This window comes from Streptomyces sp. NPDC058086, from assembly GCF_042885015.1.
In the GTDB taxonomy this organism is placed as follows: domain Bacteria; phylum Actinomycetota; class Actinomycetes; order Streptomycetales; family Streptomycetaceae; genus Streptomyces.
Window position 1 is genome coordinate 57,672 of the sequence record NZ_JBHVST010000024.1, and the last position, 41,610, is coordinate 99,281.

41 protein-coding genes and 1 riboswitch (1 of these 42 cut by a window edge) are annotated in these 41,610 nt (G+C 70.3%); of the genes, 19 read left to right on the plus strand and 22 right to left on the minus strand.

Features of this window, described 5'->3' with window-relative positions; all coding sequences use genetic code 11:
• A protein-coding gene (locus tag ACFVWD_RS20605; protein WP_389597845.1) for a response regulator transcription factor crosses the window boundary here: on the minus strand, positions 1 to 116 show its start. The gene continues 589 nt to the left of window position 1, outside the view; 116 of the gene's 705 nt are visible here — the first part of the coding sequence; it begins with the start codon at positions 114 to 116; its stop codon lies off the left edge, out of view.
• Between the two features lie 192 nt (positions 117 to 308).
• Here ACFVWD_RS20605 and ACFVWD_RS20610 point away from each other — a divergent pair, with 192 nt between their 5' ends.
• From ACFVWD_RS20610 to ACFVWD_RS20620, 3 genes are all read left to right on the plus strand, one after another.
• The gene (locus tag ACFVWD_RS20610) at positions 309 to 1,670 is read left to right on the plus strand and encodes a diacylglycerol/lipid kinase family protein (RefSeq protein ID WP_389597846.1); all 1,362 of its coding nucleotides are present in this window, start codon (positions 309 to 311) and stop codon (positions 1,668 to 1,670) included.
• Between the two features lie 115 nt (positions 1,671 to 1,785).
• Positions 1,786 to 1,956: riboswitch (cyclic di-AMP (ydaO/yuaA leader) on the plus strand.
• 56 nt (positions 1,957 to 2,012) lie between these two features.
• Positions 2,013 to 3,572, plus strand: coding sequence for an NlpC/P60 family protein (locus ACFVWD_RS20615; RefSeq protein ID WP_389597848.1), 1,560 nt, complete (start codon positions 2,013 to 2,015; stop codon positions 3,570 to 3,572).
• Positions 3,573 to 3,738: 166 nt separating this feature from the next.
• On the plus strand, positions 3,739 to 4,926 hold the full coding sequence (locus tag ACFVWD_RS20620) for a hypothetical protein (RefSeq protein WP_389597850.1): 1,188 nt from the start codon (positions 3,739 to 3,741) through the stop codon (positions 4,924 to 4,926).
• Between the two features lie 71 nt (positions 4,927 to 4,997).
• Here ACFVWD_RS20620 and ACFVWD_RS20625 read toward each other — a convergent pair whose 3' ends face one another.
• The 4 genes from ACFVWD_RS20625 to ACFVWD_RS20640 all read right to left on the minus strand — a co-directional run bounded on the left by ACFVWD_RS20625 (position 4,998) and on the right by ACFVWD_RS20640 (position 8,518).
• Positions 4,998 to 5,603, minus strand: a complete 606-nt coding sequence (locus ACFVWD_RS20625; protein ID WP_389597852.1) for a GPP34 family phosphoprotein — start codon at positions 5,601 to 5,603, stop codon at positions 4,998 to 5,000.
• 129 nt (positions 5,604 to 5,732) lie between these two features.
• The gene (locus tag ACFVWD_RS20630) at positions 5,733 to 5,906 is read right to left on the minus strand and encodes a CsbD family protein (protein WP_075025472.1); all 174 of its coding nucleotides are present in this window, start codon (positions 5,904 to 5,906) and stop codon (positions 5,733 to 5,735) included.
• A gap of 120 nt (positions 5,907 to 6,026) precedes the next feature.
• Positions 6,027 to 6,929 carry an SGNH/GDSL hydrolase family protein gene (locus ACFVWD_RS20635; protein WP_389597929.1) on the minus strand — a complete coding sequence of 301 codons (903 nt, stop codon included), beginning with the start codon at positions 6,927 to 6,929 and terminating at the stop codon, positions 6,027 to 6,029.
• Between the two features lie 137 nt (positions 6,930 to 7,066).
• On the minus strand, positions 7,067 to 8,518 hold the full coding sequence (locus tag ACFVWD_RS20640) for an MFS transporter (RefSeq protein WP_389597854.1): 1,452 nt from the start codon (positions 8,516 to 8,518) through the stop codon (positions 7,067 to 7,069).
• 180 nt (positions 8,519 to 8,698) lie between these two features.
• Between ACFVWD_RS20640 and ACFVWD_RS20645 the strand changes: the two genes are divergently transcribed.
• A complete protein-coding gene (locus tag ACFVWD_RS20645) occupies positions 8,699 to 9,097 on the plus strand; it encodes an ArsR/SmtB family transcription factor (protein ID WP_384919895.1) in 399 nt (132 codons plus the stop codon).
• Between the two features lie 310 nt (positions 9,098 to 9,407).
• On the opposite strand, the gene ACFVWD_RS20650 is transcribed toward ACFVWD_RS20645, so the two are convergent.
• A complete protein-coding gene (locus tag ACFVWD_RS20650; RefSeq protein ID WP_168500874.1) occupies positions 9,408 to 10,001 on the minus strand; it encodes a TetR/AcrR family transcriptional regulator in 594 nt (197 codons plus the stop codon).
• Positions 10,002 to 10,196: 195 nt separating this feature from the next.
• Here ACFVWD_RS20650 and ACFVWD_RS20655 point away from each other — a divergent pair, with 195 nt between their 5' ends.
• The 4 genes from ACFVWD_RS20655 to ACFVWD_RS20670 all read left to right on the plus strand — a co-directional run bounded on the left by ACFVWD_RS20655 (position 10,197) and on the right by ACFVWD_RS20670 (position 14,212).
• Positions 10,197 to 11,171, plus strand: a complete 975-nt coding sequence (locus ACFVWD_RS20655) for an SMP-30/gluconolactonase/LRE family protein (protein ID WP_389597856.1) — start codon at positions 10,197 to 10,199, stop codon at positions 11,169 to 11,171.
• Between the two features lie 182 nt (positions 11,172 to 11,353).
• Complete coding sequence (locus tag ACFVWD_RS20660) at positions 11,354 to 12,181, plus strand: SDR family NAD(P)-dependent oxidoreductase (protein ID WP_389597858.1); 828 nt, start codon at positions 11,354 to 11,356, stop codon at positions 12,179 to 12,181.
• Positions 12,178 to 13,410 carry an amino acid deaminase/aldolase gene (locus ACFVWD_RS20665; protein WP_389597859.1) on the plus strand — a complete coding sequence of 411 codons (1,233 nt, stop codon included), beginning with the start codon at positions 12,178 to 12,180 and terminating at the stop codon, positions 13,408 to 13,410. Before ACFVWD_RS20660 ends, ACFVWD_RS20665 begins: the two co-directional genes overlap by 4 nt.
• A gap of 28 nt (positions 13,411 to 13,438) precedes the next feature.
• Positions 13,439 to 14,212 (plus strand): SDR family NAD(P)-dependent oxidoreductase, encoded by a 774-nt coding sequence (locus ACFVWD_RS20670; RefSeq protein WP_389597861.1) that lies wholly within the window; start codon positions 13,439 to 13,441, stop codon positions 14,210 to 14,212.
• An 11-nt stretch (positions 14,213 to 14,223) separates the two neighbouring features.
• Here ACFVWD_RS20670 and ACFVWD_RS20675 read toward each other — a convergent pair whose 3' ends face one another.
• Complete coding sequence (locus ACFVWD_RS20675) at positions 14,224 to 14,583, minus strand: nuclear transport factor 2 family protein (protein ID WP_389597863.1); 360 nt, start codon at positions 14,581 to 14,583, stop codon at positions 14,224 to 14,226.
• 79 nt (positions 14,584 to 14,662) lie between these two features.
• Here ACFVWD_RS20675 and ACFVWD_RS20680 point away from each other — a divergent pair, with 79 nt between their 5' ends.
• On the plus strand, positions 14,663 to 15,163 hold the full coding sequence (locus tag ACFVWD_RS20680) for a winged helix-turn-helix transcriptional regulator (RefSeq protein WP_389597864.1): 501 nt from the start codon (positions 14,663 to 14,665) through the stop codon (positions 15,161 to 15,163).
• A gap of 36 nt (positions 15,164 to 15,199) precedes the next feature.
• Here ACFVWD_RS20680 and ACFVWD_RS20685 read toward each other — a convergent pair whose 3' ends face one another.
• The 6 genes from ACFVWD_RS20685 to ACFVWD_RS20710 all read right to left on the minus strand — a co-directional run bounded on the left by ACFVWD_RS20685 (position 15,200) and on the right by ACFVWD_RS20710 (position 21,994).
• Positions 15,200 to 16,573: an MFS transporter gene (locus tag ACFVWD_RS20685; protein ID WP_389597866.1), complete on the minus strand. Its 1,374-nt coding sequence runs from the start codon at positions 16,571 to 16,573 to the stop codon at positions 15,200 to 15,202.
• Between the two features lie 239 nt (positions 16,574 to 16,812).
• Complete coding sequence (locus ACFVWD_RS20690; protein WP_389597931.1) at positions 16,813 to 17,706, minus strand: serine hydrolase; 894 nt, start codon at positions 17,704 to 17,706, stop codon at positions 16,813 to 16,815.
• A 208-nt stretch (positions 17,707 to 17,914) separates the two neighbouring features.
• On the minus strand, positions 17,915 to 19,051 hold the full coding sequence (locus ACFVWD_RS20695) for a hypothetical protein (RefSeq protein ID WP_389597868.1): 1,137 nt from the start codon (positions 19,049 to 19,051) through the stop codon (positions 17,915 to 17,917).
• 464 nt (positions 19,052 to 19,515) lie between these two features.
• Positions 19,516 to 20,199 (minus strand): TetR/AcrR family transcriptional regulator, encoded by a 684-nt coding sequence (locus ACFVWD_RS20700; RefSeq protein WP_389597870.1) that lies wholly within the window; start codon positions 20,197 to 20,199, stop codon positions 19,516 to 19,518.
• A 128-nt stretch (positions 20,200 to 20,327) separates the two neighbouring features.
• Positions 20,328 to 21,197: an aldo/keto reductase family oxidoreductase gene (locus tag ACFVWD_RS20705; protein WP_389597872.1), complete on the minus strand. Its 870-nt coding sequence runs from the start codon at positions 21,195 to 21,197 to the stop codon at positions 20,328 to 20,330.
• Between the two features lie 89 nt (positions 21,198 to 21,286).
• Positions 21,287 to 21,994: an SDR family NAD(P)-dependent oxidoreductase gene (locus tag ACFVWD_RS20710; RefSeq protein ID WP_389597873.1), complete on the minus strand. Its 708-nt coding sequence runs from the start codon at positions 21,992 to 21,994 to the stop codon at positions 21,287 to 21,289.
• 285 nt (positions 21,995 to 22,279) lie between these two features.
• Between ACFVWD_RS20710 and ACFVWD_RS20715 the strand changes: the two genes are divergently transcribed.
• Positions 22,280 to 23,044, plus strand: coding sequence for a dienelactone hydrolase family protein (locus tag ACFVWD_RS20715; RefSeq protein WP_389597875.1), 765 nt, complete (start codon positions 22,280 to 22,282; stop codon positions 23,042 to 23,044).
• Positions 23,045 to 23,093: 49 nt separating this feature from the next.
• On the opposite strand, the gene ACFVWD_RS20720 is transcribed toward ACFVWD_RS20715, so the two are convergent.
• A complete protein-coding gene (locus tag ACFVWD_RS20720; protein WP_389597932.1) occupies positions 23,094 to 23,855 on the minus strand; it encodes a hypothetical protein in 762 nt (253 codons plus the stop codon).
• 805 nt (positions 23,856 to 24,660) lie between these two features.
• Between ACFVWD_RS20720 and ACFVWD_RS20725 the strand changes: the two genes are divergently transcribed.
• Positions 24,661 to 24,810, plus strand: coding sequence for a hypothetical protein (locus ACFVWD_RS20725; protein WP_389597877.1), 150 nt, complete (start codon positions 24,661 to 24,663; stop codon positions 24,808 to 24,810).
• Positions 24,811 to 24,891: 81 nt separating this feature from the next.
• Complete coding sequence (locus ACFVWD_RS20730; protein WP_389597878.1) at positions 24,892 to 25,041, plus strand: hypothetical protein; 150 nt, start codon at positions 24,892 to 24,894, stop codon at positions 25,039 to 25,041.
• 70 nt (positions 25,042 to 25,111) lie between these two features.
• On the opposite strand, the gene ACFVWD_RS20735 is transcribed toward ACFVWD_RS20730, so the two are convergent.
• From ACFVWD_RS20735 to ACFVWD_RS20745, 3 genes are all read right to left on the minus strand, one after another.
• On the minus strand, positions 25,112 to 25,756 hold the full coding sequence (locus tag ACFVWD_RS20735) for a hypothetical protein (RefSeq protein WP_389597880.1): 645 nt from the start codon (positions 25,754 to 25,756) through the stop codon (positions 25,112 to 25,114).
• 452 nt (positions 25,757 to 26,208) lie between these two features.
• Entirely contained in the window at positions 26,209 to 27,699 is a 1,491-nt protein-coding gene (locus ACFVWD_RS20740; protein ID WP_389597882.1) for a DEAD/DEAH box helicase, read from the minus strand.
• Positions 27,700 to 27,995: 296 nt separating this feature from the next.
• Positions 27,996 to 29,171, minus strand: a complete 1,176-nt coding sequence (locus ACFVWD_RS20745; protein ID WP_389597884.1) for a N(5)-(carboxyethyl)ornithine synthase — start codon at positions 29,169 to 29,171, stop codon at positions 27,996 to 27,998.
• A gap of 415 nt (positions 29,172 to 29,586) precedes the next feature.
• On the opposite strand from ACFVWD_RS20745, the gene ACFVWD_RS20750 reads away from it, so the two are divergent.
• Positions 29,587 to 30,096, plus strand: a complete 510-nt coding sequence (locus tag ACFVWD_RS20750) for an Lrp/AsnC family transcriptional regulator (protein WP_389597886.1) — start codon at positions 29,587 to 29,589, stop codon at positions 30,094 to 30,096.
• A 23-nt stretch (positions 30,097 to 30,119) separates the two neighbouring features.
• On the opposite strand, the gene ACFVWD_RS20755 is transcribed toward ACFVWD_RS20750, so the two are convergent.
• On the minus strand, positions 30,120 to 30,548 hold the full coding sequence (locus tag ACFVWD_RS20755) for a YjbQ family protein (RefSeq protein ID WP_168489714.1): 429 nt from the start codon (positions 30,546 to 30,548) through the stop codon (positions 30,120 to 30,122).
• A gap of 158 nt (positions 30,549 to 30,706) precedes the next feature.
• On the opposite strand from ACFVWD_RS20755, the gene ACFVWD_RS20760 reads away from it, so the two are divergent.
• The 5 genes from ACFVWD_RS20760 to ACFVWD_RS20780 all read left to right on the plus strand — a co-directional run bounded on the left by ACFVWD_RS20760 (position 30,707) and on the right by ACFVWD_RS20780 (position 34,872).
• The gene (locus ACFVWD_RS20760) at positions 30,707 to 30,775 is read left to right on the plus strand and encodes a putative leader peptide (RefSeq protein WP_389597933.1); all 69 of its coding nucleotides are present in this window, start codon (positions 30,707 to 30,709) and stop codon (positions 30,773 to 30,775) included.
• A 183-nt stretch (positions 30,776 to 30,958) separates the two neighbouring features.
• Positions 30,959 to 31,795, plus strand: a complete 837-nt coding sequence (locus tag ACFVWD_RS20765; RefSeq protein ID WP_389597888.1) for an ABC transporter permease — start codon at positions 30,959 to 30,961, stop codon at positions 31,793 to 31,795.
• Entirely contained in the window at positions 31,768 to 32,559 is a 792-nt protein-coding gene (locus tag ACFVWD_RS20770) for an ABC transporter ATP-binding protein (RefSeq protein ID WP_389597889.1), read from the plus strand. The genes ACFVWD_RS20765 and ACFVWD_RS20770 overlap by 28 nt, the downstream gene beginning before the upstream one ends.
• 79 nt (positions 32,560 to 32,638) lie before the next feature.
• Complete coding sequence (locus tag ACFVWD_RS20775) at positions 32,639 to 33,667, plus strand: ABC transporter substrate-binding protein (protein ID WP_389597891.1); 1,029 nt, start codon at positions 32,639 to 32,641, stop codon at positions 33,665 to 33,667.
• 107 nt (positions 33,668 to 33,774) lie between these two features.
• Entirely contained in the window at positions 33,775 to 34,872 is a 1,098-nt protein-coding gene (locus ACFVWD_RS20780) for an NAD(P)-binding domain-containing protein (protein WP_389597893.1), read from the plus strand.
• Positions 34,873 to 34,933: 61 nt separating this feature from the next.
• On the opposite strand, the gene mltG is transcribed toward ACFVWD_RS20780, so the two are convergent.
• Both mltG and ACFVWD_RS20790 read right to left on the minus strand, forming a co-directional pair.
• On the minus strand, positions 34,934 to 35,836 hold the full coding sequence (gene mltG / locus ACFVWD_RS20785; protein WP_389597895.1) for an endolytic transglycosylase MltG: 903 nt from the start codon (positions 35,834 to 35,836) through the stop codon (positions 34,934 to 34,936).
• Positions 35,837 to 35,879: 43 nt separating this feature from the next.
• A complete protein-coding gene (locus ACFVWD_RS20790) occupies positions 35,880 to 37,679 on the minus strand; it encodes an ABC transporter ATP-binding protein (RefSeq protein WP_389597897.1) in 1,800 nt (599 codons plus the stop codon).
• 115 nt (positions 37,680 to 37,794) lie between these two features.
• On the opposite strand from ACFVWD_RS20790, the gene ACFVWD_RS20795 reads away from it, so the two are divergent.
• Positions 37,795 to 38,250, plus strand: a complete 456-nt coding sequence (locus tag ACFVWD_RS20795) for a MarR family winged helix-turn-helix transcriptional regulator (RefSeq protein ID WP_101407650.1) — start codon at positions 37,795 to 37,797, stop codon at positions 38,248 to 38,250.
• A gap of 139 nt (positions 38,251 to 38,389) precedes the next feature.
• Here the strand turns inward: ACFVWD_RS20795 and ACFVWD_RS20800 are convergent, their stop codons facing one another.
• Complete coding sequence (locus ACFVWD_RS20800; protein ID WP_389597898.1) at positions 38,390 to 39,820, minus strand: cation:dicarboxylate symporter family transporter; 1,431 nt, start codon at positions 39,818 to 39,820, stop codon at positions 38,390 to 38,392.
• Positions 39,821 to 39,972: 152 nt separating this feature from the next.
• A partial coding sequence (locus ACFVWD_RS20805; protein WP_389597900.1) for a peptide-N4-asparagine amidase occupies positions 39,973 to 41,610 on the minus strand: 1,638 nt, incomplete at its 5' end.

Here is a 41,610-nt window from a genome sequence, read left to right on the forward strand (position 1 = left end):
CGGCCCCCGTCGGCCAGGTCCACGGCGAATCCGCCGAGCCTCAGTCCGCGCTCCAGCGAGCGGCGGATCGCCGCGTCGTCGTCCACGACCAGGACACGGCCGCGCTGCCCACTCATCACCACTGCCCCTCCCCGGCGCACCGCCGGGGCTCGCCGCCGCCCATGGTGCATCAGCCGCGACGGTCCCGGCCCCGAGGGGTGGGCCCAGGGTTCGGTGAATCGCCCGGGCCGGGACCGATCGGCGCCTGCCCTCGCGGAGCGTGGCGGTTGCGCGGGGCCTGACCCGGCGGTTGCATACAACGTGTGTCGATGGGTGTGGACGCGAGCGGGCAGGTCGGCCACGGGAAACGGTGGGCGGCCAGGGCCGCGCTGGTCGCGGCCGCGCTGGCGGTCCTGCTGCCACTCGGTTACGGAGGCGTGGACGGCATACTGCTGCTCCTGGCCGCGCTCCTCGGCGTGGCTGTCACGGCGGCGGCGCTGTGGTGGGCGCTGACCCGGCGCGGCCCGCTCCGCTGGGTGGCGGCCGTGCTGGCGGCCCTCGCGCCCGGCGCGGTGCTCACCCTGTTCGGCGTGGCAGGCTTGCTCTGGGCCATCCCCGTGTCCCTGGCGCTGTGGACCGTGGCCGTCTGGAGCGGCCGGTACGCCCTTCGGAGCGACCGGACACGCCCCCCGCGCCCGAAGGAACGCAGGGCATCACCGCCGCGGCGCCCCTTCCTCCTCATGAACCCGCACTCCGGCGGCGGCAAGGTGGCGAAGTTCGGGCTGCGGGAGAAGGCGGAGCGGCTCGGCGCGCAGGTCGTGCTCCTCGACCCGGATAAGCATCAGGACGTCACCGCGCTGGCCCGGGCCGCCGTCGCGGACGGCGCGGATCTGCTCGGCGTCGCCGGAGGTGACGGCACCCAGGCGCTGGTCGCGGCCGTCGCCGCCGAACACGGTCTGCCGTTCCTGGTGGTCTGCGCCGGCACCCGCAATCACTTCGCCATGGACCTCGGCCTCGACCGCGACGACCCGGCGACCTGCCTGGACGCCCTGACCGACGGCGTCGAACTCCGCGTGGACCTCGGCTTCGCCGGCGGTCACCCGTTCGTCAACAACGCCTCCTTCGGCGCGTACGCGGCGGTCGTGCAGAGCCCCGCGTACCGTGACGACAAGATCGGCACCATCCTGGACCTCCTGCCCGACCTGCTCACCCGCCAGCGCGGGCCGCGACTGACCGCCCGCGCCGCGGACACCACGCTCGACGCCCCGCAGGCCGTGCTGGTGAGCAACAACCCCTACCGCACCAACGATCCGGCCGGTCTCGGCCGCCGCGAACGCCTCGACTCCGGGCTGCTCGGCGTCCTCGGCATCACGGTGGACAGCGCGGCCGAGGCCGCCGCGCTCGTACTGGACCCCGCGCCGAACGGACTCGCGGTCCTGACCACCCGCGAGGTGGTCATCGACGCCGACCGCGCGGAGATCGAGGCCGGCATCGACGGCGAGGCCCTGGTCCTGCCCGCCCCGGTCCACTGCCGCGTCGAACCCGGCGCTCTGCGCGTCCGCGTCCCCAAGGAACGGCCCGGTGTACCCGAGGCCCAACCCCCCTTGGACTGGCGCCGGTTGCGGACGCTCGCGGCGACCATGGGGCGCACGGCGGTCGTACGACATCCTGGTCGCAGCCGGGACACGTAGACGAAGGTCACAATTACATATCGGACAGTTCGCGCTCCAATCTTCACACCAGGCACACAAATTGGCTAAGTTGGCGGCAGGCCGCACGACTCCCTCCGGCGAACCTCGCCGGGTCGCGCGACCTCCGCCGAATCCGATGCCCCCGCGGCAACCGGAACCAGGACCCAACCGACCTTGGGGTGAATCGGCCCAACTGCCCACTCGGGCAAGGGCCGTAGGGCATGCCTTCCGGAATCTTCCGCCCGAACCCGACGGCCGACCCGGTAGGCGGAGTACGGAAGGAGTACGGCTCCCATGGCGCCGGAACGAACCCCGCGCCCTGGAGGCGGCAGCCTCCCTGGCATGCCCGACTCCGCACGCGCGACGGCCGCCCTCAGTGGCGCGGACGGTCCGAGCCGCGAGGAGGTGCAGCAGCGGATCAGCTCCCTCTACGACCAGGCCGAGAACGCCGTCGGGTTCGTCAACGGGACCCGCGCGATGACCACAGGGAGCCGAGGCCGCGTCAACCCGGCGCCGGAAACCGCGCGCAGGCGCCGCGACCCCGCCCTCGACGACATCACCAAGACCTGGTTCGACGCGGCGCGCACGCAACTGGGTCCGTCCGCACCGGCCAGACTGCCGGCCGACCGGATGCCGAACCGCCCGGCCGAGGCGCGGCCCACGGGCCCGGCGAAGCGGCCGGAGGACGGGCTCACCAACCGTGGGCGGGAGTTGACCGCCCGCCCGGTTCTGGAGTTGACGGCAGGCCCCTCCGCCGAGGCGGCCGCCGGGCCCGTGGCCGAATTGACGGCCAGGGCCGTCGCCGCGCTGCCGGCCGCGCCGGTGCCCGCGCCACAACCTGCGCAGGAGGCCGCCACGGCCCTGCTGCCCGCGCTGCCCGCCGGTCCGGGGCAGTCCTCGTTGAAGACGTCCAAGGAGAAGATCCAGCGGAAACTGGCGCTGGCCCGTGAGCTGGTGTCCAAGCACGCCGCACAGTGGAACCCCGGGCCCGCGGCGATCGAGTCACGTCCGGCCGAGGGTGTCTGGCCCACCCCGGAGGATCAGGCTCGCAACCAGGCGGCGGAGTGGCAGCGACAGCAGCCGACCGCGCTCGGCGCGGACATGTCCCTCGGTACCGGGATGCCGCTCGGCACGAACATGCCCATGGGGACAGGGATGCCGCTCGGCACGGACGCGTCCATGGGTACGGGAATGCCCCTCGGCACGGACGCGTCCATGGGTACGGGAATGCCCCTCGGCGCGGACATGTCCCTCGGTACCGGGATGCCGCTGGCCGCGGGGATGCTTCCCGGCGCGGACATGTCCCTCGGCAGAGGCCTGCCGCTGGCTACGGACATGTCCATGGGTACGGGGATGCCGCTCGGCGCGGACATGTCCATGGGTACGGCAATGCCCCTCGGCACGGACATCTCCATGGGTACGGCAATGCCCTTCGGCGCGGACATGTCGCTCGGTGCGGGGATGCCCCTGGCCTCGGGTGTGCCCGTAGGCACCGGCGCGGTCAACACGGTCAGCCCCGTCGGCGCCGCGGAGTCGGCGTACGGCGGGAAGGCCGCCAAGGCCCTTGCCTTCGCCCGCACGCAGATCGGCAAGCCGTGCGTCTGGGGCGCGACCGGACCGGACTCGTACGACTCCGCCAGCCTCGTTCAGGCCGCCTGGAGGGCCGCCGGAGTCGCGCTCCCGCGCACCGTGCACGGGCAGGCGACCGCCGGTGCGGCGATTCCCCTGACCGACATCCAGTTCGGCGACCTGATCTTCTTCTACGACGACGTCAGCCACGTCGGCTTCTACACCGGCAACGGCATGATGATCCACGCCCCCAGCCCGGGTGCCTCGATACGCGAAGAGTCCATCTTCTTCGCCGGGCAGAAGGCGATCCACAGCGCGTTGCGCGCGGCGTGACGGACTGCGCCACATCAATCAAGACCCCAAAGCGCACATAAGGCACTGGAACGGCCGGAATTTCGCAATAGGGGATGTACGTGATCCGCGCGGACCTCGCCGCCCGGCTCGCCACCTGCGCTGACCATACTGGGTGCGCACGCCGCCTCCCACCGCAAAGTGACTCATGCCCAAGCCTTCCACCGCCCGCGCCACCGCTCCGGAAACCGTCTGGCTGGCCGGCGGGCGCCATGTCGGGCCCGCCCCGCAGGAGATCCTCAGGGAGAACCTGCGGAGGCTGAAGGCCGACGAGACGATCCACGACTTCCTGGAGGCGGAGAGCTCCTCTGACTCCGAGGGGCATGTCTTCGAGGCACGTTGGCAGGTCGACGACGCCGTCACGGTTCGCGCACGGCTCACGACGGACGGGCGCGATCACGCCACCGAGGGAAGCCGCTGGACGCTGGTGGCCGAGGCGGAACGGCCCTGGGACCTCGCGTGGCCCTCTCCCGCGACCATGTTCTGGCCCGAGGGACACGAGATCCCCTGGGACCACGACATCGTGGCCGGGCTCCGCCTGCGGGACATCAACCCGCTGCCGCAGGACGACAAGGCGCTGCGCCGCCTGCTCAAGGAGGCCGCGCAGCACAGCTGGAGCATCAACGTCGTCATCCACGAGGCGATGACCACCGACGAACGCGGTCGCCTGCCGCTGGCCCGGCTGCTCCCGCCCGGTCTGCGTCACCGCGTCGTGGAACACCGCGCCGCGCCCGAGCAGTTCCAGACGGTCAACTGGGCGCTGTACGACCTGGGTGTACGGGTACCGCGCGGTGGCGCCGTGATCCTGCCCGGTTCCCCCGCCCGGCCCGGGTACGACGAGCAGGACTCCACGGTACGCAGTGTGTTCCTCGACGGCTCGGAGCCGACGGAGCTCCTGGAGAAGGTCGTACGGCACGCGGCACTGCCCCGGCCGCTGACGGAGGCGGCGCAGGACGCCCTCACCGGCCTCCGGGAGGACTGGAAGCTGCTGACGCTGGAGGAGGCACGGGCGCTGGTGGCTGTGTACGCCGAGGCACTCGACGCCATGACGAAATCGCGCGACCAGTACCGCGAGGCGACCGAACTCGCGCATGCGGCGCTGGCCGACCTCCGAGACCTCCGGACGACGGCGTCCGGCGCGCACGAGGCGACCGCCGGCCAGGACGGGAACCCGCTGCACCAGCTGACGCGGACGTTCCAGCGGGTCGCGGGCACCGTACGGGCACGGCGTGCGGCCCGCGACGACGCGCCGGACCGGGGCACCGCCAGGGGCACTGACACCGGAACCGGTGCCGGCACCGGCACGCCCGAGAACCAGCCCGGCAAGGGCGAATGATCGCTACCGGAAACCGGCGCCGGCCCGAGGCCACCCGCTGAAACCGGCGTGTCGCGGCGCGCCCGCTCGCATCACGCACCTCGCCAGAGGTTGGCGAACGCCGCGTTCTCGATGGACCGGCGCTGGCGTACCGCTTCCAGTTCCATGACCGCGTCGTTGACGGCGGCCAGCACGGTCGTCACCGCGTCGTCGGTCACGACCGGACCGTCGGCGCCCTGCTCGGCCGGAATCCCGACGGCCGCCGCGAGGGAGACGAGGACGGGCTCGTCGGCGGCCCAGCGGTGCAGGGCCCGGCGCCGGGCGGGCGAATCGACCACGACCATCCGGACGGCTCCGAAAAGCAGTCGGCGTTGGCGTTGCCGGGTCAGCTGGCCGTCCGCCTCCAGGGCGGCCAGATGGACCGCGGCCAGGCCGCGCCCCCTGCGCCACAGCCAGTCCTCGACCGGCTCGTAGGGCACCTGGCGTACGAGCGAGGACGCCGCCTCGGCCAGGAGGCGGTCTTCCGTCGTCGGCTCCGGTGCCGGCACGAGGCGGTCGCCGTCCAGGTGGACGGCGTCAGCGGCGAGGAGGTCGATCACCTCGGCTCCGGCGAGTGCGAGGGACAGGTCGCCCTGCCCCACGGGGCGGTCCGGGTCCACGTCCATGGCGGTGATCAAGAGGTCCCTGGCCGTGGTCATAGATGGCTCCCCCACACAGTCGCCGGAGGGGAAAGCCTACGATCTTCGGCGGGGAAAGCCTACGATCCTCCACCGCCCGGCGCGCGTGCCCGCTCCGCGTACGCCGTCCGCCCCACGAGCGGCCGGACGTCAGCCGCGGAAGATGTCCTTGGTCTTCTCCTTCGCCTGGCGCGCGTCGCCCTTGGCCTTCTCCACACGCCCCTCGGCCGTCATGCGCTCGTTGCCCACGGCACGGCCCGTGGTTTCCTTGATCTTGCCCTTGGCCTGCTCGGCCTTCGCCTTGGCTTTCTGGTCGCGAGCCACGGAACTCACTCACCTCTCGGCGCTCTCGACGTCAGGTGCTCACTGACCCGTGTGACCCTGGACAGGTCCTGTAAACATGCCTGGTCCGTGGAGCGTGTGGGAATCGCGTGGCACGGGGGGCTACAGCCGCCGGATCACCGCCTCGGCCATGGCCGCCTCGCCCTTGGCGTTGGGGTGTGCGGGGGCGGCGGGTGAAGCGGGCTGCAGCGGCTCGATCCACCGGTCGGCGGGTGCCTTGCACATGTCGTGTCCGACGGTGGGTTCGTACGTGTCGACGTATTCGGCACGGCTGAACCGGGCCACCGTGCGCATCATCAGGTTGAGCCGCTTCCCGACGTCACGCAGGTAGGCGAAGTCCTTGGCGGCGAAGGGGACGGACGGATAGCAGCCGCTGCCGTCGTCGGGCAGGAGGTCCGGATAGCCGACCACGAGCACGCGGGCGTGCGGCGCCCTGTCGTGCACGGCACGCAGCACCCGCGCGATCTTGGGAGCCGTCTCGATGATGTTCAGCGTCAGCTGGTCGAAGCCCGAGGAGTTGTAGTACTGCTGGCAGGGGTTGCCCGACGGGTCCTTTGAACTCAGCGCGGCACAGGTGCCGATGATGGAGCCGAAGCCGACGTCGTTGCCGCCTATCTGCACGGTCACCAGATCCGTGGAGCGCTCGACGGCGTTCAGTTGGGGTCCGTTGGTTCCCTGCGCCTTCCACATGTTGTCGGTCGTCGCGCCGGCGCAGCTCACGTCCGTGAACGTTCTGGTCGACCGCCGCGTCGCGACGAGCGAGGGGTAGTTCTGGTCGGAGCGGGCGCAGTTGGCGTCCACCTGACGAGGGATCAGAGGTCCGGAGGTGTACGAGTCGCCGAGCGCCACGTAGTCGGTTCCCCGGTGGGAGTGCGATCCGCTCGCGACGGCGGGAGACGCGGAGGCGACACCGAGCAGAAGGACGCCGCAACCGAGGGCGGCTCCCAGCGCGGAGGCGTGTCGTCGTCTTCGGGTGGCATCGCCCCGGACCACGTGATGCTTCATCATCTCTCCTCCGTCGACACTGACGCGGCGTTCCTTGCACGCTCAACATCGCTTGTATACCGGCCGGTAGGTCGCTGGAGAAGAGATCTGTCACATATGCGGGAACCCGTTCCGGTAGGGCAACCGGGCGGCGGCCGTCAGCGCGCGTCGGCGGTCTTCAGAGCGGCCTCGGGCTCGACCTCAGTGGTCACCGGTGCCGTCGCGGTGGCCGCCTGCCGCCTGCGCAGGCCGACCGCGCTGAGCACCGCTCCGATCGCGAGGGCCACCACGGCGCAGAGCAGGGCCGCGCGCAGCCCGGACAGGAAGTGGTCGGAGGCGGTCTGGCCGACGAGAAGGCCCATCACCGCGACCCCTGTGAGGCCGCCCAGCTGACGCGAGGCGTTGAGGACACCGGAGGCGATACCGGCGTTGGCCGGGTCCACGGAGCCGAGCATGGCGTTCGTCATGGACGGGACGACCAGGCCGAGGCCGAATCCGGCGACGACGAACTGCGCGATCATCTGCGCGTACACCCCCGAGTCGACGACCGGGACCGTGGCCAGGTAGCCGACGACGGCCAGGCTGTTTCCGGTGATCATCACGGCCCGGGCACCGTAGCGCTTGACCAGCGGACCGCACGACAGGTTCGCGATCATGATGGCTGCCGTCATCGGGAGGAACGCGAGTCCGGCGCCGATGGGCGAGTAGTCCCAGACCTGCTGGAAGAAGAGGCTGAAGACGAAGATCAGGCCGTAGAAGGCGAAGTTCAGGAGTGCGCCGATGAGGGACGTGGAGCTGAACGCCCCCCTGCCGAACAGGTGGAGGGGCAGCATCGGGTCGCCACTGCGGCGCTCCACCGCGAGGAAGCCGATCAGCGCGACCAGGCAGACGGCCAGGCAGGTCAGCACGGTGACCGAGGACCAGCCCTGCGCGTTGGCCTCCACGATCGCTCCCGTGAACGTGCCCAGGCCGACGACGGCGAGCAGTTGACCGGGCAGGTCCAGCGAGCGGCGGACCGAGGCGTCGCGGGCGGGGGCGGGCCGGGCGTAGGCCCGCACGAGCACGATGCCGACGGCGGCGACGGGGACGTTGACGTAGAAGATCGAGCGCCAGCCGAGTGAGTCAACCAGCAGGCCGCCGACGACCGGGCCGAGCGCGAGGGCGAGTCCGCCGGCCGCGGCCCAGAGGCTCACGGCGCGGGTGCGTTCCGCCGGGTCGGGGAAGTTGGTGTTCACGATCGACAGGGAGGACGGCACGATCATCGCGGCGCCGACGCCCTGGACCACGCGGGCGGTGACGAGGGCGACCAGCGAGAAAGCGGCGCCGCAGGCCAGGGATGTCACGGCGAACAGCGCGAAGCCCGCCATGAAGATCCGCCTGGGGTCGTACCGGTCGCCCATGGCACCGGCGGTCAGGAGGAAGGCGGCGAAGGTGAGCGTGTAGCCGTTGATCACCCATTCCAGACCGGACAGACTGCCGCCGAAGTCCGCGCCGAGCGCCTTGATGGCGACGTTCACGACGCTGACATCCAGGATGACGACCACAAAGCCGAGGCAGGCCGCGAACAGCGTCAGTCCCGGCCGGGCCTGGTGGGGTTGGGTCTGAGGCACGGATTTCCTTCCGACGTGCCGGAGGGCGGTGGGGGCGCGGAGCCGGGCGGTACGCAACGGGCTCCGGTAGACTGTTCGTCTACAAGCGAACAGTTCGAGTGTACGCAGATCATCGAACACTCTGCAATCCGTGTACGGCACGTGTCACGGACCAAGTGAGTCGGGACGGAGCGACCAGCCATGGCGGCACAGAGCCGAGAGTCGACCGCACGGGGCGGACGGGCGACCGTGGAGAGCGGACAGCCGACCGCGGCCGCGAGTCACCGGACGCCGCCGGTCCACACTCCTCCGCGCGACGTACCGCTGGAGACGGCGCTGCTCGCCCTCGCCGACCCCGTCCGCCAGACCCTGGTAAGGGAGTTGGCCGGGGCCGCCGACTGGGAACGGGCGTGCGGGAGCTTCGACGTGCCGGTCACCAAGGCGACCCTCAGCCGCCACTTCGCCGTACTGCGCGAGGCCGGCCTCCTGGAGCAGCGCGACGCCGGACCCAAGAGGCTCAACCGGCTGCGCCGCGCCGAGTTCGACGAGTGCTTCCCGGGTCTCCTCGACCTGGTCCTGCGCACCGAGGGCAGGGCCTGAGCGCCGCGCGGGAAGCACCCGCCGGTGTCACCCAGGTATCGCCCGCGGCATCCGGCGTCCTGTCCCGGACCCGCACCTCGAACGCGCCCCTTCGGGACCGCTGACGGCACCGGCCACAACGAGCGAACCCCGCCTCCGGAGCACCGGGGACGGGGTTCTGTGGAGCGCCGGGCAGGCCTTGCACCTGCATCTCCCCACAGGAAGCGGGGCGTCTTTCCTTGGACCACCAACGCGAGGCCTGCCGCCGAGACTTCCGGCGGTCTGCTCAAGATCGATCATATCCCATTCCAAGCCGCCGACGGCGCGCGTGTCAGGCGGCCGACGGCCGGGCGTACTGGAGAAGGTGGTCGGCGAGCAGGTGCAGAACCGCCTGGCTGTGTTCGCTGTTGCGGTCGACGAGCCAGGTCATGTTGAGGCCGTCGATCACCGAGTGCACGTACCGAGCGAGGATCGGCACGGGCTGTGTCCACTCGATCCCGGCGTTGTCGGCGGCCAGTTCGAGCAGGGAGGCGAAGGCGGCCAGGAAGATCTCGTACTGCCTCCTGGCGATGTTCTCGAAGCCGGGATTGCGCAGCGCGTACTGGGTGAGCTCGTAACTGATCTGGTGCTCGCCGGGGTTGGCCTCGAACCCCTTCCAGAACGCGTGCAGACTGTCGAGGACGCTGTCGCGGATGTCCTTGTGCGGCGCGAACAGGCCCCGGACCTCGGCGACATACCGCTCGGTGAGGGTCTCCGTGACGCGTTCGAGGAGCTGCGCCCTGGAGTCGAAGCAGTAGTGGAACGCCCCGAGGGTCATACCGGCCTCGTTGACGATCGCACGGGTGGTGGCCTTGGCCACTCCGTCACGCGTCATGACCCGGATCGCGGCCTCGAGGAGCTCGGCCCTCCGGTCGCTCGCCGCCATACGGGACACACGATCTCCCCTCTTCACCTGCGGGTTCGTCCGTCAGGATAGCCAGACCCACGGGCCGCGCGTCGGCTCGGAGCGCGGCTGGGCCCGAGAAGTAAGTCAAGCGTCCAAGACTCTTGACTTACTTCTTGGCGGTGGGCGACCGTAGCGGCACCTGACACCTGGCGCGAGTCCCCTCTGGAGGCGGAAGTGCGACCGCAAGCCACTGTCGTTCTGGACGGATTCGGCACGCTGGAGTCCCTGCGCTGGCACGACGGCGCGCTGTGGTTCTGCGACTTCGCCCACGGGACGGTGCACCGCTGGGACACCCTCGGGAAGCCGGAGACCGTGGTGGAGGTCCCCGGCCGGGCCGGCGGCCTCGGCTGGCTGCCCGACGGGCGGATGCTGGTCGTCTCGATGGACGGACACCGCGTCCACCGGCTGGAGCCGGACGTCTCCCTGGCCGTGCACGCGGACCTCGGGGACATCGCAGGCGGCCCGGTCAACGACATGCTCGTCGACGGGCAGGGCCGCGCCTACGTGGGCAACTTCGGCTTCGACTACCACGGCTTCGTCCGACAGCAGCCCAACGCCATGCTCTACGCACCGCCGGGACCGCCCAGGGCCCCGCTCGCCTGTCTGTCGCCGGAGGGCGAACTGCTGGGCCTGAGCGAGCCGTTGGAGTTCCCCAACGGCTGCATCCTCATCGACGAGGGGCGGACGCTGCTGGTCGCCGAGACACTGGCGATGCGGCTCACCGCACTGCCCGTGCTGCCCGACGGACGACTCGGCCCGCCACGCCCCTGGGCTCCACTGGTCCCGGCCTGGCTGTGGAAGTCCCTCAACCATCCAGGGCTGCGCGGCCGGATCACCCGGCGTGTCTCCTCCCTGCTGGACCACCAGGCGATCGCCGACCGCTCCGACACCCCCATCGCCCCGGACGGCATCGCACCGGGCAAGGACGGCACGGCCTGGGTCGCCAACGCGCTGCGCGGCGAGTGCGTCCGGGTCGGTCCCGGCGGCACGATCCTGGACCGCGTCGCCACCAGCCAACGCACGCTCAGCTGCTTGGTCGCGGGCCCGCGCGGCGACACCCTGTACGCCGCCACCGTCCCCACCGACGACCCGGAGCGCGCGGCACAGCTCGACGGCGCACGGCTGGAGGCGTACGTCCTGCCGTCGTGACCGCGGGCGCACGGGCCTCCCCCCGGCAGCGGGGCCGCCCTTCCGCTCGCGGACACACGCACTCCGTCCACGGGTCCATCCCCCGCCCGCCTCCTGGGAGTTCACATGCACGGACATCGAACGGGCGCCGGCGTCCACGACACCTCGTTCGGCAGCGGCGGCACCCGCGAGGGGAGGCCACGATGAGCGTGGTCCTGGTGACCGGCGCGGCCAGTGGCATCGGCGCCGCCACCGCGCGCGAGGCGGTGCGACGCGGCCACCGGGTCGCCCTCGCCGACATCGACCTGGCCGGGGCCACCCGCCTCGCCGACCGGCTCGGCCCCGCCGCCTGCGCCGTCTCCCTCGACATCCGTGACGGGGACGCCTGGGAGGAGGCCTTCGACGCCGTCGCGGCCCGGCTCGGCCCTGTCGAGGTTCTCGTCAACAACGCCGGGATCATCCACACGGGATACGCACGCCAGTTGTCCTTGGAGCAGCACCGCCACATGGTCGAGGTCAACCTGCTCGGCCCGATGGCCGGGACGCTGACCGCGCTGCCCCGGATGCGCGCCCAGGGGCACGGGCACATCATCACGGTCTGCAGCATGAGCTCGTTCCTGCCGCTGTCCGGTTACACCACCTACGGCGCGACCAAGCACGGGCTGCGCGCCTTCCACCACAGCGTGGCGATCGAGGAACGGGGCGGACCGGTGACGTTCAGCATCATCCACCCGCCCGGCACCCGGACGCCGATGCTGGAGCAGGAGATGGCCGACCCGAGTGCGGTGATCACCTTCGCCGAGAAGCCGCTCACCCCCCAGAAGGTCGCCTCGGTCATCGTCGACGCGATCGTGAAGAAGCCGGTCGAAGTCGTCCACCCCGCCGTCGGCGGACGCGTTCAGCGGGTCGCCGGGGTGTTCCCCCGGCTGATGCGCTTCGTGATTCCCAAGGTGGCGGCCATGGCGGAACGCCGCAGTAGGAGCATCACCCCGGCCACGGCCGTGGTGCGCGAGCGAGGAGACAGCCGATGACCACCGACACCGCCACCACCCCGGCCCGGCCCGCCTCCGCGGAACAGGGGCGCTTCGACCGGTTGCGGGCGGCGACCGCGGGCCTGGAGCCACCCTTCGGCGTCATCGATCTGGACGCCTTCGACGCCAACGCCGTCGACCTCGAACGCCGCGCGGGCGGCAAACCGATACGGCTCGCGAGCAAGTCGCTGCGGTCGCGCGCCCTCATCCGCCGGGCTCTCGCCCGCCCCGGGTTCCAGGGCATCCTCGGCTTCACGCTGCCCGAAGCCCTGTGGCTGGCCGAGGAGTTCGAGGACGTCGTCGTCGGCTACCCCACCACCGACGCCACCGCGCTGCGCCGGCTCGCCGCCGACGAACGGCTCGCCTCCCGGATCACCCTGATGGTGGACTCCGTCGAGCACCTGGACCTCGTGGACGCCGCGACCGGCCCCAGGCAGACCCGTGTCCGCGTCTGCCTGGAGCTGGACGCCGCCCTGCGACTGGCGGGCGGCCGACTCCACCTCGGGCCGCGCAGGTCCCCGGTGCACACCCCGCGGGAGGCGGCCGCGTTCGCCCGCGAGGTCGCGGCCCGTCCGGGCTTCGAACTGACCGGGATCATGGGGTACGAGGGCCAGGTCGCCGGCCTCGGCGACAACCAGCCCGGTTCCCTGCTCAAGCGGGCCGTCGTGCGTGCGATGCAGCGTTCGTCCGTCGAGGAACTGCGCCACCGACGGGAGGCCGCGGTCGCCGCCGTACGTGCCGTCGCCCCGCTGCGGTTCGTCAACGGCGGCGGCACCGGCAGCCTGGAGACCACCACGCGGGAGGACGCCGTCACCGAACTCGCGGCGGGCTCCGGCCTGTACGGTCCCGGACTGTTCGACTTCTACCGGTCCTTCCGGCCGGTCCCCGCCGCGTACTTCGTGCTGCCCGTCGTACGCCGGCCCTCCCCGAAGATCGCGACGCTCCTGGGCGGCGGATGGATCGCCTCCGGCCCGCCCGGCAAGGACCGGCTGCCCACCCTGGCCTGGCCCCCCGGCCTGCGCGTCACCGCCACCGAAGCGGCGGGCGAGGTGCAGACCCCGCTGCTCGGCAAGCCCGCGCAGGTCCTGCGCATCGGCGACCGGGTGTGGCTGCGGCATGCCAAGGCAGGTGAACTGTGCGAGCGGGTCGGCGAACTCCACCTGGTCAGCGGCGGCGAGGTGGTCGACACCGTACCGACGTACCGGGGTGAGGGCCGGCACTTCCTGTGACGGCCCGTCCTGCGGACAAGGTGACACCATGACCCGCGTCACCGGCCGAACCGTCCTGATCGTCGGCGCCTCCTCGGGCATCGGCGCGGAGGTGGCACGCCAACTCGCGCACAGCGGCAACCGGCTGGTCATCACGGCACGGCGCGCCCCCGAACTCGCCTCCGTGGCCCAGGAGATCCGAGCCGCAGGCAGCGCCTGCCTGGACATCGCCGCCGACGCCCTGGACCCGGGGGCGGCCTCCGCGGTGGTGGCCGCGTGCGTCGCGGAGTACGGATCCGTCGACATCGCGCTCCTCAACGCCGGCCAGGGACCGGACATGTCCATGGACCAGGTCACCGTGGCCGACATCGCACGGATCACCGCCTTGAACTACGACGTCGTCGTCCACTACCTCGTCCCGCTGATCGCACAGATGAAAACCCAGCGCAACGGAGGCCTGATCGCGCACACCAACTCGCTGGCCGGCCTGATGGGCATCCCCCGCCAGGGCCCGTACTCGGCAGCGAAGGCCGCCGCACGCACCCTCATCGACACCGCACGCGTCGAACTCGCGCCCCGCGGCATCCGGTTCACCAGCATCCACCCGGGCTTCGTCGCAACCGACCGCGTCGGCGCCGACGGTCTCCCCAAGCCCTTCCAGATCAGCCAGAACAGTGCGGCACGACACGTCGTACGCGCCCTGGAAAGAGAACCGGCTCAGGCGTACTTCCCCTGGACCACGACGACCCTGGTCCGCACCCTGCGCACCCTGCCCACGCCGCTCTCCGCCCTGATACTCCGGAAACTGGCCTCGCTCCAGTAGGTGGAGTCGGTTCAGGGTTCGATGACGAGGCGTTCCACGAGGTCGCCGCGGAGCGTGAACCGGTAGCGCAGATCGACGGTTCCGCCGGGGAAGTCGCCTTCGAGGTGGTGCGTGGCGGTGTAGTGCCTCGCGTCGGTGCGCTCGGCCCCGGTGAGATCGATGGTGTACGTGAACTCGGTCGCCGACCGGTTCAGCCACCGCTCGATGGCGGCGGTGCCCTGGTAGGTGTTGCCGTCGTCGATCACCGTGGCGTCCTGGATGAACGTGGCGATGGCCACGGCGGTGTCGTGGGCGCGGTGCGCCGTGAGGTAGCGGGTGATCACCTCGGGCAGGGTGTCCGGAGCGATGACTTGGGGCTGGTCGTGCTGCATGGCGGGCTCCGCTCTTCACTTACTGCTAAAATAGAAGCTACTAACTTCGACTTTAGCAGTAACTGAAAGGGTGGTCGCCGTGGCGAGCCGGATCAGGCTGGAGGACCGGGAGTGCCCGCTGTCCACGACGGTGGAACACGTGGGCGAGTGGTGGACGCTGCTGATCCTCCACGACGCCTTCGACGGCTACACCCGCTTCGACCAGTTCCAGGAGAACCTGGGAATCTCCTCCAGCATGCTCACGGCCCGGCTCAAGAGCCTCGTCGCGGACGGACTGCTGGAGCGTCGGCCGTACCAGACCAACCCGGTACGCCACGAGTACGTCCTGACGGAGCTCGGTCGCTCGCTCCGCCCGGTGATAGTCGCCCTGGCCGCCTGGGGCAACTCCCGGCTGGCGCCGCATGACCGCAGCATGATCCTCGTCGACGCGGACAGCGGCGAGGAGGTCGAGCCCGTCGTCGTCGACGCCAGGACCGGCCGTCGGCTCGACGACAGCGACGCCTTCGTCTTCACGGCGGGCCCGGCGGCGAGCCCCGCCATGCGCGACCGCTACACGAACGGGTCGACGACGGCGAGGTGAGCGGCCCCGACGGCTCAGCGCCGCCCCCGCGACAGCTCAGCCGGGCGGAGGGGGGCGATGGCCGCGCGGCACGTCCCGCGTGGGCAGCTCGCGTCCCAGGCGGGCGAGTGGGGACAGGGCCATCAGCGCCGGGGACAGCGTCATGCCGGCGGCCGTCACCAGAAGGCTGGTGCGCAGCCCCCACTCCCCCGCGAGAAAGCCGCCGAGCAGCGAGCCGAGCGGGGTGACCCCCATGCCGACGAACGTGATCGTCGCAGCCACGCGGCCTTGCATCCCGTCCGGGGTGACGGCCTGCCGCACGGCCATGACCGTGACGTTCACCAGTTGACCGAAGGTCCCGAACACGAAGTTGACCGCGACGAGCGAGGGGATCGTCACCGCGGAGGGGCCGCGCAGCGCGGGCACGCACAGCATCACGCCGTCGCCGAGCGCCGCCGCCGCCACGAGCACCACGCCGTGACCGAACCGGCCCGGGAGCCGGGCGGCCAGCACGGAACCCAGGAGCGCGCCCGGCCCCGTAGCGGCGAGTGTCAGCCCCACGACGCCGCCCGACAGGTGCAAGTCCCTTGGCAGGAACAGCAGATAGCCGGTCATCGTCGCCGCGAAGGAGAACTGGAAGGCGGCCGAGGCCAGGCCCACGGTCCGTAGGTAGGTGTCCCCGGCGACGAAGCGCAGGCCCTCGTGGATCCGGCGCCAGACCCGAGGGGCCCGCCCCGAGTACTCGGGGACCGATTCGCGGCGCCGGATCCGCCGGATCGACAAGAACGACAGCACGAAGGACACGGCGCAGGACGCGGCGGCGATCGGCGCCGACAGAAGTGACACCAGCGCGCCGCCCAGGGCGGGGCCGACGATCTGCGCCGCCGAGCGGCTGCCCTCGATCGCGCTGGTGGCCCACGTCAACCGGTCGCGTTTCACCAGTCGCACGAGAGACGCCTGGTATGCCACGTCGAAGAACACCGACAGGGCCCCGACCGTGAAGGCGACCACGAGCAGCGCCGGCATGCCGAGCCCGCCGAGGAGTCCGGCCAGAGCGGCGCCGCCCAGCGCCAGGGCCCGGCCGAGGTCCGCCAGCACCATCACCGTGCGGGTCCGCCATCGGTCTACCCACGCGCCGACGAGGAGCGCGAACAGCAGGATCGGTGCCTGCCCCACCGCGCGGAGGACGCCCAACCGGCCGGCATCGGCGTCGAGTGTCAGAACCGCGATGAGCGGAAGGACCACCAGGCTCGCGTGTTCGCCGAGTTGGGAGGCCGTCTGCCCCACCCACAGCCGGCGGAAGTCGGCGTCCCGCCGGAGGGCCCCCGGAACAGCACGCCCCGAGCCGGACGCGGAGGATGGCGAGGAGGATGAGGCGGACGAGCCGGATGAGGCAGATGAGGAGGACGGACAGGAGGAAGCGTCCGGCACAGGAAACCCCTTGGGTCGCGCAAGACAGAGCCCGCCACCCGGCGCACGACGAGGACGCCGACGGTTCAGGTGGGGGAAGGCTCGCTGTGCCGCGCATCAAGGGCAGCACGCGATGACGGGCCGCTCTGGGCCTACGACGTCAACGCGCGCTCGGACGACCGACCATGTCTCGACTCCTCGGGGATCACACTCGCTGCCCGCACCCTAACGTCCGGCTGATCGGCGCGAAAGGGGAATACCTACGCGGCAGTTGATGTGTTCAGGTCCCGGTTGACGGCACGGGCGGCGCCCTCGACGGTCGCGACGCCGTCGGCCATCGTGCGGCTGTCCTGGGAGAGCACGGCCATTCCGTAGTCGTGACCGCCGCCGGTGAACACAGCGACGCTGTGCACCCGCCAGCCGTGGGTGTCGCGCGGCAGCCAGCCGTTCTTGACCTGAACGGTCGCCGTCGCGGGAGCCCCGGCCGGCGTCCCCCAACGCTGCTCGGGGACGACCCGGTTCATGAGCCGGAGGGCGTACGTACGCGCGTCCCGGTCGAGGACGGAGTTGTCCGAGGTGAGCAGTCGGAGCAGCTTCAGCTGGTCCTCGGCCGTGACCTGGGTGTGCCCCCAGTAGCCCTTGGGCCCGGGGACGGTGTCCCCCATCCCTGCCAAGCTCAGGAAGTGCTGGATGCCGGCGTGGCCGATCTGGTGCCACAGGGCGTTCGTCGCGTCGTTGTCCGACTTGGTGATCATGGCGGTGGTCAGTTCCACCTCGCGAGCGGTCAGGGCCCGGTGCTGTTCCATGGTCTGGCGCAGCAGCGCCCCCATTATCGTGACCTTGACCACGCTCGCCGAGTCGAAGGCGGTGTCGGCCCGGAAGCTGCACGACGTCCCCGTGGTGCGGTCGTACAGCGCGAGCGCCGCGGCGCGGTCCCGTCCGTGCAGGGCACCCGCGATGTCCTTCGACAGCCGGGCCGCGAGCCCCGGCCGCTGCGAGGTGCACTTCACCTGGGAGCCACCTACGGTGGCGGCGGCGGAGGTGGCGTCGGCGGTGCTCGCCCGGGCCGGGGTGGCGGCGAAGAGCGCCGTGAGCACCGTCCCGGCGGCCGCGGTCGCGGCCAGTCCGCGCCGCGCGCGGCGCAGTGCGTGCATGTCCGGCATGAAGATTCCCTGCTCTGTGTCTGCGGTCACATCGGGAGCCCGTTCACAGGCACATCCCGATTCCCGAATGACGGCGACGCTACAGGGACGGAAGAGACCCAGGTGCGCGGTAAATAGCGGTATGTCTGAATTCGGAGGTTTTTGGCTGTGTGACATTCATCAACCCATTCATCCCTGCGGATGGTCACCGCGGCGGCGTTCACACCTGGGGGGACGCCGGAGAAGGAGCCTGCGGCACGGGTCGCCGGCGGCGTGGCACGGGCCCCAGCAGGACGTAGGCCGCCGAACCGGCGGCGAACGCCAGCCGGATCAGGCCGCAGACGCGGTCGGAGGGCACCAGCAGGGTGCTGCCGTACAGGGAGAGCAGGGCGATCCAGCTCCACCACGGCACCAGGCGGCGCTGCCCGACCGCGTCCCACAGCAGGGTGCCGAGCAGGATCGAGGCGCTGTAGTACGTGTAGACGCTCGGGTCGAGTGCGATGCGGGCGTCGGCGCCGAGCAGCACGACCGCGGGCCAGCGGCCTCTGAGTACCGCCAGGGCGCCGAGACCAAGTCCCAGGAGTACTTGGGCAGGACGGTCCCACCAGGGCGTGGCCGGGGCCAGCACGCCCAGCCAACGCAGCGCCGAGGCAGGCTGGTTGGCGATGGTGAATCGGGCGGCGGCTGCCGAGTTGAGATGGGTGACGTAGAACGGCAGCCACGCGACGGCCACCAGGCCGACCGTCCAGAGCGCGGAGTTGCGTCGTTGCGCGGCCGGCAGGGCGAGCAGCAGAGCCGCGAACGCCAGCGCCCAGGGTTTCGAGTCCACCGCCAGCGCGAGCATGATGCCCACCGTGCGCCCCTGGCCCCGCACCAGGGCTCGTACGGCCAGAGTGGTGAAGAACAGCGCGAGTACGTCGTCCAAGTGGGCGAAACGGACCGCTACTTCGACCCACATCGGAATGAAGGCCACCCCTGCCACGAGCACTCGCTGCTGGAGTCGGCGGTGATTGAGTCCCGTGCCGCGGTTGTGGTCGGCGGCGCTGCGGCCGACCAGAACCAGCATGTAGAGGCCGAGCGCGGACATCACCGCCTCAGCCAGCACCTCCGCCACGTGGGGTGGCAGCGGAGCGAACAGCGCGGCCGCCAGAAAGCTCACGGGGCCGATCTGCAACTCCGGATGGTTGGCGTAGATGGCCAGGCCGCCTCCGGGAACGGCGCCGAAGAGCAGCTCGCCTCCGGTTCGCAGGTAGTGCCAGGAGATCCCCCCGTGTCTCTGCACCAACAGGAACCAGAGCAACGTCCACGCCGCCAGGACGACGATATGGGGACGTATGCCCTTGCGTTCCTGTCGCATGACCCAGGGGACGGCCCGTCCCGCGCCGCGGCCACCCGTTCCGCGGTGACTTTGCTCCGGGTCCTGCTCCCATGTCGATCCCCCCGCGTCCTTCCGGCCCTCGTCCCACCGCACAGGCGCCTACCGCGCCAACTGATCGGCGACGTCACGAACCGGCGCGCACCGGTCCCCCACTGGAAGATCCGCGCCTTCCATCAACACCCCTTGTCGTTCCCGCACCCGCGGCACAGACCGCGGGCGTTCCCCGCGGGCTCCGGCACTCATGCGCCTGCCGCAACGACAACCACGCTCAGGTACGAGGCACTCAACTCGCGTTGTCCGTACGGCCGGAGACATGTTCCGAGGGCCTGGTCACGGCCCTCGCGGTTTCCCGCGCTTACGGATCAACCCTAGACATACATTCGGGCGCGACTTGCAACACAGGGGAAACACACACCCCACTCTCACCAGCCGCGCTGTTCGGCCTAGGCACGAGAGGCCGCGGCGAGGACTCCGTCCAGGATGACGTCCAGAGCCCAGTCGGTGCGGCTCGGTCCGTCTCCCGAGACGAGCGTGTCGCCGAGCCGGGCGATGTGGGGGTAGCGCGCCGGGTCCGCCGTGGCGATCTTCGCGGCCAGGGCGGAGAACTCGGCCTCCTGCGTGGCGGACTTCGGGGAGCTGTGTTCGACGGCCACGGCGGTGGGATACAGCAGCAGCAGGTCCATGGCCCAGGCCGCTTCCCGGCCCGACACCCCGCCCTCGTCGAGGAGACCGAGGATCGCATCCGCCAGCGCCAGGTAGTTCGGGCCGCTCGGCTGCGTGGACATCGCCATCCGGGCGATCTCCGGATGCCGGAAGAGCACCTCTCCATAGCTGGCCAGCAGCGCCTTCATCCGGTCCCGCCAGGTACCGGCCTCCGGCGCGGGCACCTTCACCGGCCCCAACAGGGAGTCGAGGATCTGCGCGTGCAGATCCCCTGTGTTGCGGACGTAGACGTAGAGCGAGGCGGGCCCGGTGTCGAGGGCCGCCGCGATGCGGCGCATCGTCACCTTGCCCAGTCCCTCGTCACGAAGGATCGCCAGCGCGGCGTCGATGATTCCCTGCCTGGTCAGGGCGGGCTTCGCCGGGCGTTCCCGTCGGCTGATCGGAGCGGACTTCTCTGGAGTCATGCCGCACAAGGATAACGAACATGTTCGTGAAAAACAAGTTCGTATCGAACGATGCAGGCACACGGCGCGCCGGACACCGCCGTGGGGCCGCTACGCCCGTGCCTCACGGCGTAACGACCCCACATTCCTCACACCGCGATCCCGTTCAGCTCGGCCAGCTCCTTCCCGGGAAGGACCAGGGCGGCAGCGGCGATGTTGTCGCGCAGGTGTGCCACCGAGGAGGTGCCGGGGATCAGCAGGATGTTCGGGGAACGCTGCAACAGCCAGGCCAGGGCGACGGCGACCGGAGTGGTCCCCAGCCGGCCGGCGACCGCGTGCAGGGTGTCCGACTGCAGCGGGGAGAAACCGCCGATGGGGAAGTAGGGCACGTAGGCGATGCCCTGCTCGGCCAGGGAGTCGATCAGCGCGTCATCGGCGCGGTTCGCGAGGTTGTAGAAGTTCTGCACACACACGACGGGCGCGATGGACTGGGCTTCCTTGATCTGCTCGGCGGAGACGGTACTGACACCGAGATGCCTGATCAGCCCCTCCTGCTGGAGCTCCGCGAGCACGGTGAACGGCTCGGCGAGCGAACCCGGCTCGGGGGCGTCGAGCCCTCCGACCCGCAGGTTGACGACGTCGAGTGCGTCCAGACCGAGGTTGTCGAGGTTGCTGTGCACGGCCTGGCGCAGCTCGTCGCGCGACAGCGCCTTCGGCCAGCCTCCCTCGGCGTCCCGCAGCGCTCCGACCTTGGTCACGATGTGCAGTCCGGCCGGGTAGGGGTGCAGCGCTTCCTTGATGATCTGGTTGGTGACGTACGGGCCGTAGAAATCGGAGGTGTCGACGTGGGTGATCCCCCGCTCGACCGCCTCACGCAGAACGGCCACGGCCGCGTCCCGGTCGGCCGGCGGCCCGAACACGTGCGGACCGGCGAGCTGCATGGCGCCGTATCCCATGCGGGTGACCGTCAGGTCCTTGGCCATGGTGAACGTTCCGCCGGGAAGAGACTCCACGGTCATGTCGATGCTCCTGTTGGTTCGGTGGGGCGGTGGGGCTGAGTGGCGGTCGCAGCGTCTGGCACGCGTACGTGGTGACATACCGGCTGGGACTACCAGGGAAGGGTGCCTTCGGCGTCGAAGAAGCCCCCGGTGGGACCGTCGGGGCCGATCTGCGCCGTCCGCACGATGATCTCGGCGCCCTGCTCGACGGTCTGGATGCCGGTGTTCCCGTTCAGGTCGGTCTTGGTGAAGCCGGGCTCCACCGCGTTGATCCGCATGTTCGGGAACGCCTTCGCGTACTGCACGGTGATCATGTTGACGGTGGTCTTGGAAGCCGGGTAGGCGACGCCCGGGTAGGCATACGCCGGGGTGCCCGCATCGCTCACCCGGGCCAGCGAGGCCAGCCCGCTGCTGACGTTGACCACCACCGGGGCGGCCGAGGCCTGGAGCAGCGGGAGGAAGGCGTGGGTGACGCGCACCGTGCCGAAGACGTTCGTCTCGAACGTCTCCCGCATCACGTCGGCGGTCACATCCGCGGCGCCGATCACGGAGTTGCCCTCGCCCCTCGACTCGATGCCCGCGTTGTTGACCAGTACGTCGAGCCCGCCCTCGGCCTCGATGGCCTTCACGGCGGCCCGCACCGACGCGTCGTCGGTGACATCGAGCTGGACGGCCCGTGCGCCCAGCTGCTCGGCGGCCCGGCGTCCGCGTTCGGCGTCCCGGCTGCCGACGTAGACCGTGTGGCCCGCGGCGACGAGCCGGCGGGCGGTCTCGTAGCCGAGACCCTTGTTCGCTCCGGTGATGAGTGTTGTCGTCATGACTCCACCCTGCGACCGGACCATGCTCACAGCCAGTAGCCCCGCCTTCCTGGGACTGCCGGTACCAGGCTCGTACGCGTCCGGCGGCGCGCCAGGAATCTGTCTGCGCGTGATGGCGGCTCCGGCCTCAGGGGCGACAGCAAGGCCCTGCCGAACCGACCGCACCACGAGTGCCAGACTGCACGACGGGACCGCCGCGATCAGGTGGCCGTCGGAGAATCGCGCGGCACCCCGAAACTCCCGGAAGACGCCCTGGAGACACCCGCGAGAAGAAGAGGGACGCCCATGACCGAGGTACGTGAAGTACGGGGAACCTCCGTGAACATCCCCACCCAGGACGGCTCGGCCGACGCCTATCTGGCTCACCCCGACGACAACACCGCCCACCCCGCGGTGCTGTTCTGCATGGACGCCTTCGGACTGCGCCCCCGGCTGAAGGAGATGGCCGACCGGCTCGCCGGGGCCGGCTACACCGTGCTGGTTCCCAACCTCCTCTACCGCCACGGGCCGGCACCGGTACTGGAGCTGCCCGACGTCATCGACGCGGACCACCGTCCGGCACTGTTCGAGCAACTCCTTCCGATCATCCGGGAGTTGACCCCCGACCTGGCCATGCGCGACGCCGACGCCTATCTGTCCTGGCTGGCCGCCTGCCCGCAGGCCGCCGACGGACCGGTCGGCATCACCGGCTACTGCATGGGCGCCGGCCTGGCCCTGCGCACCGCCGGCACCTACCCCGAGCGGGTCGCGGCCGCGGCCGGCTTCCACGGCGGCCGGCTGGCGACCGACGCCCCCGACAGCCCGCACCTGCTCGCCGACCGGGTCACCGCGGAGCTGTACTTCGGCCACGCCGACCAGGACGCCTCGCTGCCGCCCGAGCAGATCGAGCGCCTCGACAAGGCGTTCACCGAGGCGGGTGTCCGCCACCTCAGCGAGGTCTACACCGGCGCGCACCACGGCTACACCATGGCCGACACCGCCGCGTACGACGCCAAGGCCACCGAACGCCACTGGGCAGCCCTGCTCGACCTCCTCGACCGCACCCTCTGAACACGTCGCTCCACCGATCACGGGGCCGGCCGTCTCCGGTCGGGGACCCTCAGCGCGGTTGAGCCCTTGTGCCCTGCGTACGCCTCTCACCACGTGGCGGGAACAGCCGCTCCAGGCCACTTCTTGACCATGCCGAGAAGAGCAGGGCGCCGAGGGAAACCCACAGTCTTCGGCAGCGTCCGTGCAGCACCGCCAGGACAATCGCGGCGCCCACGGCGATCAGGTGCTCACGGCCTGCCAGATTGGGCTTGACGATCGACTCCCACACCATCGAGCCGCCGGTGAGCGCGAACACGATGGGGGCGCGCCGGATGACCGAGAGGTAGGTGAACAGACCCACCACCGCGGCAGAGGGCCCGGTGTCGAGCACCTGCCCGATCTCGCGCGGCAGGCCGAGCCCCCACCAGCCCGGGCCGAGCGCGATCATCACACGGACCATGAGGGTGCCGGCCAAGGTGGTGGCGTACGAGATGACCAGTGTCCGGGCCCGGCCGAGGGCGAGTTCCGCGAGAGCGAAGGCGAAGAACAGCTGGGTGATGCCCGCCCACACGGGAAGGTCGAGGGCGGGCACGTACAGCGACACCGGAGTACGCAGCAGGGCCAGGGGCAGCGGCAGGCAGGCCTTCACTCCGCCGGCCAGCCGCACGATCACCGCACCGGTGGGATGTTGGGCGAGTGCGTGGAAGAAGATGACCCCGAAGACGGCCACGAACGCCAACAGGAGTCCGGACAGCCCACGGCGCACGAGTTGCCGTACCGGATCCACGACGATGCCGTGCCACTCGCCGTACAGCGTGCGCCCGACGAACAACGCGAACCGGCGCAGGGGGCCGCGCGGCCGCACGCCCTCCGCGTCACTCGCGGCGGACGGCAACCGGCCCTCGCCGAACGCGTCGCCGCACGCATGACCGTCCCCGGCATCACCGCGACGCTCGTCGACCGCCCAACCCAATGGTCTCTCCCCCAACCCCCCCGGACGCCTCATCGTATAGAGCGACATAGCCCGCATCACGGAGCCCCCGGCCAGAGCCTGCCCCCTGTCTCTCCGATCCGTGGTCCGTTGTGAAAGGGGTGTGACGCGGGCGCCGTTGCGACGTGTTGTGTGCGGTCGTGATGATGGGACGCATGTCTGAGCAGGGGGACGGGGCGGGAGAGCCGCGAATCCCAAGGTCACGGCCTTCTGACTACGCGGAACGCGCGGGCCGCCCGGCCGTGCCGGAGCAAACTGCGTCTTCGCGGGAGCGTCCACGGGACGTGCTGGACGGCCCTGAAGTGGCCGCTCGCCGACGGGAGTTCGCCGCGCCGCTGGCGGAGTTCCACCGCACCCGGGTGCTGGTGCCGCTGGGCGACGGGCCCGGCCCGGACGAAGAGCGCGGCTTCCTGACCGCCGATCTGAACGGCATCCGCTTCATCCTGGCCTTCTCCGACGAGCGGGCACCCGTACGGGCCGTAGGACGCCGTCCGGCGCGACGACGACATGGTCGTACGACGCCGCCGGGCGTCGCACCGGCATGCCGGCCTCCGGCCGGGCCATCGACTTCGCCCACGACGAGGCCGGCCGCGAACTGACCCGCCGCATCGGCGAGACGCTCCCCCTGGAGCACACTTTCGACGCTGTGAGTCGCCTGACCACCCAGGCGGTGGGCACTCGCGCCTACACCGACACCCGCATCACGCGGGCCGGCGACGTCCGCTACGAACACGACGCCCTGGGCCGCATCGTCCTCCGTCAGAAGACCCGCCTCTCGCGCAAACCTGACACCTGACGCTACGAGTGGGGCGACAAGGGCGAGTTCCTCATCCCTCCGCCCCTGTCGGGCGGAAGTGAGATCGGCTGGGCAGCAGTCATGGACCCGGTCGGCGAGCACCTGCCTTCAGGCATCGCCGCGGTGACGTGCTCCCCCGAGTTCCTCGCCGTTTCGATGGACGGCCATCACCTGTGGGCCGCCTCGGCCGCGGAGAACGACTACTGGGTCGTACAGCACGAACTCTCCTGACGGCACCGCCCTGCTCGTGGACCGGACCGGACCGCGGCCCGATGCCGGTGCCAGGGGCTCCTGCGGATGCTCAGTCGGACACCGCCTCCTGCTGCGGCTCGGCCGGCGAGGGCTCCGAGGTGACTGCCGTGGTGTAGAAGACCGACGAGCCCTGCTTGGTGCGGTGGGCGTGGCTCTTGGCGACCAGTCCTTCGAGGGTGGTGCGCACGACCGTGGTCTTCACGCTGCGGTCGGGGTGGGCCTGCGTGAGCGCGGTGGTGATCTCGGCGGCGGAACGCGGCTCGTTCTGCTTCTCCAGGTGTCCTCGGATCAGCTCGACGAGGGTCGGCTTGGCCGCTGCCGTGGACGCGTTCACCGACGACGCCTTCACGGACGAGGCCTTGGCGGCGGGCTTCTTGGGCGCCGTCTTCTTCGCGCTCGTGGCGGCCGCCTTCTTCCCCTTGCTCTGCTTGGGTTCGGCAGAGGCCTGGTGAGGCACGGAGGGCGCAGCCGCGGCCTCCGCCCCGGGGGCCGAGTTGGGACCGCCGAGCGCGTCCCGCATGTTCACCAGGACGATGTGATCGTGCTGCAGGGCACGCAACTGCTGCTGCAGGGCTTCGATCTCCGCGCCGACACGGTCCTGCTCCTTGGCATTGCGGTCAAGGTCACCCGTCACCTGGGCGATGTACTGCGACGTGAGTTCTGTGGAGTGGGAGTTGGAGCTGACTTCAGACATGACATGGGCCAATCACTCGCAGGACACAACTGCCACGGCCTGCAGCAGTGTAGAGATAGTACGCACGAGTGGAACCGGATGCTCCTGTCGCGCCGGTATGTGCGACACATGTGCTTCCCGGGCCGACTCATGTGCTAATGCCGCCGAACCGCCATGTGGCCTTCGACGGTGCAAAGTTGGCCGCTCTCGTCGCCCTTGGCCGCCGGCCCCATGAGTTGGCTCCAGGTGCGGTGACCGGCCGGCGTCCCCGAAGCCGACGCGAACAGGTACCTCAGAGCCGTGTCCTTCCGCCGCCCATCCGGTCGGAGACGCGTTCGAGGCGTTCCAGGCAGGTCACCGCGTCACTCGTGCGTCCCTCGTCCGGGTGAACCTCGGCGAGGGAGGCCCATGTTCGTCCGTGAGTTGGCGTGTGCGGCGGGAAGTCTCCCGTCGCGGAACTTCAGGCGCTCGGACTACGCGCCACGACGAACCCGGGCGGCCTTGCGGGCCTCGGCCGTCTGACGTGCCTCCGCGGCCCGGCGGGACTCGCCACCGGCGCGTCCCGGGCGGGTGCCCAGGCCCCGGAAGGGGGCACCGCCGCGCTCGGGTCGCTCCGCGACCGGCCGGCCGCCGCCGATGGGAACACCGGAGGGAGCCTGCGCGCCGGTGATCCGGCTCAACTCCGCCTCGCCGGAACGGACCTGGGTGATGTGAGGCCGGATGCCCGCGTCGGACATGAGACGGATCATGTCGCGGCGCTGGCCGGGCAGCACGAGTGTGACGACACTGCCTGACTCACCGGCGCGGGCGGTGCGGCCGCCTCGGTGCAGGTAGTCCTTGTGGTCACTGGGCGGGTCGACGTTGACGACGAGGTCGAGATCGTCGACATGGATGCCGCGGGCCGCGACGTTGGTCGCCACCAGGACAGTGAGGTGACCGGTCTTGAACTGTGCGAGCGTACGCGTGCGCTGGGGCTGCGACTTGCCGCTGTGCAGCGCCGCGGCCTTCACGCCACTGCTGAGCAGGTGCCTGGTGAACTGGTCGACGGCGTGCTTGGTGTCCAGGAACATGAGCACGCGCCCGTCGCGGGCGGCGATCTCGGTGGCGGTGGCGTACTTGTCGGCGCCATGCACCTGCAGTACGTGATGCTCCATCGTGGTCACCGCGCCCGCCGAGGGATCGACCGAGTGGACCACCGGGTCATGGAGATATCGACGGACGAGGAGGTCGATGTTGCGGTCCAGCGTGGCGGAGAACAAAAGGCGCTGACCGTCGGGGCGCACCTGGTCCAGCAGCTCGGTGACCTGGGGCATGAAACCCATGTCGGCCATCTGGTCGGCCTCGTCCAGGACGGTGATGCTCACCCGGTCGAGACGGCAGTCATTGCGCTCGACGAGATCGGAGAGTCGGCCCGGGGTCGCGACGACGACCTCGGCCCCGGCCCGCAGCGCGGCGGCCTGCCGCCCGATCGACATACCACCGACCACGGTGGCCAGCCGCACCTTCAGCAACTGGGCGTACGGGGTGAGCGCATCGGAGACCTGCTGGGCCAGCTCGCGGGTGGGAACGAGGATCAGTGCGCGCGGCTTCCGGGCCTCGGCCCGCTGTCCTGCCGTGCGCACGAGGAGCGCGAGGCCGAAGGCGAGCGTCTTGCCCGATCCGGTGCGCCCGCGGCCCAGGACGTCGCGTCCAGCGAGGGAGTTCGGCAGTGTGGCGGCCTGGATCGGGAACGGCTCGTTCACACCGAGGCTGGTGAGCTTCTCCAGCAACGCGACGGGGAGGTCCAGCTCACCGAAGGCCGCAACCGGGGGGAGGGCCGGGGTGATGGTCTGCGGCAGCGCGAACTCGCCCTGCGGTGCGGCGGGACGGCGCCCGTCGCCGCCTGCACGGGCGCCGGGGCGCCCCTGGCCGCCCTGCCGACGGGTCTTGGCAAAACGGTCGCTCGTACGAGCTGAGCGGTTCATGAAGAACCTTCCTCGATATGGCACGTATCGAGGAATTCTCGGCAGCGATAAACCGAATGAATTGCAAGAACGAACCGAATCCGACTTCCGGGCGGTACCCAGGGGTCCACGCTCTGCGAAATGCAAAAATGCCCGACGACATAAAGTCATCAAAGGCACTTGGAGTCTGCGGGAACCACAACTGACGTCAACTTTAGCACGGCACGCGCACCTGAGCGCGAAAAGTACCATTATCGACCGCCAGGCCGGCCGGGAGAGCCCACGCAGACCTGCTGCGCGGACTCTCCCAGGCGTCGTCAGGCCACCTGTGCGGCGGGGCGCAGCGCCGGGACCTCGATGGCGTGGGGGTACACGGCCGACCGGTGCTGGAAGGAGAGGATCTTCGGGTTCTGGACCACGCCGTCGCGAATCTCGATGGCGTTTCTGACCGTGGCGTCGGCCTCCCAAGCGGCGGGGCCGCTCATGACCTTGCGGAGATAGGGAAGGAGCGCCTCGCTGATCTCCCATGTGGCCGAGTTCCACAGGTGGGACGGGCTGTGATCCACGGCGTAGTAGTGGCAGTCCGGCCCCACCGAGGGCATGGGCTCGCCGAAGGTGGTCGGACGGGCCCATTCGAAGCCCATGCCCGCGTCACAGGCGACGTCGATGAAAAAGGTGCCCGGCCGGAACAGGGCGAGTTCCTCGTCGGTGACGAACATCAGCGGCGCGTCGGTGTCCTGCCGGATGCAGTTGACGATGATGTCGAACCCGGCCAGGTACTCCGCGAGCGGCACGGGACCGGCCGCGGTGAGGGCCCGAAGCCGCGACGGATCGTCCTCCTGCTCCTCGAAGTGGCCCATCACGACCGACGGCATCGGCGAGGCCACGGCCGCCGCGGCGCGCTGGGTGAGCACCGTGACGTCGGAGACTCCCATGGCGCCGAGGCCGGTGACCGCTCCGCGCGCCGTGGCGCCGAAGCTGATGACCACCGCACGCATGCGGCGGCCATAACTACCCGTCAGCCCACCGAGCTGCAGGGCGTGCAGCACCGAGCAGTAGCCCGCGAGTTCGTTGTTCTTGTGGAACACATGGACGCTGAAGGCTCCCGTGGACGTCCAGTGGTTCATGGCCTCCCAGGCGACAAGGGTCAGTTTCTGGTCGATGCCGACCTGGGTCATCTTCTCGTCCTGCACACAGTGCGGCCATCCCCACAGCACCTGACCCTCGCGCAGTTCGGCGACGTCGTCGTGCATCGGTTTGGGCAGCAGCAGCACATCGCACTCGGCGAGAAGCCGCTCTCGGGAGCGCAGGCCTCCCACGAGATGTCGCAGGGCCTCGTCGCCGACGCCGAACCGCCGGCCGTAGCCTTCTTCTAGGAAGATCTTTTCGCGTACGTCCGGGGCGATCCGGTCGAGGTGGCCGGGGTGCAACGGCAACCGGAACTCGTTCTCCTTGCGGGAGGAGGCAAGCACTCCCAGGCTCATCAGACTCATGCGCTTCCCTGTCATTTCACTCTTGTTCATCGCGGGTGTGTGAAGCGAGGTGCCGGAGGGCCTCGGAAACAGCGTGAGAACCAAGAGGTCCGCTAACGCGGGGCGCGGGACGGAATGCGAAAGACGGCGCAATTGCGCTGGCCAGGAGGCATGGGGCGGCTCATTTCCAGCCGGACCACATGGGCCCGGGCCTTGCCGTTCCCCGAGAACGACGCCGAAACGGATGACGGCATGCGAGGTGCGCTCGGTAGCACCACCGTACCCCCGTCCCCCACGGGCTCGGCCGCCGGGAGTCAGTCGTCGTTGTCGCCCGTATCGGGAACAGGCGAGGGAGTGTGGAATGCGGAAGAAAACCTGGTGCCACGGTGCAGACTTCCCGCCGGATTCCCACGGATCGCGCAGAGAGGCGCCACCCATGGGCGTGCAGGATTGTGCCGCTGCCGAAGCCGCCATGGAGCTCGACGAACTCGACCGCGGTGTCGTCCACGCCCTGCAGATCCATCCCAGGGCCCCGTGGACGCTGGTCGGTGAGGTGCTCGGGGTCAACCCGGTCACCGCCGCGCGACGGTGGCATCGGCTGGAGGAGGCAGGCCTGGACGACGTGGAGGAGACCAGCAGGGTGCTGGCCGGGGTGCGGGAGGTCCGGTCGTGTGCGATCACGGCAGGCCCGCACAACCTGGTGATCGATGTCCGGCTGCGCGACCTGCGTGACGTGCACGCCTTCGAGGCCCATCTGTCACGCAGGCTGCCTCGCCTCACGGTCGCCGACCGCTCGGTGGTCCTGCGTACGGTCAAACACATGGGGCACCTACTGGACCGGGACGGCCGATGCACCGGAGTCGTACCCCTCAGGCACCCACAAGGACCGCGTTCCGCCGCCGTGGAGCGGGCCACGGGACAGGTTCTGCAGGGCGGGCCCGCCTGAGCAGCAAAAGCGCCGGCCCGGCGTCAGGCAGCGCCAAGAAAGCTCAGCCGCACCTGACGGTTTGGATTGTCCCTGTTCGTGTCCACCAGGCACACCGACTGCCACGTCCCCAGTTCCAGCCTCCCGCCCAGCACCGGAAGCGTCGCGTGGGGCGGGACGACGGCGGGGAGTACATGGTCACGGCCGTGCCCGGGGCTGCCGTGGCGGTGCTGCCAGCGGTCGTCCGCGGGGAGCAGGGAGTGCAGCGCGGCGAGGAGGTCGTCGTCGCTTCCGGCGCCGGTCTCGATGATCGCGACACCGGCGGTGGCGTGGGGCACGAAGACATTCAGGAGGCCGTCGCGGCCCGCCGCCACCTCTCGGAGGAAGGCCTCGCAGTCGCGGGTGAGGTCGACGACCGTCTCCGCCGAACCGGTGGCGACGTTCAGGACTCGAGTGGTGAAGGCATCGGGCATGACCCGATTCTCACCCGTCCGCGGGATTCCGCACACGACCGACAGCCCGCACCCTTGTACAGGCGTTCCGTTCCGCCATGCACGCGTTCCATTCCGCGAGACACCATTGACCGGGCATGGAGCACCTGGCTACTTTCACCCGCATGTTGCGTTCAGCCATGCTCACCACGCGCGGTCACATCGACCTGCTGCGGGTGGCCTCCGCCGTGTGTCGCCGCGGCCGCTGACGCCCTTTCACTCCCCCGTTCCACCGTGCCCTCGCTCCGCTCCACCCGCACGTCGCGGCTCACCCCGAGCCGCTGACGCGGCGGAGCCACGGCGTATTCCTCTCCGGCCGCTCTCCTCCCCGTGGAGCACTCATGAGCATCAGCCATGCCCCACCCAGCCCCGCCTAGCCCGATATATCGGATATGCCCAAGAGTGATGCGGCCCGGTCGGCGCCACCCGAGCTCGTTCCGATCGTCCCCCTCTCCACCCGCCGCACCCGCGTGCCCCGCTGGCTGCGCCGCACCTCCGGCCCGCTCCTGCTGCTCACGCTGTGGCAACTCCTCAGCAGCACAAAGGTGTTGACCCCCGTCATCCTCGCCTCTCCGGGCACCATCGCACGGGTCGGCGGCAATCTGATCGCCGACGGTTCGCTGCCGAACGCGATGGGCGTCTCCTTGCAGCGCGTCGCGGTGGGACTGTTGCTCGGAACCCTCGTCGGCACCGGACTCGCCCTCGTCTCCGGGCTCTTCCGTGTCGGCGAGGACCTCGTGGACGCGAGCGTCCAGATGCTGCGGACGGTGCCCTTCGTGGGACTGATCCCGCTGTTCATCATCTGGTTCGGCATCGGCGAGGCCCCGAAGATCGCGATCATCACCCTGGGGGTGTCCTTCCCCCTCTATCTGAACGTGTACGCCGGTATCCGCGGCGTCGATTCCCAGCTCATCGAGGCCGGGGAGTCCCTCGGCCTCTCCCGGTGGGGGCTCGTCCGGCATGTCGTGCTGCCGGGCGCGCTGCCCGGGGCGATGACCGGGCTTCGCTACTCCCTCGGTATCGCCTGGCTCGCTCTCGTCTTCGCCGAGCAGATCAACGCGGACGCCGGGATCGGTTTCCTCATGGTGCAGGCCCGTGACTTCCTGCGGACCGATGTGATCGTGGTCTGCCTGATCGTCTACGCCTTTCTCGGCCTGCTCGCCGACTTCACCGTCCGCTCCCTCGAAAGGCTGCTGCTGCAATGGCGACCGACGTTCACGGGCCGGTGACCCTCGAGAAGGGCGCCACCGCCCAGCAGAAGACCGCGACCGGTCGGCAACACCCGACCGCCCAGGCCCCCGCGGTACGCGTACAGGGACTGACCCGCTCCTTCGACGGGCGCGCCGTCATCGACGACCTCCGGCTCGACGTGCGTCCCGGCGAGTTCGTGGCCCTGCTCGGCCGCAGCGGCTGCGGCAAGTCCACGCTGCTGCGCATCCTCGCCGGGCTCGACCGTGACATCGAGGGCACTGTGCTCGTCCCGCGGCGCAAGGCCGTCGCGTTCCAGGCGCCCCGGCTCATGCCGTGGAAGAAGGTGTGGCGCAACGTCCTGCTGGGCCTGCCCGGCAAGCCCGAACGCGCCGTCGCCGAGCAGGCGCTGACCGAGGTCGGACTCACTCACCGCGCGAACGCCTGGCCCAAGACGCTCTCCGGCGGCGAGGCCCAACGTGCCTCGCTGGCCAGTGCGTTGGTCCGCGAACCCGATCTGCTGCTGCTCGACGAGCCGTTCGGCGCGTTGGACGCCCTCACCCGCATCAAGGCACAGCGGCTCGTCGGCGAACTGTGGCGGCGCCGCGGCTGTGCCGTGCTGCTGGTCACGCATGACGTCGAGGAGGCCGTGCTGCTCGCCGACCGGGTCCTCGTCATGGACGGCGGTGTCATCGCGTACGAGACCCAGGTCGACCTGGACCGGCCGCGCGACATCGCCGACCCCCGCTTCGCCGAACTGCGTGCCGGCCTCCTGGAGCGCCTGGGCGTCGACACCGTCGCCTGAGCTCCCCCTCCCCACCCATCAGTCGCCCTTCGCCGTCACCTCACAGTCACTTCACCTGAACCAGTCGAACGGAATCGCCATGCGCCGACACCTCGTCCCCGCAGCCCTGCTCCTCCCCCTGACCCTGCTACTGGCCGCCTGCGGCGGGAACTCGGCCGCCGACACCGCGGGGGCCCGAACCGATGGCAAGGGTTCCCTCACGCTCAACGTCGGTGACCAGAAAGGTGGTTCCGAGGCGGTGCTGCGGGCCGCCGGAGAACTCGAGAGCCTCAACTACAAGATCAAGTGGTCGACGTTCACATCCGGTCCGCCCCTCCTGGAGGCCGTCAACGCCAAGGCCGTCGACATCGGCGGCGTCGGCAACACCCCGCCCGTCTTCGCGGCCGGCGCGGGCTCGAGGGTCTCGGTGGTGGCCGCCTGGCACGGCACGTCCAAGGGCGAGGCCATCCTCGTACCGAAGGACTCGTCGCTGCGGAAGCCCGAGGAGCTCAAGGGCAGGTCCATCGCCGTGGCACAGGGTTCGTCCGCGCACTTCCAGCTGATCGCCTCGCTCAAGAAGGCCGGTCTGAAGCTGAGCGATGTGAAGGTCAAGTATCTGCAGCCCGCCGACGCGCTCGCCGCGTTCACCGGCGGCAAGGTGGACGCGTGGGCGGTGTGGGACCCGTACACCTCACAGGTCCTCGACACCAAGCAGGGCCGGATCCTGACCGACGGGGACGGCGTCGTCAACGGGCTCAGCTTCCAGGTGGCGGCACCGAGTGCGCTGAAGGACACCAAGAGGGCCGCGGCCATCAAGGACTATCTGGAGCGGCTGCGGCGCGCCCAGGACTGGGTGTACCGGCATCCGGACGCCTGGGCCAAGGTGTGGGCGAAGGACACCGGACTGCCGTACGAGGTGGCGCTCGCCTCGGTGAAGCGCACCAACGCCAGCCGGATCGCGGTCGCCGTCGACAAGCCGCTCATCGCGTCGGAGCAGCAGATCGCGGACACCTTCACCGAGCTGAAGCTGATCCCGGGCAAGGTCGACTTCGCCGCCTTCGTGGACACCCGTTTCAACGACGGGCTGCCGCCCTCCACCACCACGCCCCGCGTCTACAAGGACTCCTGACCGCCGTCCGTCCGTACCGGTTCCCGCCCGACAGAGGTCGCGCGTCGGGTGGCTCACAGGCATCGCCGTTCGGGAAGATCCCGCACCCCGGTCGAGTTAGTGGAAGCGTGAACAACACCGGGGTGCAGGCGCGCGAAGTCCGCGAGGTCGATGTCGTCGTCATAGGCGCTGGACAGGCAGGACTGTCCAGCGCCTATCACCTGCGGCGGGGCGGTTTCGAGCCGGAGCGGGACTTCGTGGTGCTGGATCACGCACCGCGTCCGGGCGGCGCCTGGCAGTTCCGGTGGCCGTCACTGACGTACGGCAAGGTGCACGGGATGCACTCCCTGCCCGGTATGGAGCTGGAGGGCGCGGACCCGGCGCGGCCGTCCTCCGAGGTGATCGCGGAGTACTTCGACACCTACGAGCGCACCTTCGACCTGCGGGTAAGGCGGCCGGTGGACGTGCGGGCCGTGCGCGAGGGTGCCGGCGGGCGGCTGCTGGTCGAGTCCTTTGACGGTACGTGGTCGACGCGGGCGCTGATCAATGCCACGGGCACCTGGGACCGGCCGTTCTGGCCGCGCTATCCGGGCCAGGAGACCTTCCGTGGGCGGCAGTTGCACACGGCGCAGTACCCGGGGCCCGAGGAGTTCGCCGGGCAGCGGGTGGTCGTCGTGGGCGGCGGCGCGTCCGGCACCCAGCATCTGATGGAGATCGCCCCGTACGCGGCCGCGACGACCTGGGTGACACGGCGGCCGCCCGTCTTCCGTGAGGGACCCTTCACCGAGGACGTGGGGCGAGCGGCCGTCGCGCTGGTGGAGGAACGGGTCCGGCAGGGGCTGCCTCCCAAGAGTGTCGTGTCGGTGACGGGGCTGCCGCTGAACGACGCGATCCGGCAGGCTCTGGCCGACGGCGTGCTGGACCGGCAGCCGATGTTCGACCGGATCACCCCGGACGGCGTCGAATGGGCCGACGGCCGTCACGTCGACGCGGACGTCATCCTGTGGGCGACCGGCTTTCGTGCCGCCCTCGACCATCTGACGCCGCTGCGGCTGCGTGAGCCGGGCGGCGGCATCGGCGTCGAGGGGACGCGCGCGCTCGCCGATCCCCGGATCCATCTGGTCGGGTACGGGCCTTCCGCCAGCACCATCGGCGCCAACCGGGCCGGGCGCGCGGCGGTACGGGACATCAGGCGGCTGCTGGCGGGAGTGACCGTCGGCGCCTGATGCCCCGTGGCCGGCTCGGAGACCTCGCGGGCTGGGTCGGCCGGGCACCGGGCACCGCGCTTCAGCGCGGGGTCGAGGCGGATGGCGAGCCCGGGACCGGGGTCGAAATCGCGTTCGAGTTCGAGGAGGAGGGGGAGGCGCTCCTCCGGAGCCGGTTGAATTCGGCGACGTTCCTCTGCTGCTCCTCGTAGCTGGCCGTGAACCGGGTGTCGCCCGGCTTGACCGTGACGAAGTACAGCCAGCCGCCCGGGATGGGATTGATCGCGGCACGCATCGCGGCTTCGCCCGGGTTGGCGATCGGTGTGGGCGGCAGCCCCATGCGCTGGTACGAGTTGTAGGGGCTCTCGAGCTTCGTGTCGTTCGTGGTCGTGGTCGGCGTGAAGCGGTTCAGCGCATAGTTGAGGGTCGAGTCCAACTGCAGCGGCATGCCACGCTCCAGGCGGTTGAAGATGACCCGGGCCACCTTGCCCATGTCGGCCTTGGTGACGGCCTCGGCCTGGATGATGCTCGCGATGGTGATCGCCTGATAGATGTTCATCGCATTGCGCTGGGCGCCCGCGGTGACCGGGCTGCCGCTGAACTTCTTGTTCGCGGTGTTGACCATGAGCGCCAGCAGGGACTCGGGGGTCGCCGTCTTGCCGAGGGGGTACGTCGCCGGGTAGAGGTACCCCTCGGGGTTGCCCTCCGCGTCATTGGGCAACTTGAGGTTGGCCTTGGCCAGGGACTTCTTGGTGGATCCCAGGGGCAGCGCGAGGGCCTTGTCGACAGCCTCGTAGACCTGGCCGGTGCGCCAGCCCTCCCGGATGACGAGGGACGTGGGCCGCGTCTCCTCGTCCTCCGTGGTCGGGGTGAGCAGCGGCACCGCCACGGCGGTGGCCACCACGACGGCTCCGGTCGCGATGAGGGCGACCCGTCCCCGGCGCGTCAGTCGAATCGTGCTCCGTGGCGGAGTGTTCATCTGCATGCGGGCACGGTAACCCGCTAAAGCCTATAAACCCGACATATCGTCATCTTGTCGACTCCAGTTGGGCGTCCCGGTGGACGAGCGCCGCATAGCGCCCCTCCCGCTCCAACAGCTCCTCGTGCGTGCCGCGTTCGACCGCGCGGCCGGAGTCCAGGACGACGATCTGGTCGGCGCCACGGATGGTGGAGAGCCGGTGCGCGATGGTGAGCGTGGTCCGGTTGGCCGACAGGGCGTCGATGGCCTCCTGCACGGCGTACTCCGTGCGGGTGTCCAGCGCGCTGGTCGCCTCGTCGAGGATGAGGACCGGCGGGTCCCGCAGGATCGTGCGGGCGATGGCGAGGCGCTGCTTCTCGCCGCCGGAGAACCGGTGGCCGCGCTCACCCACGACCGTGTCGTACCCGTCGGGCAGTGACGCGATGTGGTCGTGGATCTGGGCCGCCCTGGCCGCCGCCTGCAGTTCCTCGTCGGTGGCGTCGGGCCTGGCGAAGCGCAGGTTGTCCGCGACCGAGGCATGGAAGAGGTACGTCTCCTGGGAGACGACGCCGATCCCGCGGGCGAGCGTGTCGAAGTCGAGGTCCCGAACGTCGACGCCGTCCAGCGTGACGCGGCCGCCCGTGACGTCGTACAGCCGTGGCACCAGATAGCTGAGCGTGGACTTGCCGGAGCCGGTCGGGCCGACGACGGCGAGACTGCCGCCCGCGGGGACGGTGATGTCGATGCCCTCGAGGATCGGACCGCTCTTGTCGTCGTAGCGGAACTCGACGTCCTCGAAGCGGATCTCGCCCTTGACCTGGTCGAGGTGGACCGGGTGCTCCGGCTCGGTGATGTCGATGGGCAGGTCGAGGTACTCGAAGATGCGCTGGAAGAGCGCGAGCGAGGTCTGGATCTGGACACCGGTGGACAGCAGGCCGACCGTCGGCCGGAACAGACCCTGCTGGAGCGAGACGAAGGCGACGAGCGTGCCGATCGACACGGACGGGCCGCCGAACTGGAGGGCCATGCCCGCGGCCCAGTAGATGACGGCCGGCATGGCGGCCATGACGATGCCGATGACGGACATGCGCCAGCGGCCCGCCATGTTCGACTTCACCTCGAGGTCGACCAGGCTGTCGGACTCGGCCTCGAACGCCTTGGTGAGCGAATCGCCGCGGCCCATGGTGCGGCCGAGCAGGATGCCGCTGACGGAGAGCGACTCGGTCACGGTGGCGGCCATCGCGGCCATCTGCTTCTGACGCTGGGTCGCTATCTTCTTGCGTTCGTTGCCGACCCGCCGGCTGATCCACACGAAGACCGGCAGCAGGAGCAGCGAGACCACGGTGAGCCGCCAGTCCAGGGCGACCATCGCGACGATCGTGGCGACCACGCTGGTGAGGTTGGAGACCAGCGAGGTGGCGGTGGAGGTCACGGTCGCCTGCATGCCGCCGATGTCGTTGGCGATGCGGGACTGGACCTCGCCGGTACGGGTCCGCGTGAAGAAGGCGAGCGACATGCGCTGCAGCCGGCCGTAGACGGCGGTGCGCAGGTCGTGCATGACGCGCTGGCCGACAGTTGTGGAGATCAGGGTCTGCAGGACGCCGAAGATGCTGGTGACGACCGCGCTGAGGATCATGCCGAGCGCGAGCAGGCTCAGCAGACCGGTGCGGCCCTGGGGGATCGCGACGTCCAGGGTCTCCTTCAGCAGGAAGGGGGTCGCGACGGTGACCAGGGACGAGGCGCCGACCAGCAGGCCGACGATCGCGAGGCGGCCGCGGTAGGGCCGGAACAGCTTCAGGATGCGGCGCACCTGCCGTGGCTGTTCGCCCTCGGCGGGTGACGGGGTCCAGGTGGATTGGTCGGGACGCATGGGCTCCTACGGGAGGTGAGACGACGGCTACGCAGGGCAGGCAAACAATGACTGGCGGAGCCTAGCTCATTGTTACCTATACTCACAATGAACCGCATCCTGATATTGTTCCCGCATGACCACCCCCGATGCCGACGGCCTGCTCGCCGAGCAGTTGCTGCGGCTGACCCGACGTGTGCACCGCATCCAGAAGCGGCACCTGGAGCAGCGTGAGCTGGGCATCACCCCGGCCCAGTCCCGGCTGCTGCGCACACTCGCGCACTACAGCTCACCCCCGCGCATGGCCGATCTCGCCGAGCGCCTGGAGGTGGTGCCCCGGGCCGTGACCACGCTGGTCGACGGCCTGGAGGCGAGCGGGAAGGTGCGTCGGGTCCCCGATCCCACCAATCGGAGGGTGATCCGGATCGAGGTCACGGACGAGGGGCGCGAGGCACTGCGGGAGCTGCGCGGCGCACGCCGGTCGGCCGCGGAGGAGATCCTGGCGCCGTTGACGGACGAGCAGCGCGAAATACTCGGGGGGCTGCTGGACACGCTGGTGGACGGCATGCCCAGGCTTGAGCAGCGCTGCTGAGGGGTTGTCATTGGCGCGCTCGTGGCGCGGCGGACAAGCGGCGGACAAATCGACGGGCCGCGGCCCCCACTCCGTACGACTGGAGTGGGCGCGCGCGACCCGTTCCGGGGATCCGGGGCGGTGACCCGTCCCGGGTCGGTCAACCGACCTCGGGGGCAGGCTCCTTGGCCGAATGGGCGGAGACTTCCGCCTTGGCCGAATGGGCGGGGACGTCCGCCCTGGTCGATTCGGACCCCGGTTCTTCCGTAGGCGACTCCTGCGTCCGCGGCGCGTCGTCCTCCTCCACGAACGCGATCTCGCCGTCCAGCATCTTCTTCGCCCGTTCCGTGTCGAGCGCGCCCTCCCAGCGGGACACCGCGAAGACGGCGACGCAGTTGCCGACCAGGTTCGTGGCGACGCGCATCGAGTCCATGATGCGGTCCACGCCGAGGAGGAGGGCGACCGCTCCGGCGGGGATGACACCGAGCGAGGACGCCGTCGCGGAGAGGGCCAGGAAGGCGGACCCGGGTACGCCCGCCATGCCCTTGCTGGTCAGCATGAGCACTAGGACCACCGTGATCTGCTGGCCCAGGCTCAGATCCACCCCCACCGCCTGCGCGATGAACAACGTACCGATGGACAGATAGATCGAGGCGCCGTCGAGGTTGAAGGAGTAGCCGGTGGGCAGGACCAGGCCCACGGCGTCGTCGCGGCAGCCCGCCTGGCGCAGCTTCTGCATCATGCGGGGCATGACTGTCTCGCTGGAGGCGGTACCGAGCGCGAGCAGCATCTCCTCGCGGGTGTAACGGACGAACTTCCACAGGCTGAGCCCGGTGACCGCCTTCAGGGCGACGGCGAGCAGCGCGAGGAACAGCAGCGCGACCGCGTAGCACAGGACGATCAGCTTGCCGTACGTCTTGATGACGCCGAGCCCGTACTCCCCCACGAGGTGGACCATGGCACCGAACACCGCGAGCGGGGCCAGCTTCATGATGAAGCCGACGATCGCGAAGACGACGTCCTGGACCTGCTCGATGGCGGGCAGCACCTTGGTGTTGCCGAGGTGGAGCAGTGCCGCGCCCACCAGGCAGGCGAGGACGAGGACTTGGAGCAGGGAGTTCTCGACGAAGGCCCCGACCGCGCTCTGCGGCAGCGCGTTCAGGATGAATTCGCCGGTCGACGGGAGCGAGCCGCCGCCGGTCTTGCCGTCGACGGCCGCGGCGTCGAGCTTCGAGGGGTCGGCGTGCATGCCCGAGCCCGGACCGACGACGTTCGCCGCGATCAGTCCGAGGAGCAGCGCGGCGGTGGACGCGACCTCGAACCAGACCAGGGCTTTGAGCCCGATCCGGCCGAAGGCCTTCAGGTCACCGGCCCTGGTGATGCCGACGACGACCACACAGAACACGAGCGGTGAGATGACCGCCTTGATGAGGCGTACGAAACCGTCGCCGAGCGGCTGGAAGGTCGTGGCCGTGTCCGGCCACAGCCTTCCGACGACGATTCCGAGTACGAGCGCGAAGGCGACCTGCGCGAACAGTGAGGTACGCAGTATGCGTGCGACGCGTCGCGGGGACGGTACAGACGGCGGCACGGGCACTCCTCCGGGGGGACTTCTGCTATGCGGAAACTTCCTTCCACAGCGATCGCTATTGAGGAGTTGCCGGTGCCGCCGGATACCTCTGTGTCACGTCCATGTAAATCCTGGAACAGACGTGCCGTTCCCCACCCGGGGCCCCAGCAGGCTCAGCAGTCGCTGCGGTCCCGCGTCAGCACTCCCTGCACGGTGACCAGAACGCGGTCGTAGCAGCCGTCCGAGCCGTACAGCCGGTAGCGCTCACTCGTCGTACCGACCGCATGCCGTTGGTCGCGGGGCACGTTCGCGGTATACGTCGCGTCTCCCGCGTACGTGTCGTCGAGCCGGGACCACGTGGTGCGCCGGCCGCCGTGCGTCTCGTCGACCGCGGCCCGGTCGCCGAGCGTCAGGACGGTCCGCAACCGGTCGTCCGCGGCGAGCGTCGTGGTGCCGTCCATGGTGTACGTGCGGTGGGTGCGCGTCACGCCGACCGGTCCCCGCCCGTCGACGGTGACCGTCTCGTCGTCGGTCCAGGTGGCCTTGAGCGCGTCCGTGTTCTCCCCGTCGGTCCAGCGGTGCGCGGAGGTGTTGGCGAGCGTGCGGCGCACGGTGGTCCACACCCGGCCGTGCGAGGTGTCGACGTATCCGGCGGTCGTCAGCCGGTGCCCGCCCACGGCGTCGAGCCGTTCTTGCGAACCGGGCGTGTACGTCGAGGAGTTGGTGAGGTCGCCCGCCCTGACCTCGGTGAGCGCGCCGCTCACGTGCGCGCGCTTCGCGTCCTGCCAGACGAGGACATTGACCGGAGCGCTCCAGCCGGTCTGGCCCGTGGGGACGCCCACGACGGAGACGTCGATCCGGTGCGGACGACCGTCGTTGAGGAGACCGGCATAGGGCGTGAGGTCGTATTCGATCGGCTTGATGTCGAAGGCGCGCGGGCCCGGGATCACGTACCAGAGGAAGGGGTTGGACCAGCCGCCGGTCCACACGGTCGGGAACGGCTCGGCGATGCCCGCGAGTTGGCCGTCCACCTTGATCTGCACCTCGCGGTAGGGTCCCTTGTCCGCCTTGCAGGAGTACGGGGCGGGGTCGGGCACCGTCAGGTACCAGTACTCCTCGCAGCCGCCGCCGGAGCCGGTCGCGTACACCTCGGCGACGATGCGCTCGCTGTTGCGCGGGGTGGTGAGGGTGCCGTCCTGGAGGGTGAGGACACGGTCGGGGGTCGCGGCGGACTTCACGGCGCCGCCCTCCGCGTAGAAGGTCAGGGTCACCTTCACGTCGAGGACTCCGGTGTACGTGTCGTCGACGACGTTCCCGATGAGCATCTCGACGTCGCCGCCGCGCCGGAACGTGTCGCTGTACCTGGTCACGTCCTTCTCTACGGACCACTCGATGCCGTCGGGCGAGGGTTCCGGGGTGGAGGTGCGGAGGATCTCCACGCCGCCGATGTGGAGATAGCCGAGCCGGTCGAACTGGCGTCCCTTGACCTTGCCGTCGAGCCGCAGGACGACCTTGCTCCAGCGGTCGCCGCAGCCGCTCGGCGGTGTGTACGTGCCCCGGTACGGCGTGAAGTCACGGAACTGCGCCTCGGCGACCGTCACCGCGCAGGACTTGGTGGCGGGTCTCGCCACCGGCGGGGCGGCGGTCACGGGGTCGTGCCAGTCGGTGCCGAACTCGGCGGGCTTCTCGGCTGCAGTCCCGGAGGGCGTATCGGCGGCAGTCCCGGAGGGCGTATCGGCGGCAGTCCCGGAGGGCGTATCGGCGGCAGTCCCGGAGGGCGTATCGGCGGCAGTCCCGGAGGGCGTATCGGC

What these genes read in the sequence shown, in the direction of transcription:
- ACFVWD_RS20610 (WP_389597846.1), top strand. Translation starts at nt 309, where the DNA reads ATGGGTGTGGACGCGAGCGGGCAGGTCGGCCACGGGAAACGGTGGGCG.
- ACFVWD_RS20615 (WP_389597848.1), top strand. Translation starts at nt 2,013, where the DNA reads ATGCCCGACTCCGCACGCGCGACGGCCGCCCTCAGTGGCGCGGACGGT.
- ACFVWD_RS20620 (WP_389597850.1), top strand. Translation starts at nt 3,739, where the DNA reads ATGCCCAAGCCTTCCACCGCCCGCGCCACCGCTCCGGAAACCGTCTGG.
- ACFVWD_RS20625 (WP_389597852.1), bottom strand. Translation starts at nt 5,603, where the DNA reads ATGACCACGGCCAGGGACCTCTTGATCACCGCCATGGACGTGGACCCG.
- ACFVWD_RS20635 (WP_389597929.1), bottom strand. Translation starts at nt 6,929, where the DNA reads ATGAAGCATCACGTGGTCCGGGGCGATGCCACCCGAAGACGACGACAC.
- ACFVWD_RS20645 (WP_384919895.1), top strand. Translation starts at nt 8,699, where the DNA reads ATGGCGGCACAGAGCCGAGAGTCGACCGCACGGGGCGGACGGGCGACC.
- ACFVWD_RS20650 (WP_168500874.1), bottom strand. Translation starts at nt 10,001, where the DNA reads ATGGCGGCGAGCGACCGGAGGGCCGAGCTCCTCGAGGCCGCGATCCGG.
- ACFVWD_RS20660 (WP_389597858.1), top strand. Translation starts at nt 11,354, where the DNA reads ATGAGCGTGGTCCTGGTGACCGGCGCGGCCAGTGGCATCGGCGCCGCC.
- ACFVWD_RS20665 (WP_389597859.1), top strand. Translation starts at nt 12,178, where the DNA reads ATGACCACCGACACCGCCACCACCCCGGCCCGGCCCGCCTCCGCGGAA.
- ACFVWD_RS20670 (WP_389597861.1), top strand. Translation starts at nt 13,439, where the DNA reads ATGACCCGCGTCACCGGCCGAACCGTCCTGATCGTCGGCGCCTCCTCG.
- ACFVWD_RS20675 (WP_389597863.1), bottom strand. Translation starts at nt 14,583, where the DNA reads ATGCAGCACGACCAGCCCCAAGTCATCGCTCCGGACACCCTGCCCGAG.
- ACFVWD_RS20690 (WP_389597931.1), bottom strand. Translation starts at nt 17,706, where the DNA reads ATGCACGCACTGCGCCGCGCGCGGCGCGGACTGGCCGCGACCGCGGCC.
- ACFVWD_RS20695 (WP_389597868.1), bottom strand. Translation starts at nt 19,051, where the DNA reads ATGCGACAGGAACGCAAGGGCATACGTCCCCATATCGTCGTCCTGGCG.
- ACFVWD_RS20700 (WP_389597870.1), bottom strand. Translation starts at nt 20,199, where the DNA reads ATGACTCCAGAGAAGTCCGCTCCGATCAGCCGACGGGAACGCCCGGCG.
- ACFVWD_RS20705 (WP_389597872.1), bottom strand. Translation starts at nt 21,197, where the DNA reads ATGACCGTGGAGTCTCTTCCCGGCGGAACGTTCACCATGGCCAAGGAC.
- ACFVWD_RS20710 (WP_389597873.1), bottom strand. Translation starts at nt 21,994, where the DNA reads ATGACGACAACACTCATCACCGGAGCGAACAAGGGTCTCGGCTACGAG.
- ACFVWD_RS20715 (WP_389597875.1), top strand. Translation starts at nt 22,280, where the DNA reads ATGACCGAGGTACGTGAAGTACGGGGAACCTCCGTGAACATCCCCACC.
- ACFVWD_RS20730 (WP_389597878.1), top strand. Translation starts at nt 24,892, where the DNA reads ATGGACCCGGTCGGCGAGCACCTGCCTTCAGGCATCGCCGCGGTGACG.
- ACFVWD_RS20735 (WP_389597880.1), bottom strand. Translation starts at nt 25,756, where the DNA reads ATGTCTGAAGTCAGCTCCAACTCCCACTCCACAGAACTCACGTCGCAG.
- ACFVWD_RS20740 (WP_389597882.1), bottom strand. Translation starts at nt 27,699, where the DNA reads ATGAACCGCTCAGCTCGTACGAGCGACCGTTTTGCCAAGACCCGTCGG.
- ACFVWD_RS20745 (WP_389597884.1), bottom strand. Translation starts at nt 29,171, where the DNA reads ATGAGTCTGATGAGCCTGGGAGTGCTTGCCTCCTCCCGCAAGGAGAAC.
- ACFVWD_RS20750 (WP_389597886.1), top strand. Translation starts at nt 29,587, where the DNA reads ATGGGCGTGCAGGATTGTGCCGCTGCCGAAGCCGCCATGGAGCTCGAC.
- ACFVWD_RS20755 (WP_168489714.1), bottom strand. Translation starts at nt 30,548, where the DNA reads ATGCCCGATGCCTTCACCACTCGAGTCCTGAACGTCGCCACCGGTTCG.
- ACFVWD_RS20765 (WP_389597888.1), top strand. Translation starts at nt 30,959, where the DNA reads ATGCCCAAGAGTGATGCGGCCCGGTCGGCGCCACCCGAGCTCGTTCCG.
- ACFVWD_RS20770 (WP_389597889.1), top strand. Translation starts at nt 31,768, where the DNA reads ATGGCGACCGACGTTCACGGGCCGGTGACCCTCGAGAAGGGCGCCACC.
- ACFVWD_RS20775 (WP_389597891.1), top strand. Translation starts at nt 32,639, where the DNA reads ATGCGCCGACACCTCGTCCCCGCAGCCCTGCTCCTCCCCCTGACCCTG.
- mltG (WP_389597895.1), bottom strand. Translation starts at nt 35,836, where the DNA reads ATGCAGATGAACACTCCGCCACGGAGCACGATTCGACTGACGCGCCGG.
- ACFVWD_RS20790 (WP_389597897.1), bottom strand. Translation starts at nt 37,679, where the DNA reads ATGCGTCCCGACCAATCCACCTGGACCCCGTCACCCGCCGAGGGCGAA.
- ACFVWD_RS20795 (WP_101407650.1), top strand. Translation starts at nt 37,795, where the DNA reads ATGACCACCCCCGATGCCGACGGCCTGCTCGCCGAGCAGTTGCTGCGG.